This is a genomic window from Streptomyces sp. NPDC002536 (assembly GCF_053594995.1).
This window is the reverse complement of sequence record NZ_JBSFWU010000041.1, coordinates 1-57,671: the sequence shown is the minus strand read 5'-3', so window position 1 is coordinate 57,671 and position 57,671 is coordinate 1. Positions and strand designations below refer to the sequence as shown.

At 70.2% G+C, this 57,671-nt stretch carries 45 protein-coding genes (1 of these 45 running past the window's edge); 23 read left to right on the top strand and 22 right to left on the bottom strand.

The window, feature by feature from the left end; translation table 11 throughout:
• Window positions 1–854 carry the 5' portion of a dihydroxyacetone kinase subunit DhaK gene (gene dhaK, locus ACWD4B_RS17305; protein ID WP_451421525.1) on the bottom strand. 139 nt of this gene lie to the left of the window's left edge, so 854 of the gene's 993 nt are visible here — the first part of the coding sequence; the start codon lies at window positions 852–854; the stop codon falls past the left edge of the window.
• Between the two features lie 267 nt (window positions 855–1,121).
• On the opposite strand from dhaK, the gene ACWD4B_RS17300 reads away from it, so the two are divergent.
• Entirely contained in the window at window positions 1,122–3,860 is a 2,739-nt protein-coding gene (locus ACWD4B_RS17300) for a discoidin domain-containing protein (RefSeq protein WP_451421524.1), read from the top strand.
• A gap of 335 nt (window positions 3,861–4,195) precedes the next feature.
• Complete coding sequence (locus ACWD4B_RS17295) at window positions 4,196–5,401, top strand: globin domain-containing protein (protein WP_451421523.1); 1,206 nt, start codon at window positions 4,196–4,198, stop codon at window positions 5,399–5,401.
• Window positions 5,402–5,506: 105 nt separating this feature from the next.
• Here the strand turns inward: ACWD4B_RS17295 and ACWD4B_RS17290 are convergent, their stop codons facing one another.
• Window positions 5,507–6,454: a LuxR C-terminal-related transcriptional regulator gene (locus tag ACWD4B_RS17290; protein WP_451421522.1), complete on the bottom strand. Its 948-nt coding sequence runs from the start codon at window positions 6,452–6,454 to the stop codon at window positions 5,507–5,509.
• Window positions 6,455–6,869: 415 nt separating this feature from the next.
• Between ACWD4B_RS17290 and ACWD4B_RS17285 the strand changes: the two genes are divergently transcribed.
• The 6 genes from ACWD4B_RS17285 to ACWD4B_RS17260 all read left to right on the top strand — a co-directional run bounded on the left by ACWD4B_RS17285 (window position 6,870) and on the right by ACWD4B_RS17260 (window position 14,214).
• The gene (locus tag ACWD4B_RS17285) at window positions 6,870–7,148 is read left to right on the top strand and encodes a hypothetical protein (protein ID WP_451421521.1); all 279 of its coding nucleotides are present in this window, start codon (window positions 6,870–6,872) and stop codon (window positions 7,146–7,148) included.
• A gap of 274 nt (window positions 7,149–7,422) precedes the next feature.
• Complete coding sequence (locus ACWD4B_RS17280; protein WP_451421520.1) at window positions 7,423–8,763, top strand: FG-GAP repeat domain-containing protein; 1,341 nt, start codon at window positions 7,423–7,425, stop codon at window positions 8,761–8,763.
• 114 nt (window positions 8,764–8,877) lie between these two features.
• Window positions 8,878–10,107 carry a transglycosylase family protein gene (locus ACWD4B_RS17275; RefSeq protein WP_451421519.1) on the top strand — a complete coding sequence of 410 codons (1,230 nt, stop codon included), beginning with the start codon at window positions 8,878–8,880 and terminating at the stop codon, window positions 10,105–10,107.
• 49 nt (window positions 10,108–10,156) lie between these two features.
• On the top strand, window positions 10,157–11,830 hold the full coding sequence (locus ACWD4B_RS17270) for an FG-GAP-like repeat-containing protein (protein WP_451421518.1): 1,674 nt from the start codon (window positions 10,157–10,159) through the stop codon (window positions 11,828–11,830).
• A 595-nt stretch (window positions 11,831–12,425) separates the two neighbouring features.
• A complete protein-coding gene (locus tag ACWD4B_RS17265; RefSeq protein ID WP_451421529.1) occupies window positions 12,426–13,541 on the top strand; it encodes a globin domain-containing protein in 1,116 nt (371 codons plus the stop codon).
• Between the two features lie 37 nt (window positions 13,542–13,578).
• Entirely contained in the window at window positions 13,579–14,214 is a 636-nt protein-coding gene (locus ACWD4B_RS17260) for a pyridoxamine 5'-phosphate oxidase family protein (protein WP_451421517.1), read from the top strand.
• Here ACWD4B_RS17260 and ACWD4B_RS17255 read toward each other — a convergent pair.
• From ACWD4B_RS17255 to ACWD4B_RS17225, 7 genes are read right to left on the bottom strand one after another with little or no spacing between them, the layout of a single operon-like run.
• A complete protein-coding gene (locus ACWD4B_RS17255; protein ID WP_451421516.1) occupies window positions 14,208–15,101 on the bottom strand; it encodes a 2OG-Fe(II) oxygenase family protein in 894 nt (297 codons plus the stop codon). The genes ACWD4B_RS17260 and ACWD4B_RS17255 overlap by 7 nt on opposite strands.
• Window positions 15,098–16,009 carry a 2OG-Fe(II) oxygenase family protein gene (locus ACWD4B_RS17250; protein WP_451421515.1) on the bottom strand — a complete coding sequence of 304 codons (912 nt, stop codon included), beginning with the start codon at window positions 16,007–16,009 and terminating at the stop codon, window positions 15,098–15,100. Before ACWD4B_RS17250 ends, ACWD4B_RS17255 begins: the two co-directional genes overlap by 4 nt.
• Before the next feature lie 23 nt (window positions 16,010–16,032).
• Window positions 16,033–16,974 carry a 2OG-Fe(II) oxygenase family protein gene (locus ACWD4B_RS17245; protein WP_451421514.1) on the bottom strand — a complete coding sequence of 314 codons (942 nt, stop codon included), beginning with the start codon at window positions 16,972–16,974 and terminating at the stop codon, window positions 16,033–16,035.
• Between the two features lie 17 nt (window positions 16,975–16,991).
• Complete coding sequence (locus ACWD4B_RS17240; RefSeq protein WP_451421513.1) at window positions 16,992–18,467, bottom strand: cytochrome P450; 1,476 nt, start codon at window positions 18,465–18,467, stop codon at window positions 16,992–16,994.
• Complete coding sequence (locus ACWD4B_RS17235) at window positions 18,464–19,423, bottom strand: 2OG-Fe(II) oxygenase family protein (RefSeq protein ID WP_451421512.1); 960 nt, start codon at window positions 19,421–19,423, stop codon at window positions 18,464–18,466. Before ACWD4B_RS17235 ends, ACWD4B_RS17240 begins: the two co-directional genes overlap by 4 nt.
• On the bottom strand, window positions 19,420–20,397 hold the full coding sequence (locus ACWD4B_RS17230; protein WP_451421511.1) for a 2OG-Fe(II) oxygenase family protein: 978 nt from the start codon (window positions 20,395–20,397) through the stop codon (window positions 19,420–19,422). The genes ACWD4B_RS17235 and ACWD4B_RS17230 overlap by 4 nt, the downstream gene beginning before the upstream one ends.
• Before the next feature lie 2 nt (window positions 20,398–20,399).
• Entirely contained in the window at window positions 20,400–21,146 is a 747-nt protein-coding gene (locus ACWD4B_RS17225) for a tRNA-dependent cyclodipeptide synthase (protein WP_451421510.1), read from the bottom strand.
• Between the two features lie 667 nt (window positions 21,147–21,813).
• Between ACWD4B_RS17225 and ACWD4B_RS17220 the strand changes: the two genes are divergently transcribed.
• The 4 genes from ACWD4B_RS17220 (at window position 21,814) to ACWD4B_RS17205 (ending at window position 28,518) form a co-directional block, all read left to right on the top strand.
• Window positions 21,814–23,262 carry an MFS transporter gene (locus ACWD4B_RS17220; RefSeq protein ID WP_451421509.1) on the top strand — a complete coding sequence of 483 codons (1,449 nt, stop codon included), beginning with the start codon at window positions 21,814–21,816 and terminating at the stop codon, window positions 23,260–23,262.
• A 120-nt stretch (window positions 23,263–23,382) separates the two neighbouring features.
• Window positions 23,383–23,757 (top strand): CU044_2847 family protein, encoded by a 375-nt coding sequence (locus tag ACWD4B_RS17215; protein ID WP_451421508.1) that lies wholly within the window; start codon window positions 23,383–23,385, stop codon window positions 23,755–23,757.
• A gap of 28 nt (window positions 23,758–23,785) precedes the next feature.
• Window positions 23,786–27,994: an nSTAND1 domain-containing NTPase gene (locus tag ACWD4B_RS17210; protein WP_451421507.1), complete on the top strand. Its 4,209-nt coding sequence runs from the start codon at window positions 23,786–23,788 to the stop codon at window positions 27,992–27,994.
• Window positions 27,976–28,518 carry an LppP/LprE family lipoprotein gene (locus ACWD4B_RS17205; RefSeq protein ID WP_451421506.1) on the top strand — a complete coding sequence of 181 codons (543 nt, stop codon included), beginning with the start codon at window positions 27,976–27,978 and terminating at the stop codon, window positions 28,516–28,518. Before ACWD4B_RS17210 ends, ACWD4B_RS17205 begins: the two co-directional genes overlap by 19 nt.
• Window positions 28,519–28,649: 131 nt before the next feature.
• On the opposite strand, the gene ACWD4B_RS17200 is transcribed toward ACWD4B_RS17205, so the two are convergent.
• Window positions 28,650–29,252, bottom strand: coding sequence for a DUF2867 domain-containing protein (locus ACWD4B_RS17200; protein ID WP_451421505.1), 603 nt, complete (start codon window positions 29,250–29,252; stop codon window positions 28,650–28,652).
• Between the two features lie 95 nt (window positions 29,253–29,347).
• Here ACWD4B_RS17200 and ACWD4B_RS17195 point away from each other — a divergent pair, with 95 nt between their 5' ends.
• A complete protein-coding gene (locus ACWD4B_RS17195; protein WP_451421504.1) occupies window positions 29,348–29,908 on the top strand; it encodes a TetR/AcrR family transcriptional regulator in 561 nt (186 codons plus the stop codon).
• Between the two features lie 118 nt (window positions 29,909–30,026).
• Here the strand turns inward: ACWD4B_RS17195 and ACWD4B_RS17190 are convergent, their stop codons facing one another.
• From ACWD4B_RS17190 to ACWD4B_RS17165, 6 genes are all read right to left on the bottom strand, one after another.
• Entirely contained in the window at window positions 30,027–31,232 is a 1,206-nt protein-coding gene (locus tag ACWD4B_RS17190) for a serine hydrolase domain-containing protein (RefSeq protein WP_451421503.1), read from the bottom strand.
• 33 nt (window positions 31,233–31,265) lie between these two features.
• Window positions 31,266–32,543 carry a ferritin-like domain-containing protein gene (locus tag ACWD4B_RS17185; protein WP_451421502.1) on the bottom strand — a complete coding sequence of 426 codons (1,278 nt, stop codon included), beginning with the start codon at window positions 32,541–32,543 and terminating at the stop codon, window positions 31,266–31,268.
• Window positions 32,540–33,220: an HvfC/BufC N-terminal domain-containing protein gene (locus ACWD4B_RS17180; RefSeq protein ID WP_451421501.1), complete on the bottom strand. Its 681-nt coding sequence runs from the start codon at window positions 33,218–33,220 to the stop codon at window positions 32,540–32,542. The genes ACWD4B_RS17185 and ACWD4B_RS17180 overlap by 4 nt, the downstream gene beginning before the upstream one ends.
• Window positions 33,213–34,070 carry an MNIO family bufferin maturase gene (gene bufB, locus ACWD4B_RS17175; protein ID WP_451421500.1) on the bottom strand — a complete coding sequence of 286 codons (858 nt, stop codon included), beginning with the start codon at window positions 34,068–34,070 and terminating at the stop codon, window positions 33,213–33,215. The genes ACWD4B_RS17180 and bufB overlap by 8 nt, the downstream gene beginning before the upstream one ends.
• The gene (locus ACWD4B_RS17170; protein WP_451421499.1) at window positions 34,067–34,537 is read right to left on the bottom strand and encodes a hypothetical protein; all 471 of its coding nucleotides are present in this window, start codon (window positions 34,535–34,537) and stop codon (window positions 34,067–34,069) included. Before ACWD4B_RS17170 ends, bufB begins: the two co-directional genes overlap by 4 nt.
• Before the next feature lie 168 nt (window positions 34,538–34,705).
• Window positions 34,706–36,028, bottom strand: coding sequence for an alpha/beta hydrolase family protein (locus ACWD4B_RS17165; protein ID WP_451421498.1), 1,323 nt, complete (start codon window positions 36,026–36,028; stop codon window positions 34,706–34,708).
• Between the two features lie 495 nt (window positions 36,029–36,523).
• On the opposite strand from ACWD4B_RS17165, the gene ACWD4B_RS17160 reads away from it, so the two are divergent.
• Window positions 36,524–37,840 carry an amino acid permease gene (locus ACWD4B_RS17160; RefSeq protein WP_451421528.1) on the top strand — a complete coding sequence of 439 codons (1,317 nt, stop codon included), beginning with the start codon at window positions 36,524–36,526 and terminating at the stop codon, window positions 37,838–37,840.
• 22 nt (window positions 37,841–37,862) lie between these two features.
• On the opposite strand, the gene ACWD4B_RS17155 is transcribed toward ACWD4B_RS17160, so the two are convergent.
• Window positions 37,863–38,411 carry a DoxX family protein gene (locus ACWD4B_RS17155; protein ID WP_451421497.1) on the bottom strand — a complete coding sequence of 183 codons (549 nt, stop codon included), beginning with the start codon at window positions 38,409–38,411 and terminating at the stop codon, window positions 37,863–37,865.
• 220 nt (window positions 38,412–38,631) lie between these two features.
• Here ACWD4B_RS17155 and ACWD4B_RS17150 point away from each other — a divergent pair, with 220 nt between their 5' ends.
• Window positions 38,632–39,411 carry a phosphatase PAP2 family protein gene (locus ACWD4B_RS17150; RefSeq protein WP_451421496.1) on the top strand — a complete coding sequence of 260 codons (780 nt, stop codon included), beginning with the start codon at window positions 38,632–38,634 and terminating at the stop codon, window positions 39,409–39,411.
• 103 nt (window positions 39,412–39,514) lie between these two features.
• Window positions 39,515–40,651 (top strand): acyl-CoA dehydrogenase family protein, encoded by a 1,137-nt coding sequence (locus ACWD4B_RS17145; protein ID WP_451421495.1) that lies wholly within the window; start codon window positions 39,515–39,517, stop codon window positions 40,649–40,651.
• Window positions 40,652–40,683: 32 nt separating this feature from the next.
• Here the strand turns inward: ACWD4B_RS17145 and ACWD4B_RS17140 are convergent, their stop codons facing one another.
• The gene (locus ACWD4B_RS17140) at window positions 40,684–41,325 is read right to left on the bottom strand and encodes a MerR family transcriptional regulator (RefSeq protein WP_451421494.1); all 642 of its coding nucleotides are present in this window, start codon (window positions 41,323–41,325) and stop codon (window positions 40,684–40,686) included.
• 142 nt (window positions 41,326–41,467) lie between these two features.
• Between ACWD4B_RS17140 and ACWD4B_RS17135 the strand changes: the two genes are divergently transcribed.
• Together ACWD4B_RS17135 and ACWD4B_RS17130 are read left to right on the top strand one after the other, a co-directional pair.
• The gene (locus ACWD4B_RS17135; RefSeq protein ID WP_451421493.1) at window positions 41,468–42,781 is read left to right on the top strand and encodes a YhgE/Pip domain-containing protein; all 1,314 of its coding nucleotides are present in this window, start codon (window positions 41,468–41,470) and stop codon (window positions 42,779–42,781) included.
• Window positions 42,782–42,902: 121 nt separating this feature from the next.
• On the top strand, window positions 42,903–43,385 hold the full coding sequence (locus tag ACWD4B_RS17130; protein ID WP_451421492.1) for a hypothetical protein: 483 nt from the start codon (window positions 42,903–42,905) through the stop codon (window positions 43,383–43,385).
• A 70-nt stretch (window positions 43,386–43,455) separates the two neighbouring features.
• Here ACWD4B_RS17130 and ACWD4B_RS17125 read toward each other — a convergent pair whose 3' ends face one another.
• Window positions 43,456–44,127: a hypothetical protein gene (locus ACWD4B_RS17125; RefSeq protein WP_451421491.1), complete on the bottom strand. Its 672-nt coding sequence runs from the start codon at window positions 44,125–44,127 to the stop codon at window positions 43,456–43,458.
• A gap of 299 nt (window positions 44,128–44,426) precedes the next feature.
• Here ACWD4B_RS17125 and ACWD4B_RS17120 point away from each other — a divergent pair, with 299 nt between their 5' ends.
• The 3 genes from ACWD4B_RS17120 to ACWD4B_RS17110 all read left to right on the top strand — a co-directional run bounded on the left by ACWD4B_RS17120 (window position 44,427) and on the right by ACWD4B_RS17110 (window position 49,466).
• On the top strand, window positions 44,427–46,688 hold the full coding sequence (locus ACWD4B_RS17120; protein WP_451421527.1) for a tetratricopeptide repeat protein: 2,262 nt from the start codon (window positions 44,427–44,429) through the stop codon (window positions 46,686–46,688).
• Window positions 46,689–46,796: 108 nt separating this feature from the next.
• A complete protein-coding gene (locus tag ACWD4B_RS17115) occupies window positions 46,797–47,900 on the top strand; it encodes an NAD(P)H-dependent flavin oxidoreductase (protein ID WP_451421490.1) in 1,104 nt (367 codons plus the stop codon).
• A 15-nt stretch (window positions 47,901–47,915) separates the two neighbouring features.
• A complete protein-coding gene (locus ACWD4B_RS17110) occupies window positions 47,916–49,466 on the top strand; it encodes an acyl-CoA synthetase (RefSeq protein WP_451421489.1) in 1,551 nt (516 codons plus the stop codon).
• Window positions 49,467–49,479: 13 nt separating this feature from the next.
• On the opposite strand, the gene ACWD4B_RS17105 is transcribed toward ACWD4B_RS17110, so the two are convergent.
• On the bottom strand, window positions 49,480–51,879 hold the full coding sequence (locus ACWD4B_RS17105; protein ID WP_451421488.1) for a penicillin acylase family protein: 2,400 nt from the start codon (window positions 51,877–51,879) through the stop codon (window positions 49,480–49,482).
• Between the two features lie 142 nt (window positions 51,880–52,021).
• Here ACWD4B_RS17105 and ACWD4B_RS17100 point away from each other — a divergent pair, with 142 nt between their 5' ends.
• Window positions 52,022–53,536, top strand: a complete 1,515-nt coding sequence (locus tag ACWD4B_RS17100; RefSeq protein ID WP_451421487.1) for an acyl-CoA synthetase — start codon at window positions 52,022–52,024, stop codon at window positions 53,534–53,536.
• Here the strand turns inward: ACWD4B_RS17100 and paaK are convergent.
• Both paaK and ACWD4B_RS17090 read right to left on the bottom strand, forming a co-directional pair.
• Entirely contained in the window at window positions 53,490–54,755 is a 1,266-nt protein-coding gene (paaK, locus tag ACWD4B_RS17095; RefSeq protein ID WP_451421486.1) for a phenylacetate--CoA ligase PaaK, read from the bottom strand. The genes ACWD4B_RS17100 and paaK overlap by 47 nt on opposite strands.
• 148 nt (window positions 54,756–54,903) lie before the next feature.
• Entirely contained in the window at window positions 54,904–56,526 is a 1,623-nt protein-coding gene (locus ACWD4B_RS17090) for an acyl-CoA synthetase (protein WP_451421485.1), read from the bottom strand.
• A gap of 113 nt (window positions 56,527–56,639) precedes the next feature.
• Between ACWD4B_RS17090 and ACWD4B_RS17085 the strand changes: the two genes are divergently transcribed.
• A complete protein-coding gene (locus tag ACWD4B_RS17085) occupies window positions 56,640–57,449 on the top strand; it encodes a crotonase/enoyl-CoA hydratase family protein (RefSeq protein WP_451421484.1) in 810 nt (269 codons plus the stop codon).
• The last annotated feature ends 222 nt before the right edge of the window (window positions 57,450–57,671 follow it).

Genomic DNA, 57,671 nt, shown 5'->3' with positions numbered 1-57,671 from the left:
ACCGCGACGCCGCGTTCGCGCAGCACGCGGTGGACTTCGGCCGTGAAGCCGTACAGCTCCAACAGCGGTGTCCCGCCCGCGCCGTTGACGAGCGCGAGCACGGGGCCGCCGGGCCTCAGGTCCTCCAGCACGGTGCCCACCGCGTAGTCCGCGATCTCGCCGGAGGTCATCATCGCCCGCCGCTCGCGCCCGGGTTCGCCGTGGATGCCGACGCCCAGCTCCAGCTCGCCGGGCGGGAGGTCGAAGGTGGGGCTGCCCTTGGCGGGCGTCGTGCAGGCGGTGAGCGCGACGCCGAAGCTGCGCGAGGACTCGTTCACGCGGCGCGCGACCGCCTCGACGCGCTCAAGCGGCGCGCCCTCCTCGGCCGCCGCGCCCGCGATCTTCTCGACGAAGAGCGTGGCACCGGTGCCGCGGCGGCCGGCGGTGTAGAGGCTGTCGGTCACGGCGACGTCGTCGTTGACGAGCACGCTGGCGACCTGGATGCCCTCGTCCTCGGCGAGTTCGGCGGCCATGTTGAAGTTGAGGACGTCGCCTGTGTAGTTCTTGACGACGAACAGCACGCCCTTGCCGCTGTCGACGGCGGCTGCGGCCCGCACCATCTGGTCGGGGACGGGCGAGGTGAACACCTCGCCGGGGCAGGCGGCATCGAGCATGCCGGGCCCGACGAACCCGCCGTGCAGCGGTTCGTGCCCGGACCCGCCGCCGGACACCAGCCCGACCTTGCCGGCGACGGGCGCGTCGCGGCGGACGACCACGCGCCGCTCGACGTCGACGGTGAGCTCGGGATGGGCGGCGGCCATACCGCGGAGGGCGTCGGGGACCACGGTTTCGGGGACGTTGATGAGCATCTTCATAACGGTCTCCTGAGGGTCGTCGGAGTGCTCGGACACGGTAGCCGAGTGAGCGTCACGTCCGGTGCGTTGCTTGTGCGGAGACTCCGGTGTCCGCCCCCGCACACCTGCCGGGCCGCTCGTGTCACGTCACCGGAGGGATGCTGCGCACGCCGTCGTCCTGATCGCATGGCTTCGGAAGTTGCATGAAAGAGCACGGCTGTTGACGCTAAGCGTTCATTAAATTTAAGGTCGCGGGACTCTCGCAGGAGATCAAGACGACGGAGAACAATGACGTACTCTCCCGGCGCACGTGCGCGGCTGCGTCCCGCCCGCCTGTCCGCACTGCTGCTCGTGGGCGCGCTCGTCGCCCCCGTACCGCCCGCGGCCGCCGTATCCGCACCGCAACCTCCCACAACCGCCGCCCCCGTCGGCAACTGCCCCACGGGCAACGGCTGGACACTCGACTCGACCCGCATCGATGCCGGCGACACCCACCACGCCTACGTCGGCAACGGCTACTTGGGCCAGCGCGTACCGCCCAACGGCGCCGGCTACACCGACAGCAGTGCCAAGACCGGCTGGCCGCTCTTCACCCCGGGCTACGACGGCTCGTTCGTGTCCGGGCTCTACGCGCACAACCGGCAGACCGCAGGGGACCGGCAGGCCGTCGCCGCCCTGCCCAACTGGACCGCGCTCACCGTCGGTACCGGCGGTGAACACGGCGATACCTTCAACTCTTCGACGAAACCGGGCCGAATATCCGGGTACCGCCAAACCCTCTTCCTGCACTGCGGCATCGTCCGGACGTCCCTGACCTGGACCGCCGCCGACGGACGGAAGACCGACCTGGTCTACGAGGTGCTCGCCGACCGCAACGACCCCCACGTGGGCGCCGTACGGCTGAGCATGACCCCGCGCTGGAGCGGTGAGGCCACCGTCACCGACCTGATCGACGGGCGCGGCGCACGGCGCATCCGGCAGACCGGTGGCGGCGACCGGACTGCGGGATCCGGACCGGCCGGGGATGGCCGCACCATGGACGTGGCCTTCCGCACCGACGGCACGGACACCGACGGCGCTGTCGCCTCCACCCTGCGCGCCGGGCGCGGTGTGCACGCATCCAAGGCCGGAATCGCCGATACGGCAAGGGACTTGAGCGCACGGCAGTCGGTCGCCTTCCCCGTCCGCAAGGGCCACGCGTACGAACTCACCAAGTACGTGGGCGTGGACACCTCACTGACCTCGCACGCGCCCCGCCAGGACGCCACCGCCGCCGCACAGCGCGCCGCCCGGCGCGGGTGGGACGGACTGGCGCGCTCCCACTCCGCCGCCTGGGCCCGGCTCTGGCGGTCGGACATCGAGACACCGGGCCGGAGCGACCTGCAGGCGTGGGTGCGCTCCGCGCGGTACGGGCTGCTGTCCAGCACCCGGGAAGGCGCCGGGAACAGCATCGCCCCGACCGGGCTGACCAGCGACAACTACGCGGGCCTGGTGTTCTGGGACGCCGAGACCTGGATGTACCCGGCCCTGCTGGCCAGCACCCCCGACCTCGCCAGGACCGTGGTCGACTACCGCTACCGGACGCTCGCCGGGGCCCGCGAGAACGCCCGCAGGCTCGGCTACCTGGGGCTCTTCTACCCCTGGAACAGCGGCAGCAAGGGCGACCTGGCCCAGGAGTGCCACAGCGTGGACCCGCCCCACTGCCGCACCCAGATCCACCTTCAGTCGGACATATCCCTCGCCACGTGGCAGTACTACCTCGCCACCGGTGACACCGACTGGCTGCGCACGCGCGGCTGGCCGGTGATGAAGGGCATCGCCGAGTTCTGGGCGGGGCGCGTGAGCCGCAACGCGGACGGAAGCTACTCCATCAAGAACACCGCCGGCCCCGACGAGTACAGCAACGGTGTCGACGACGCCGTCTTCACCAACGCCGGTGCGGTCACCGCACTGCGCAACGCCGCACGCGCCGCACAGCTGCTGGGCGAGCGCGCCCCGGGGGAGTGGACGGCGATCGCCGACCGGATCAGGATCCCGTACGACGCGCAGCGCAAGGTCTTCCTCCAGTACGACGGTTACCGCGGCAGCAGGATCAAGCAGGCCGACACGGTGCTGCTCACGTACCCCCTGGAATGGCCGATGCCGGCGGGCGCCGCGGCCGGCACCCTGGACTACTACGCCCGGCGGACCGACCCCGACGGCCCCGCCATGACGGACTCGGTGCACGCCATAGCCGCTGCCGCTGCGGACGAACCGGGTTGCTCGACGTACACCTACCTGCAGCGCTCCATCAGGCCGTTCGTGCGCGGCCCGTTCGCGGAGTTCTCGGAGGCCCGCGGCGCCAAGGCGGGGGCCGAGGACCCGCTGGCCGGCTCGCCCGCGCAGGACTTCCTCACGGGCAAGGGCGGCTTTCTGCAGGTCTTCACGCACGGCCTGACCGGCATGCGGATGCGCGAGGACCGGCTCCACCTCGACCCGATGCTGCCCCCGCAACTCGGTCGCGGCGTCACGCTGCGCGGGCTGCGCTGGCAGGGCCGCACGTACGACGTCGCGATCGGCGCCCACGAGACGACGGTCCGGCTCACGGATGGTGCGGCGATGACGCTCGACACCCCCCAGGGCGAACACGCCCTGACCAGGACCGCTCCGGTGGTCCTCAAGACCCGCCGCCCGGACCTCGCCCCGACGGCCGATCCGGCCCGTTGTGCCACGGCCACCGCCTCCTCGGAGGAACCGGGCATGTACGCGGCCGCGGCGGTCGACGGCAACCCGGCGACGGCGTGGGTGCCGGACGGTGCGGAGGGGAGTCTGACGGTGGATCTTGGGAAGGCCGTGCGGATCAGGAAGGTCACCCCGACGTGGAGCGGGCCGGCGCCGCTCTCGTACGACGTCCGGTTGTCGGCGGACGGGCGCCACTGGCGGAGCGCCCGTGACCTGCCGGGGACGGCGCGGTATGTGCGGGTCGCAGTGCGGGGCCGTGCCGCTGCCGAGTCCCGTACGGGCATTGCCGAAGTAAAGGTTTCGTAGCACACCGGAAAAGCGGAAGCCGGGGGCGGTTGTCGCCCCCGGCTCGATATGTACCCCAAATCCGTACACCGGATGGATTCGGCCTGGGCAAATCGACAAGTTCCCGGCCCGAGTTCTGGCGGATACCTCTCTTCCCCGCCTCGTGGCCCTCATCAAGGATCGTGTGACACCCGGAAGCGCTCCCTCCGCTTCGTCGCCTCCGCACTCCGATGAGGACTCATGCTGGCCCTGTGCGATTCCCCTGCAGCTCACTCCAGACGGAGATCCGGCAAGCCGGAGGACGTGGGAGCGCCGACCCCGTGAGGTTCCGGTTCACTCGTCAGGGCAACAGACCCGTGCCTTCCTCCCGGGAGGTCCCGGCGCCTGCCGAGGCGCTGTCCGCCGCAATGCCGGAGACCGTCGAAGCGCCTCTGTCGGACTACGAGGCAGAGCTCATCAGGTCTTCCCTGACAGTGGTCGAGCCCCTCGCGGGGGAGATCACGGTCTACTTCTACGCCATCCTGTTCGCCCGCCATCCCGAAGTCCGGTCGATGTTCCCGGAAGGGATGGACCCCCAGCGGGACCGTCTCCTGGGCGCGCTCCTGCGCATTGTGGATCTGGTCGACGACCCCGAAAGCCTCGTTCGCTTCTGCGGACATCTCGGCCGTGACCACCGCAAATTCGGCACCCGTCCCGCGCACTTCCCGGCCGTGGGCGAATGCCTCCTCGACGCCCTGGCCCGCTACGCCGGTTCCGCATGGACCCCGGACGTCGCCGCGGCCTGGGCGAAGGCGTACGGCGCGGTAGCTCGGATGATGGTCGATGCGGCCGAGCAGGACGAGGCGGTACGGCCCGCCGTGTGGCACGCCACCGTGGTGCACCGCGTGTCGCGCGGCCGCGGCATCGCCGAGATCACGGTGCGCCCGCACAGCGCCTACCCGTACGCCGCAGGCCAGTACGTGAGCATCGAGACGCCCTGGTGGCCGAGGAGTTGGCGCCACTACTCCGTCGCCAACGCGCCCCGTGAGGACGGCACGCTCACCTTTCACGTGCGCGCAGTGGACGGGGGCTCGGTCAGCGGTGCGCTGGTGCACCGGGCGTCGGTGGGCGACGTGCTCCGACTGGGGCCCCCGACGGGCGACATGGTCCTGGACGCGGCCGGCCACAGGAAACTGCTCTTCGTGGCCGGCGGCACCGGCCTCGCCCCGATGCGCGCACTCGTCGACGAGGTGGACCGCCGAGGGGGCCGCCATCAAGTGGAACTGTTCCTCGGCGCCCGCACCGTGGCCGAGCTGTACGGGTTCGACGAGATGCTCCGCCTGTCCCAGCGGTACCACTGGCTGACGGTCAAGGGCGCGGTCTCGCACGAACAGATCCCCGGAATCCGGGGACTGCTGCCGGACGTGCTGGCCGAGTACGGCCCGTGGTACGAGCACGACGTCTTCCTCAGCGGCCCGGCCCAGATGATCGCCTCGGCAAAGGCGAAGCTCATCCTCAACGGCACGGCGCCGCACCGCATCCACCACGACCCGTTCGGGGCTTCGGGCCTGTCGGCTTCGTGAGCCGCGGTGTTGTCAGCCGGCCACCTCTGGGAGACCGCGACCGGCACTCGCTGAACTGCTCCCGGTGAACTGCCGCGGCAGCCGCCCTGACCTGACGGACACCCCCTAGAGCCAGCCCCGTTGCGCGGCCTTGAGGCCTGCCTCGAACCGGCTGGTCGCTCCGAGCCGTTCCATCAGCGCGGCCATCTGCCGGCGGACGGTGCGGAGCGAGACCCCCAGCCGCTTGCCCGCCGCCTCGTCGGTCAGACCCGATGCGAGGATCTTCAGCAGTTCCCGCTCGGCGGGGGCGATGGCCTCGGCATCCTCGTCCGCGGCTCTGCACCGTCCGTCGGTGTCGAGCGGGCTCGCCGTTTCCCAGGCCTGCTCGAAGAGGGTGACCAGGGCGGCCACGATGCCGGGCGAGCTGGTGCAGACCGCGCCCAGGCGGGAGTTGTCGGGATCGAGGGGGACGACGGCCGTCCTGCGGTCGAACACCAGGAGGCGGGGCGGCACGACCGGCCGGGTACGGACCTGGCCGCCCATGTCATCGATCCAGCGGGCGTAGGAGAGCGTGCCCGGGTCGTTCTTCGCGCTGTCCTGGTACAGGGTCAGCAGCCGGACGCCGCGGGCGAGGGCGTCCTCGTCCAGTGGCCGGGCGGCGTCCAGGCTGGCCTTCGACTGCGCTCCGCCGGGGTTGATGGCCAGGCACTCCTCGGTGACCTCCTGGGCGAGCGCCTCCAGGCGGCCCTGGACGGCGTCCAGTCCGACCAGCCGCTCGGCCACCTCCACCTGGGAGTCCGACCGTAACGCCGCGAACTCCGCGACGGTCCGGGCGACCGCCTCCTTGCCGCGGGCCAGCTCCTCCTGGCGGCGTGCCAGTTCGCGCTCCCGGCGGCGCACCAGCAGTTCCAGCCCCACTTCGGGGTTGACCACGCGCAGGAGGTTCGGGTTCTCGCGGGAGGACTGGAGCAGCTCCATGTCGACCAGTTGGTCCAGCGCGTCCCTCAACTGCTGTTCGGTGAGCAGGAGTCGCCGGCTCAGGTCGGCGACCCCCGCGTTCGGGTACCTGAGCATCCCCCGATACACGTGTTCCGTCGCTGTGTCGAGCCCCAGCGCAGCCAGCACGTTTCCCCCCTCTCGGGCGCGCAAGGCACAAGCACACGCGTTCGATGGCGCCCTGGTCCATGGTAAAGGAATTCCCATGAAGCCCGGGGCGTGGCAGCTGAGTGCCAGCCACCTTGGTGCCACCTGATTCCCTTTCTCCCCATCTGCCCCGTGCGGCAGGATGAAGATCACCGGGAGGGCCGGTGCAGCAAGCGGCCCACGATGTCCCGGCCGTTCCACTTCCGGATATCAGGGGGATTCCGTTGGACTGGATCACACGTCGCACCGCCGTCGCAGCCCTCGCGTTGCGGCCTTTCCGCGTTGGCCTCGTCGGCACCTCGCGGGCCGCCGGTTCCTGCTCGGGCATCGGCTGGGACTGAGCCGCATGCGTTTCGTCCGCGCCCGCTTGCTCGGGGCGGGAGACGAAGGGGTGCCGGCCGGGCGCGGAGCCGAGCTGCTGCACGACCTCTTCTGGGCCCACACGGGCCCGGAGGACGGCCTGGAGCATGTGCGGGTCCGCCCCAGCGGCGCCGGCATGGAGATCGTCCTCTTTCTCCACGCCGACACCGACGTCGCCGCACTCGCCCGCGCGGACGGGCTCCTCGCGCTCGTGCGGGAGCCGCTCGCGGCCCACGGTTACACGGCCGTGGTTCCGTCCATCTGAACTCCGCCCATTTGAACCCGCTGACGGGGTGCTGACGCCCAGTCAGGACTTCGCTTCGCCGGGGGCTCCCGGCTGCCCTCGCCCGGGGCCGGTGCCGTCCTGCCCCGGTGCCTTCGACGCGCCTTTCCGTGCCCGGCTTTCACGGGCCGTACCACCGCGCGGCGCCGATCGCCCTGCTGCGGCCTCCGTTCCGCACGCGTCCCGCGCCCTTCCGTCCAGTTCCATCCGGTTCCTTTCAATTCCATCCGGCTTTCCGCCGTCAAGGAGATCCCGCATGTCCGCATTCGTACGACGCGCCACCGTCCGCTCGGCTCTGCTGACCGCGGTGCTCGGGGCCGTCGTCCTCGGCGTCACCGTCCCCGCCCAGGCCGTTCCCGCCGCACAGACGGCAGTGGCGAAGGCCGCAGCGGCGGCCCCCTCGGAGATCGGAGGTGAGATAGGCCGCACCGAGATGATCCAACGGGTGCAGTACTGGATCGACAAGGGCGTCCCCTACAGCCAGTCCGGCTACTACCCGGACCTCCAGGGACGCAACTACCGCACCGACTGCTCCGGGTTGGTGTCCATGGCCTGGCGCCTGCCCACCAGCGCGACCACCTGGACGCTTCCCCAGTACTCCACCCGGCTCGGCAGCCTGGACGACCTCCAGCCCGGCGACGCGCTGAACAACATCAACAGCCACGTCGTGCTCTTCACGGGCTGGACGGACTCGAGCCACACGACGGCGAACATCATGGAGCACGCCAGACCGGGCACCAACGCCCGCAAGACCACGTACTCTCGCAGCTACATCAACAACAACGGCTTCAAGCCCTACCGTTACAACCACGTCCTCGAAACGCCGGTGTCCGTGCCCGACAAGGGGATGACGAACGTCACCGCAGTCGGCGACCTGAACGGCGACGGGATCACCGACGTCATCGCGGTGGAGACCGCGACGGGCGACCTCTACCGCTACTCCGGCCCCGACTACACCGGCGGTTCCGCCCGGGTGAAGATAGGTTACGGCTGGAACTCGATCAGCAGCATCGTCGGAGTCGGCGACCTGACCGGTGACGGCGTCCCCGACATCATTGCCGTGGACGCCGAGACCGGTGACCTGTACCGCTACTCGGGGCCGAACTACAACGGCGGTTCCAAGGTGAAGATCGGCAGCCACTGGGACGCGATGTCCAACGTCACCGCGGTCGGCGACCTGACGGGCGACGGGGTGCCGGACATCATCGCGGTCGAGACGAAGACGGGCGACCTCTACCGCTACTCCGGCCCCGACTACAGCGGCGGTTCGCGGGTGAAGATCGGCAGCGGCTGGAACGTCTACTCCGCGATCGTCGGCGTCGGTGACCTGACGGGTGACGGGGTGGCCGACATCATTGCCGTCGACAACGAGACCGGTGACCTGTACCGCTACTCGGGGCCGAACTACAACGGCGGCACGAAGGTGAAGATCGGCACCCACTGGGATTCCATGATCAACATGGCGGGGGTCGGCGACCTGAACGGCGACAAGATCCCGGACCTGATCGCCGTGGAGCAGTCGACCCAGAAGCTGTACCGCTACTCCGGCCCCGATTTCACCGGCGGCTCCCGAGTGCAGATCGGCACCAACTGGTAGCAGGCGCAACGCCCTTCACCCCGCGATGCGTCCGCCGCCGGACGCATCGCGGGGTGCCGCCCACCCTTCCCCACCGGCACAGAACCGAGGTTCACCTTGTCCGCACAGCCGCCCATGTCCGTACAGCCGCAGCAGCAGGACCGCCACACGGAGCCGAACGCAGGCCGGACGCGCCGCACGACGGCAGACTCCCCGCAACGCCGGCCCCTTCGCGCGTCCCTGCGGGCCGCTCTGGTGGCCGTCCCGGTCGCCGCGCTCGGCGTCTCCCTGCTCGCCGCGCAGCCGGCCGCCGCCGCCTCCGTCGCCACCTGGGACAAGGTCGCGCACTGCGAGTCCACCGACGACTGGAGCATCAACACCGGGAACGGCTACTACGGTGGCCTGCAGATCTGGAAGCCGACCTGGGACGCCTTCGGCGGCACGCAGTACGCCGCGTACCCCCACCAGGCCGGCAAGGAGCAGCAGATACGGATCGCGGAGAAGATCCTGGCCACGCAGGGCGCGGGTGCCTGGGGAAGCTGCGGTGCCCGGGCCGGTCTCGCCGGCGACCACGCCGACCCGTTCCCGGCGGAGCCCCCCGCCCCCCAATCGAACATGGCCAACCTCACGCCGGTCGGCGACCTGACGGGCGACGGGGTGCCCGACATCATCGCGGTCGAGAAGAAGACGGGCGACCTGTACCGCTACTCCGGCCCCTCGTTCGGCGGCGGTTCGCGCGTCAAGCTCGGCTACGGCTGGAACGGCATGAGCGACATCGTCGGCGTCGGTGACCTGACCGGCGACGGTGTGGCGGACATCCTGGCCGTCGACAAGGAGAGCGGTGATCTGTACCGCTACTCGGGCCCGCACTACAACGGCGGCACGAAGGTGAAGATCGGCAGCAGCTGGGACTCGATGACGAACATCACCGCGGTCGGCGACCTGACGGGTGATGGCGTGCCGGACATCATCGCGGTGGAGAAGAAGACGGGCGACCTCTACCGCTACTCGGGTCCCGACTACTCGGGCGGTTCCGCCCGGGTGAAGATCGGCAACGGCTGGAACGTCCACTCCACGATCGTCGGCGTCGGTGACCTGACGGGTGACGGGGTGGCCGACATCATCGCCGTGGAGAAGAAGACGGGCGACCTGTACCGGTACTCGGGGCCGAACTACAACGGCGGCACCAAGGTCAAGATCGGTACCAACTGGGGTTCCATGAGCGGCATCACGGGCATCGGCGACGTCACGGGCGACGGTGTGCCGGACCTGCTCGCCATCGACCCCGCCGACCACAAGCTCTACCGCTACGCCGGCCCCGGATTCACCGGCGGATCCCGGGTGCAGATCGGTACGAACTGGTAGAGGGCCGAGTCCTCTTCTTCATCCACCTCCACCCCCACAGGAGTCAGTTGTGCGACGCCTCAACTCCCTCGCGGCCACTGCGGGTTCCCTGCTGGCGCTGTGCGCCGGCGGGCTCGTGACCGCACCGGCCGCCCAGGCGGACGCCGTCTCCGCGGGCAACGCCCCGCCTCTGCGGTTCGTCAGCTACAACATCTGCGGCAACATGTGCACCGACGCCAAGGGGTACGACGACCAGCGCCGCATCGACACGGTCGTCGACGAGGCCACGGTCGGCACCTGGGGTGCCGATCAGATCTTCCTCCAGGAGGTGTGCCGGCCGCAGTACGACGCCATCGAGAAGCGGCTGGCCCCGCTCGGCTTCCACGGCCTGTACACGGCAACGCTTCCGGGCCGCGGGGCGAAGGCCGGGAAGGAGACGGAGGCGGTGTGCGGCGGGGCGGACTACGGGATGGCCGTCCTCGCCAAGGGCCCGGTGACCGACACGAAAGTGCTCGACCTGACCGTAGGCGGCGAGAATGAGCCCATCAAGAGCCCCTGCGTGAAGAACTACGTCCAGAACCGGGTCAACTGGGCCTGCTCGGTGCACCTCTACTGGGAGACCGACGACACCCGCCGCGCGGCCGAGGCCCGCAAACTGGCGGCGCAGACCGCCGAATGGGAGAACGTCGGGATCCCCGTCGTCCTCGGCGGCGACTTCAACGACCAGCCGCGGTCTGCCTCCCTCTCCGCGTTCTACGACACAGGCATCGGAGACGGCGGCCAGGGCACGTTTCTGGAGGCCGACGAGACCGACAAGGACCGCTTCGCCACCGTCTGCGCACCCTCCAGGAGCCGCTGCCGTTCCGGCGATGCCACCTTCGGCCGTCGGAAGATCGACTATCTCTTCGTCTCCGCACGCGACTTCAAGGGCGTCAAGGCCGATGTGCTCCCCCTGGACACCAAGGTCTCCGACCACCGGCTGCTGCGCGGCGCGGCGTACTGGGCCGACTGCGGCCCGCTCGACCCGCGGGCGGGCGCGGTCCTCCGCAGGGACGCGTCCGGCGGCCTCTTCCGCTACGCGGGCCGGCCGGACGGCACGGTCGGTGGCGCGTGCAAGGTGGGCACCGGCTGGAACATCATGCGGCTGGCCGCGCATGACGGGAACACCGTGATCGCCGCCGACAAGGCCGGAGCGCTGTGGCGCTACCCGGCCGACACCGACACGGGCAGCTACTCGGGCGGCACGCGGGTCCAGGTCGCCGACGGCTGGCAGACGATGGACGCCCTCCTGGCACCGGGCGACTTCTCCGGGGACGGCCGCCCCGACGTCATCGGCCGGGACACGGCAGGCGACCTGTGGCTGTACAAGGGCTCGGCCGGGGGCGGTTACGCCGCGCCCGTCAAGATCGGCAACGGCTGGCAGATCTACACCGCCCTCGTGGCACCCGGCGACCTCTCGGGCGATGGCCGCCCCGACCTGGTCGGGCGGGATGCGGCGGGTGACTTGTGGTTGTACAAGGGTGACGGCGGTGGCGGCTACGCGCCCAGGCAGAAGATCGGCAGCGGCTGGCAGGCGTACACCGCCGTGGCAGCTCCCGGCGACCTCGACGGCGACGGCCGTCCCGACCTGGTGGGGCGGGATGCGGCGGGTGACTTGTGGTTGTACAAGGGTGACGGCAAGGGCGGCTACGCGCCCAGGCAGAGGATCGGCAACGGTTACCCGGAGGGGGAGCTGATGTTCTGAGCCGACGACGTTGTCGTTGCCGCTGGGGCGGACCCGATGCTGCCCCGGCAACTCGGCCGTGGCGTCACGCTGTGCGGGTGGAGGTGCGGGGCAATGCCGATGCCAAGACCCGCACAGGAATTTCCCAAGTGACCGTTGGGCAGCGTGCCGGGAGGAGCGGAGCGAAGGCCGGGGGCGGTTGCCGCCCCCGGCTCTCTTTGTGCCAAAAATCGGTACACCGGTCGGATTCGGCCGGGGAAATTCGACAAGATCCCGCCCTGAGCTCTAGTGGGTATCACTCTTTCCCGCTTCGTGGTCCTCGTTCAGGATCGTGTGACATCCGGAAGCGTCTAGTCCGCTTCGTCGGTTCTGCACACCAAAGAGGATTCATGTCGGCCCCGTGCAATAACTCCCCTGCCATTCCCTTCGGATGGGAATCAAGTAGAACAGCGGACGGGGGAGGGGCGGCACCCCCTTGAAGTTCCGGTTCGTTCGCCCGAGCAGAAGCAGACCCACGCGCCCATCCTGGGAGGACGAGGCGCCCGCCGAGGCCCTGTCCGTCGAGGAGCCGAAACCGAAGCCGCAGGCCGTCGAGGCGCCTTTGTCGGATCACGAGGTGGGCCTCCTGAGGAGTTCCCTGTCGGCGGTCGAGCCCTTTGCGGGGGAGATAACGGTCTACTTTTATGCCATCCTGTTCGCCCGTTATCCGGAAGTCCGTCCGATGTTCCCGCCGGGGATGGATCCCCAGCGCGATCGCCTGTTGTGCGCGCTTTTGCGGATTGTGGAGCTGGTCGACGAACCCGAAAGTCTTGTCGGATTCTGCGGGCATCTCGGCCGTGACCACCGCAAGTTCGGTACGCTCGCCGCACATTTTCCGGCTGTGGGCGAGTGCCTCCTCGACACTCTGGCCCGCTACGCCGGCCCCGCATGGACCCCGGAGATCGCCGCGGCCTGGACGAAGGCGTACGGCGCGGTCGCCCAGGTGATGATCAGCGCAGCCGAGCAGGACGAGGCGGTACGGCCCGCCGCGTGGCCCGCCACGGTGGTGCACCGCGTCGCACGCAGCCACGGCATTGCCGAGATCACGGTACGCACGCACATCCCCTACGAGTTCGCCGCAGGCCAGTACGCGAGCATCGAGACCCTTTGGTGGCCGAAGCAGTGGCGCTACTACTCCGTCGCCAATGCGCCGCGCGAGGACGGCACCCTCACCTTTCACGTGCGTGCAGTGGAGGGCGGCCGGGTCAGCAACGCACTGGTGCACCGGGCGTCGGTGGGCGACGTGGTCCGGCTCGGCCCCCCAGCGGGCGACATGGTCCTGGACGCGGCCGACCGCCGCGAACTGCTCTTCGTGGCCGGCGGCACCGGCTACGCCCCGATCCGCGCGCTCGTCGAAGAAGTGGCCCGCAGAGGGGGACACCACAAGGTGGACCTGTTCCTCGGTGCCCGGACCGTGGCCGAACTGTACGGGTTCGACGACTTGCTCCGCATGGCCCAACGGAACCACTGGCTGACCGTCAAGGGCGCGGTTTCCCACGAGCAGATCCCCGGAATCCGGGGGGCGTTGCCGGACGTCCTGGCCGGGTACGGACCGTGGTACCGGCACGACGTCTTCCTCAGCGGCCCGGCCCGGATGGTCGCCTCGGCCAGGGAGACGCTCACCCTCAACGGGACCCCGCCCCACCGCATCCACTTCGACCCGTTCGAGACGCCCGTCCTGTCCACTCCCTGAGCCGTACCTCTCGGCCGCCTTGCCAGGAGACCCTCTCGTGACCTTGCCTCCGCCGCCTTTCGGATCAGCGGGTGAGCACCAACTGCAGCACCACCTGGGCACCGCCGACCGTGCAGCCCGGTTCTACGACCAACAGGTACGCCCTCATCTCACGCCCGAGATGCGGGACTTCATCGGCCGTCAGGCCATGGTCTTCCTGGCCACTGCGGACTCAGGTGGAGAGTGTGATGCCAGCCTTCGGGCCGGCCCACCGGGATTTGTCCACGTGATCGACGACCGCACGCTCGCCTACCCCGAATTCCGCGGGAACGGCGTCATGGCCAGCGCGGGCAACATGCTGGAAAACCCCCATCTCGGCATGCTCTTCGTGGACTTCACGCATCACCATGTGGGGCTTCACGTCAACGGCGTGGCGCATCTCTACCACGACAGGGACCTGCGCAGTGCCCATCCCGACTTGCCCATGGACGTCGCGCCGGGCGGACGCAGTCCGGAGATGTGGGTTCACCTGACCGTCGAGGAGGCATACGTCCACTGCTCCAAGCACATTCCTCACCTGGAGCCGGGGCCGCGCCCTGCCGGGCGGGACGCGGGGAGGCCCAAGGACTCGGACTACTTCACCACGTCACGTGCGGGGCGCGTGGTTGCTGCTCCTGCTCGCAACGGTCAATAGAGCCCCACCCCGTCATCCCGGTACGTGTTGTCCAGGATCTCGTCCAGGAACCGGCCGAACCCCGTTTCCAGTTGCAGCCCGACCTCCGGTTCGTAGCGGAACAGCCCCGGGCAGACCGCGTCGTCCAGGCTGCTGTCCACGAACAGGGCGTAGGAGAACCGGTCGGGCTTGGCGCCCGCACCGGGTGGCTGCTGCACCACCCGGTGAGCTACCGCTGCCACCGGGGCGGCCGTCCTGCGGGTCAGGATTTCCATCGCGCAGCCGAAGTTGACGATGAAGGTTCCCGGTATCGGGTCGATCGGGTGCCAGGTACCGTCCCGGTCCACCTCCAGGCCCGGTTCCGTGGAGCGGAGTACGGTCACCCAGCCCGAGTCCTTGTGGACGTTGAGGCCGCGCATGGGGACATCCGGCCTGAAATGGTTGAAGGTGAGGGTGTGGGTGCCGAGCTTCGTGAGGCTGTGGCCCGTGGCTTGGTCCCACAGGTCGCGCGGGAGGTCCAAGATCGTGAGTACGGCGCGCAGGATGTCCAGCGCCACGTCGCGCATGACCGTCGCCTGGCGGGCCAGGTCAGCCGGGTAGACCCTTTCCCACCAGCTCTTCTCCAGGAAGAATTGTTCCGTCTGGTCGGCATCCCGGCAGAAGTAGCCTTGGTGCGCGCCCAATTGCTCCGACCGCCAGTTGCGGAAGTCGCGGTAGGGGTCGTCGGCCTCCGCCGGCAGGTAGAAGCTGCGGGCGAACCGGTCCCCGGCGGTCAGGTCCAGGCCCGACGGCTGGTCGATGTAGAAGAAGCCGTCCCGGAGGGCGCGTTCCAGGCCGTCATCGGCCGAGAACCGCAGCTGCCCACCGCGCAGTTCGGCACGCTGCCACGCCGCCTGCGTCCCGCTCATCGGTTCCCCGCCCCGATCCGCGAGTGGAACTCGTAGCCCAGCTCCTTCGCCTTCTCCACCGAGAAGTCGCGGAAGTTCTGGTACGGGAGCAGGGCGCCGTCCGCGTCGTACTGGTAGAGCGTCATGTCGTAGCGCGGGCCCATGTAGACGGTGAACGACGAGCGGTCCACCGCGGGCGGGTCCGGGTGCAGTTCGGGTACGCGGTGGTAGACGGCGGTGACCGGTCGCCGCGACTTCACGGTCAGGACCCGGAAGGCATCGCCCAGGTTGACGGTGAAGTGGCCGGCGGGCTGGCGCACCGGTAGCCAGCGGCCCTCGTGGAGGATCTCGTAGCCCGGCTGGTCGGTGCAGATGACGGTGATGAAACCGCTGTCGGAGTGCTCGACGATGCCGGCCCGGTCGCTCAGGCCCGAGCGGTAGTGGTTGACGGTGGTGTAGCAGAGCCCGGTGTCCTGCCGGGCCCCGCCGGTGATCACCTCGCGGTCGGCTGCCGGGACGCCCGCTGCGTCGAAGGCACCGTAGAGGGCTCGGAGGGTGAGTTCCTTCATGCGGTGGAGTACCGAGCACACCTCGCCCGGGAGGTACTTCTCCCACAGGAAGCTCTCCAGCTGGAGTTGTTCCACCTGGTCGGGGCGGTCCTCGTAGCCCAGCCTGGACTCGGGGTGGCCGTGCTCGCGGTGACCGCGGTGCCGGTCGTCGCGGTCCTCGGCGGGGAGGTGGAAGCTGCGGCAGAAGTCCACCCCCGGGGCGACGTCCAGGTCCTCGGGCACGGCCAGGCTGAAGGCACCCAGGCGCAACGCCAGTTCGGCGCCGTCCGGAGTGTCGAAGCGCAGCCGGCCTGCCTCGACCCGCGCCGACGGCAGGGTCAGGTGGTCCTCTTCCGGCACGACGGTCGTGGTCGTGGTCATGTCCTCGGTTCTCCCGTCTGTTGTCACAGGGCGCTCGTGTCGTCGTACGTCCGCTCGACTTCCTGCGTCGCGAAATCCGCGACCGACTGCACTCTGCGGGGCTCGCCGCCCTCGAAGCGGTACACGCTGCCGTCGAGGGCCGAGTCGAGGAACGTCACGTACGAGAATCGGTCCGGGCGGCCCGGTCCGCGCCGGGTGGAGACCACCCCGTGCACGTTGGCGCGTACCGGTTGCGGCAGTCGTTCGGTCAGTACCTCCAGCGAGCTGCCGAAGTTCACGATGAAGTGGCCCGGCTGGGGGTCGATGGCGCCCAGCCGGCCTTCGACGAGTGCGAGCAGGCCGGGTTCGACGGAGCGGAGGACCGTCACCCAGCCCGAGTCGCGGTGGAACTTCGAACCCCGGGCGGGCTTGGCGGACCGGAAATGGTTGAAGGCCAGCATCCGGTGGCCGCCGTTGTCGGTCAGGCCGTTGGAGATCCGGCTCCACAGCGCCGGTGGGATCTCCAGGTGCCGGAAGACTGCGCGGAGGACGGCGACGCCCATGCCGGTCATCTGCTCGCCCAGCGCGGCGACTTCGGCAGGCAGCAGGCCCCAATGGGCCCGCTCGATGTAGAAGTTCTCCCATTGGTCGTGTTCGCGGTCGAAATATCCCTGGTACGGCCCCGGCACCTCGATGTCGCGGTAGCCGCGATAGCGGTCCATGGTGTCGCCCGACCGGTCCTCGTGGAAGTGCGAGGCGAAGTGGTCGCCGGGGGCGGGGTCGGTCCCGTCCGGCATCTCGATCAGGAAGAAGCCCTGGGCGAGAGCCCGGTCGAAGCCGTCCGGGCGGTCGAAGACCAGCTCTTCGCCGGCCAGTCGGCAGCGCTCCAGCAGTACGGACGGGCAGCCCGCCGGTGTCTCCTGCTCGCTGGGCATGCGCGGCAGGTCCACCGGAGGCCTGGACGTCGAAGAATCGTGGGTGGTCATGGGCGTCGGCTCCCTCGTCACCTCGTCACGTCCTGGGTCGTCGTGTCCTGGATCGTGATCGTTCCCGTGCCTGCAGGGCGGGGCATGGCGGCCTGGTGTCTCAGCCGCAGATCGATGCCGTGTGCAGTGACGTCGTAGCGGCCGTACAGCTCGGTCAGCACGGCTGCCTGCATGCGCACCGAGAACAGCCGGCCGGGGCATTTGCGCGGATTACGCTGGGTGTTGACCATGCTGAACGAGTTGATCTCGTAGCGGGTGCGTGAGAGCAGAGACGAGAGAGTCTCCCGGCCGGAGCGCGTGATGGCCCGGATGTTGTCCGGGTCGAAGCGACCGGGGCGGGGGAAGACCGCGGGGTCCCGGTTGGCCTGCCACCGGTCCAGCCACATCATGGTGCCGGCGGGCACGGTCACTTCGGCACCCCGGTGGTGGAGCGCGAACGGGCGGGTGGTGCGCCGCCACAGCGCGCAGGGGTTGCTGCCGCCCAGGCGTACGGCCTCCAGCACCGCCAGTTCGGTGACCGACGGCCCGGTGTGCGGGCACGTGCTGCCCGACGTCCTCTCCGGCCGTTGCCGGGACCGGGCTTCGGCGACGACCTGTGCCTTCACCTCAGGGCTCGTCTCCAGATGGCCCAGCGCCCACAGCAGGCTGAGCGCCGTGGTGTCGTACGTCGCCACGACGACCGTGCCCAGCTCCTTGAACCGTGCGATGTCCAGCTGATCGATGCCCTTGCGGGTGAAGGGGATCCGCCAGAGGGCGAAGTAGCGGCGGATCAGGTTGCTCTCCGGAGCGTGGGACAGCGAGAGGAAGTTCGACGTCAGCAGGTCCTGGACGAACGGCACGATGACGTCGACCTGGCGCATCGCATCCGGGTTGACGTTGCTGATGACGTCGGACGCCAGGTCGAAGAACCCCCGGACCACCTCGCCGTACTCGGGCGAGTGCAGGTACTCCGGCAGAGGATGCTCGGTGAGGTCCAGCACGCCGGGAACCATGCTGTCCACGTGTGCCACCAGCGACAGGGCGAAGTCGTCCAGCGGCAGTTCGCGGCCGGCCACCCCGGCCAGGTACCCGGCCGTGTGCCGCCGGATGTGCGGCTCCAGCTGCTCCACGAACTTGGCGTTGCCCAGCGAGCGCTCCACGGCGGCCCGTTTGGCCGGCCGGTCCGGGTGGTCGTGGTCCAGGGACCCCATGAAGTCCCCGAACAGGTCGCGGTTGGCGTCGGTCGAAGGTGCGAGCGCCTCCTCGTCCGCCAGGGGCGCGTTGGTGATCTGGTAGACGGCGGTGCTCCGCCCCATCCGGAAGGTGCACATCCCGCCGTTGGCCTCCGCGCACGCGCTGATCCCCGAGGCGCGGAAGTACTCGGAGGCGGGTTCACCCCGCACGACGGTGGCCTCGTGGAACGCCTGCTCGTGGCCGTCGGCCGGGTCCGGGCCCGGGTGATGGGCGAGGAGCCCGGGGAAGGGTGCCTCCAGACGGCGCGGGGTCACGGTCACCGGGCACCGCCCCGGGCGGCGGCCGGTTCGGCGATCCCGAAGTCGGTGTACCCGTCGGACCACGTTTCGGCGTTGAACTCGCGCAGGAACTCCTCGGAGCTGCGCACCGCGTGCGCCGCCCCGTCCGGCCGGAGCTGGTACAGGTCACCGGTGGCGGGCGGGTTGGCGAAGGCGGCGAAGGAGAAGCGGTCCGGCGCGCCGGGCTCGCGTACGCACTGCCGGACGCGGTGCGTGATGGCCCGTACCGGCTGGGGGAGGGCCGCGGTGAGCAGTTCGAAGGCGCCGCCGAAGTTGACCACGAAGTGGCCCGGCAGCGGGTCGACCGGGACCCACGCCCCGTCGACGGAAGTCTCCAGTCCGGGCTCCTCGATGTAGAGGACGGTCACGAAGCCGGTGTCCTTGTGCGGGGCGCAGCCGAGCCGGGGGCGTTCGGAGCGGTAGTGGTTCGCGGCGAACCAATGGATGCCGCGGCCCTCCACCGCGCCGCCGGTGACCCGGTTCAACAGCGCCTCGGGAACACCCAGCCCGTCGAGCACGGCCCGCAGCACCAGCAGAGTGAGGGCGCTCATGTGCTCTGCCATGGCACACAGTTCGGGCGGGAAGTGCCGGGTCCGGTCCGGGCCGTCGATCAGCAGGTGCTCGGTCTGGAAGTGCTCGCGGTCGAAGTAGATGCCCTCCAGCTCGCGGAACCCCCGATAGGGCCGCAGGGCGGCGGGGCCGTCCGTCGCCGGGCGGTGGAACTCCCGACAGAGGGTGATGCCGGGGGCCGGGTCGAACCCGTCGGGCACCGCCAGGCGGAAACAGCCGTCGGCCAGGGACCGGGTCAGGCCGTCGGGGGTGTCGAAGACGAGTGCGGGCCCTGCGGTCCGGGCGCGTTGCAACGCCATGGCACCGGTGCCGGAAACGGCGTGGGCGTGACCGGCCGGGGGCGCACCGCTGTGCGGTTCTGCGGTCATGCGGGTTCTCCTTCCGGTTCAGGGGCGTCGGTTCCTGCGTAGATCTCGTGGTCGTTCTCGTCGATGAGTTCACGGGAACCGCACACGCGCTCCAGCCCGTGGCCCGCGATGTAGCGGTGGATGCCCTCGTCCTCTCCCGGTACGCAGCCGCTGGAGCTGAAGTGCCCGAAGCTGGACCGGTCGGCGTTCTGTCGGGTCACCCGGTGCATGATGGCCGCCACCGGGGTGCCGCTGCCCGCCGTCAGAATCTCCATCGACAGACCGAAGTTGACGATGAAGCAGTCGGGGTCCGGCGGGACGGTCTCCCAGCGGTCTGCGCGGTTCACCTCCAGTCCCGGTGAGGTGGTGCGCAGGATGGTGAGGAATCCGTCGTCCTTGTGCGAGCTGAGCCCGATGTCGTCGAGCGTCGGGCGGTAGTGGTTGAACGTCAGGTGGTAGGAGCCCTCGGCCCCGGAACAGCCGCCGGTTGCACGGCGCCAGTCAGTTTCCGGGATGCCGACATGGGCCAGCACCGAGCACAGGACCTGGCGCGACAACAGGGTCAGTGCTTCGCCGAGCGCGGCGATCTCCGGCGGATAGTGGCCCGCCCAGAACCGGCGTTCCAGCAGGAACTGCTCGATCTGGTCGACGCGTTGGTGGAATCCCAGCAGGGGGTCGCCGAAGTGTTCGCTGCCGACGAGCTGGAACCGGCCGTAGGGTTCGGCGGACGGGCCCTCGTGGAACTGCCGGGCGAAGGTGTCGCCGGCCGGGACGCCGATGTCCCGGGGGATTTCGAGATGGAAGACGCCGTCCCGGAAGGCACGGTCACGGGCCGTGGCGTCCGTGAACTCCAGTGCGCCGCCGTCCGTGATCCTGGCCCTTTCCAGGCGTGCCTCGCCCAGGGCCTGTTGGCCCTTGGACCGCTTCGCGTAGACGTTCCGGTAGATCCTGCCCCGCTGTATGCGGGGAACGATGCCGTGCTGCGCGGACTCCATGGTCACCTGCCTTTCAGGTGGAGTGAGACGACGATGAGGTCGCGCAACTCCTGCGGTGCATCCGGATGCAGCCCCCTGGCAATCTCGGAGAGCGTGCTGAAGGAGCCGGGATAAACCATCACCGGAAGGCCGAGTCGTCGGAGGCAGGCGAAGATCGCGAACTCCTCCAGGAAGTAGTCCGAGGACATCCGGATGCGCTGTTCTTGTTCTGCCTCGGTGAGTCCGGCGGAGCGTTTGGAATGGTAGGAACGGCCGAACGACTCGACGGAGGAGCGGAAGGCGTCGTCATCGGCGAAGAACTTGTGCAGCCGGTCGTGGAAATCTGCGCAGGTTTCCCAGTTCTGTACCTCGGAGCAGGTCAGATAGGTGAAGTCGGTGCTCTGCCGGTGGTCGTCGAACACCTGCCGGGCGTCCGTCATGAACTGCCGGCCCAGGTGGAGAGCGGTGTCGCGGGCCTGCTCGGGCGCCATGGCGCGGGTGGATTCCAGTGTGATCCGGTGGATGCTGTCGCCGATAAGCACGGTGCAGTGGGCGAACCGGCGGGATATCCACTTCACCATGGATGCGAGCTTGGGCATGGTGAAGTTGCTGTTTTCCAGGCTCACCCCGAGAAAGCAGGTGTCGTGCTGCTCGAAGGTTTCTCTGCTCGTTCGGGGTGAGACGAAGCCGATTTCCGCCTTGTAACGCGTCCTGCGGTTCGGCGGCGTGGTCTGACCGATGGTGGGAACTTTCTGGGCGTCTAACGGCATTGCACCAGCCTGGTTCGGTCGTGGAATGCGGGTGGTTGCTCTCGTGGGCGCCAAGAGGGAAGGAGGTTGGGGGTGGGGTGAGGTGCGTGCTCGCACGTCGAGAATCGGGGACGGATTCCATTGCGTGTCGTCTGCGTGTCGTCCCCGAGCGCCGTCAATTGCTAACAGAGGCCGTAGTCGATCTTCAATCCCCGAGGGGCATGTTTCGGTCTGACGGAACGCGAAGTGCTTGCGTCTGCAACGCCCCTGGTCAAGTTGGATGCATTCACCATGGATGTTGCCGGACCGGCGGGGCTTCGGGTAGCGATCTCCGTCTCCGGGATGGCTCGATTCTTTCGCATGGGTGTCCAACTGCGTGTCCCGCGCAGCAGCGGAACAGGCTTGGCAGCCGCCTGTGCGTCGGATACGGTGAAGACGCTTCCGGCCCACGCCAGTACGAGAGCCCATGGCCTCCTGGCAGGCAGCCCGAAGCCGTTTCACCGGTGGAACCGGCACCGCTCGTCGGGCCCGTTTCCCGCCGGTTCTCCGCGCGACAGGTCTGGCCGTGCAGCCGACGTTCCGGTCGCGCAACGCATCCCTCACGCATCACGAAACGAATCCACGATGACAGCGCAGCAGCGCAGCAGCGCTGCTCGCGCAGCGAGAAGTTGAGAAAGGATGCCGGGGAATGCACCGACTCAACCCGGTCGGCGGCGCGCGATGGGCGCTGTTCGCCATGTCCGTGGGCGTGTTCTGCATCCAGCTGGACGCCTTCGCCCTGAACCTCGCCCTGCCCCGCATCGGCCAGGACCTGCACGCGGGGGAGGGCGATCTCCCATGGGCCGTGAGTGCCTACCTGCTCGCCACCGGCACTTTGATGCTCGGCGCCGGGCGGCTCGGCGACCTGTTCGGCAGGCGGCGGCTGCTGGTCGTCGGTCTGGCGGTGTTCGGCGCATCGTCGCTGGCGTGCGCACTGGCGACGTCGTTGGCTTCGCTGGTCGTCGCACGCGTGGTGCAAGGTGCCGGTGCCGCGCTCGTCATGCCTGTCGGGCTGGCGCTGCTGACCAACATCTACCCCGCCGACCTGCGCGGACGCGCCACGGGCTGGGCGCTCGGGGTCGGCGGAATCGCCACCGCCTGCGGCCCGTTCGTCGGCGGGATGCTCACGGACGCGGTGTCGTGGCGAGCCGTCTTCTGGCTCAACGTGCCGCTCGCCGTCCTGGGTGCCGTGTGCGCGTCCCGCGCGCCGGAGAGCCGCGACACGAGCGGGCCGAGCACCGTGGACCGGGCCGGCCTTCTCACCGGTACAGCCGCGCTGGCTGCCCTCGCCGTTCTCGTCGACCGGGGGCAGCGGTGGGGCTGGCTGACGGACCGCACGGCCGCGCTCCTGGTCCTGGTGGTGCTGTTGCTGATTTGGTTCGTGCGGTGCGAACGGCGTGCGGCCGCACCTTTGGTGAGACTCCGCCTCTTCCGCAACGGGCCTTACATCGCCCTCACACTCGCCGGAGCGGTGGTCAACACCGCCACCGTGATGTTCCTCTTCGTGGTGCCGCTGTCGCTGCAGGGGCCTTGGCATCTGTCGGTGGCGACCGCGGGCATCGCCTTCCTCGCCCCGGCCGTGGCGATGGCGGTCGCCGGCCCACTGGCCGGACGGGTCGCGCCCCGTGGCGCGGTCGCCGTGATGGCCGCCTGCCTGGGCATCGGTGCCGTAATGCTCGGGGAACTGGTGTGGGCACCGCGACTGGCCGTGTACCTGATCGTCGCCACCGTGGGCGCCGCGGTGCTGGGCATGGGCAACGCCCTCACGCTCGTCGCCACGCAGGGGGTCATCAGGCCGGAGCGGGCCGGCGAGGCGTCCGGCGTGACCAAGACCGTCATCACGGTTGCGGCCGGTCTGGGAGTCGGCCTGACTGGCTCGGTGGCAGACCCGCAGGACGGCGCGGGGGTCGAATCGGCCATCCAGACTGCGCTGTTGGCCACGGCCGTGGGCTGTCTGGCGGCTTGCCTGGCGCTCCTGCTGTGGCTGCGGAGGCGACGGGTGCCGGGTGGTCCGGTTCAGGAGCACGTAGTGAGCGGCCCCGACAGCTCGTACGGTCCCGCTGGTTCGGCCGTACCACGTCGTCGCACGCACGGGTGAGGCTTCCGCGAACACCGTCCCCGGCGCCGCGCGACTCGCTAGCGTGCCCCGCACGTTCCACACGTTCCGTCGGCAACGGAAGCAACCGAAGCAACGGAACAGAACGAGGGGGAGCAGCCGATGCCCAACTTACTGAGTGTGCCGCTCGAAAGCGGCGGTTCCGTGCTCGTCGAGATCGACGATGATCCGCAGGCGGTCGTCCGCGTCGCCCGCGGCGGCAACGGGGCCGTCCCGCACGCCGCACAGACCCTGGAGCGTGGTCTGGACAGTGTGCGGGAGGCGGCTCACGCCGTCGTCGGCAGGCTCGCCGACCTCCCGAGCCGGCCGAGCCGGATCACCCTCGAACTGGGCATGAAACTCTCGGCGGAAGCCGGGGTGTTCCTCGCCAAGACCGCAGGCGAGGCATCCCTGACGCTCACGCTGGAGTGGGACGCGGACCGCCCCGAGGCGCTGCCGGTCACCAGGGCCGTCAGCGCCAACGGCGCGGTCGGCTGAGCGCGGCGGGACAGGGGAACGTCGCACCATGCCCGGCCCTGTGCCCAACCCCGGTGTCGCGCGCCTGTGGTCGCACGGCGCGCCGCAGGGCGCCGGTCTCCTGGCCGCTCCGCGCACCGTGTTGACCTGCGGACACGTCGTCTCGGCCGTCGCCGGCGAGCACGAGTCGGTGCCTTTGCCACTCGGGCTGACGGTCCAGCTGGACTTTCCGCTCGCCGATCCGACGGCCCGGCGGCAGGCCGCGACGCTGATCCGGCACGTCCCCGTGGCCGCCGACGGCACGGGCGACATCGCGGTCCTCTCGCTCGCCGAGGAGCCTCCGGCCGGCGTGGAACCCCTACGGCTGCTGGACGTTCGGACCGTGCGCGACCACCCGTTCAAGGCCTTCGGGTTCCCGGCCGGCGACGACGGCGGCGTCTGGTCGTCGGGCCGGATCGTCGACGACCGCGGCCGGGGCTGGGTCCAGATCGAGAGCACCGGGGCCTGCGAGATCCTGCAGGGGTTCAGCGGATCGCCGCTGTGGGACGACCGTCTCAAGTGCGTGGTCGGCATGGTCGTCGCCACCGACCAGCGGTTCCTGGGCCGGGCGGCCTACGCCATCACGGCCGACGTGCTGATCGAGGCCCACCCCGAGCTGCGCCGCTACGCAACGCTTTCGTCCCCCTTCCGGGGGCTGATGCCGTTCCGGGAGCAGGACGCCGCCCATTACTTCGGCCGCTCCGTCCAGACCGCGGAGCTGACCGAGGCGGTGACGACGTCCGTCGTCGTCCCCGTCGTCGGGGCGTCCGGCGTCGGCAAGTCGTCGCTCGTCCAGGCGGGCCTCGTCCCCGCGTTGCGGCGGCGCGGCGACTACAGCGTGGCGACGCTCGTCCCCGAACCGGCCGTGCGGGTCGAGTACATGCTTGCCTCGGCCCTGCTGCCGCTGCTCGGAGAGGAGGCGGAGCCGCGGGCGCGGCTGGAACAATTGGAAGGGCTTGCGAACCGGTTGCGCGATGCCGGAGCCCTTGCTCCGACGGTCAAGGAGGCGCTCAGCCGCACCGGCACCTCGCAACTGCTTCTCTTCATCGACCAGTTCGAGGTCCTCTTCCGCTGCGCACCGGAGGCGGCGGACGCGCTGGTCGAGCAGGCCCTGCACATGACCGGGTGGCGGACCGCGGACGGTGGCCCGCTCGTCCGTCTGGTCTTCACGCTGCGGATGGACTTCCTCACCTCCATGCGCCGCTTCCCGGCCCTTGAGCGCGCCTGCGAGACGTCTGCGTTCTTCGTCAACAAACTGTCCGGCGAGCAGCTCCGGGAGGTGGTGCTGTCACCGGTCGACTCCTTCCACGGCGCCGTGCAGTTCGAGGAGCGGCTGGCGGAGCGTCTGCTGTCCGATGCCGGGAGAAGCCCCGGGGCCCTGCCCCTGCTGGAGTTCGCGCTGACCCTGCTGTGGGAGCGCCAGCTCCAGGGGGTGCTCACGCACGCCGCCTACGAGGAGATCGGCCGGGTCGCGGGCGCCCTCGCGACGCACGCGGAACGGGCCGTCAAGGAGCGGCTGGGCGATCTGACGGACGAGGTGCGGCGGCTGTTCGTCCAGCTCGTCCGTCCAGGGGACGCAGCCGTCGATGCCGATGCCGATGCCCCGCTGGATACGGGACGTACCGCACGCCGCCCCGAACTATCGCCCGCCTGCTGGGAAGCAGCCCAGCTGCTTGCCGTGCAGCGTCTCGTCCACCTCGACCACGCCTCGGACGGGGTGGAGACCGTCTCCCTGGCCCACGAGGCCCTGCTGGAGCACTGGCCCACGCTGCGCTCCTGGGTCGACATGGACCGGGACTTCCGTACCTGGCAGGAACACCTCCGGGCGCGGATCGCCCGCTGGGAGCCGGGCGGCCGCGAACGGGCGCTGCTGATGCGCGGTTCGGAGCTGAAGAAGGCGGAGCAGTGGCTCCGCGACCGGCAGGAGGATATCCCCGAGGACGAGCGCGACTACATCCGCGCGAGCGCGGAATGGCGCCGGAGACGGCGGTTCCGTGGTGCCCTCGCCGCGACGGCCGTGGTCCTGGCCATGGCGGGGCTCGCCGGGGCCAGCCTCTCCTCCGTACGGGACAACAGAGCCGCGGAGCTCGCGAGCGGGCTCGTACAGGAGGCACAGCGCCAGGCGAACTCCCGTCTCGAGCCCGCGGCCCTGCTGTCCGTCGCGGCCTGGCGGACGGCGTCGACCCAGCAGGCCCGTGACAACCTCTTCGACCGCTACCTGTCCGATGCGCGTTACGACGCCGTCCTGCCTGCGAACGGGGCGGTCGCGGAAACGGCGTTGGACGACTCGGGCCGACTGATCGCCGTCCGGACCGATGCCGGCCGCCTGACGGTCTGGCGCAGGTCGGCACAGCCGAACCAGACGACTCAGGTGGCGCAGATGGATGGCGTATCGGCCGTGGCCGTGAGCCCCGACGGCACCCGGCTGGCGCTCGGCGGCGACGGCAACCGGATCCGGATCTGGGACGTGGCCGGCCGCAAGGTCGTGCTGACGCTTCAGGGTGCGGCAAGCACGGCCAGCGCCGATCAGAAGGTGGACCAGCTGGCCTTCGACCGCACGGGGCGCCGCCTCGTCGCGCATCCTCCCGAAGAGGACACGGCACAGGTCTGGGACCTGGACCGGCCCACGGCCCCCGCCACCAGGCTGCAACCGCCCAGCGGGACCGAGGGGTCGGCGGGGAAACTGGCCTTCGACGCGAGCGGGGAGCACGTCGTGTCGGATCACGTGGGCGGCCGCCTGGAGTGGGACGCCCGCACGGGCCGCTTCCTGAAGGCGGACGATGCGGTGGGTGACCCGGGTGCCCCGGCAGTGTGGTTCGTCCAGGGGCCGCATCCCGTCGTGGCCCAGTGCCTCGACACCCGGTGGCACCTCACCGACCCGGTCGGTGGCGGCACCGACACGCGCGTCGCGCAATCCGTTCCCTGCGCCACAGGTGACGAAGTGGCCGGTGTGTCCGACCAATTGATCCTGGGGCGCCGGGCGAACACGGTGACGGTGTACGACGCGCACAGCGGGGCGCCGCTCACGAAATTCACGGAGGACGGGGCATCGGGCGGCCGGTACACCCGGTATTGCCTGACGAACGGAAGCCGCACCTTCGCCCTGGCCCGCGGCACGGAGGCGCTGACCGTGTCCGCCCCGGAGCCCGGCTCGCTGGAAACCGTCAGCTGGATCAACGGTTCGCAGCCGACCGGTAAGGAGGGCGATGCGGAGAGATCACAATTCTCGCCCTCGGGCCGCTATTTGGCGACCGTGGCGGTGGGCGGACCGGTCACGGTCTGGGATCCGTCGACGGGACGCCGGTTCTCCGCGGTCGGTGCAGGGATGGACGGGAACCTGGTGCACGCCGTCTTTGACCCGGCGGAGAAGACCCTCGCCGTGAGCGATATGACGGAGCCGACGGTGACGCTCTACAGCCTGCCCGGCCTCCGCGTAATCCGCCGGCTGCACATCGACCTCCCCGACGGAACCCCGCCCGAGGCGGCATCGATCGCCGGGCTCGGATTCGGCCCGCAGAATCGCCTGACCATCCTTGCGGGCGGCGCCGTCTCCCAATGGGACACGACGACGGGGCGGCGGATCGGGCAGCCTCTGCTTTTCGGCGGCGCCGCGACCGCGATGGCGGTGAACCCGGATTCCGGTGCGGTCGCCGTAACCACCCCCGACCGCCGCGGAATCGAGGTGTGGGACGTGCCGAAGCGGCGCCGCACTGACGTACTCGTCCCCGGCTTCACCGCTCAACTCCTCGACTGGTACAGGGCCGTGCAGTACAGCGCGGACGGCAAGCGTCTGATGCTGGTCGGCCAGAACGGGGAGACGGAGATCCGCGACACGGCAACCGGGCGCCGGCTCATCGCCATCCCCGCCGCCCCGTCCCGTTACACGGCATTCCTCGCCCATTCCGACCAGGTCGTGAGCATGCGCTCCGACGCCTTCGAGGTATGGGGCCCGGAGGGCCTGGTGGCCCGTACTCGTACCCCACCGAATGCCCAAGTACGGGCGGTAGTCCCGTCCCCCGACGGCGAGCACATGCTCCTGACCACCGGCAAGGACCTGGACGTGAGATTCCTCCTCGGCCGGGCAACCCCCGACGCCTGGGCCGCGAGCCTGTGCTCGCGGGTCACCCGCAACATTTCACGGAGCGACATGGGAACGGTGCACTACGGAATTCTGGAACGGTCACTGCTGGGGGTGACGGCATGCGCATCCCGCGGGTAGCGGCCCGGTTGGCTGTGGTCAGCGCCTGTTTGTTGCTGACGGTGTCGTGCGCGTCGTCGAAGGACGCGCCGAATCCGAAGCGCTCGGTTGCTTTGTGGAGCCCGTCGGCGGGGCAGCCGTCAAAGGGCTCGGCGCCGGACGCCCCGTTCGACGTGGATGCCGCGTTGCTGCAGATCAAACGGATGGGTTTCACCGCCGACTCCGAGCCGGCCGAGCTGAAAGCCCTCAAGGGCCCGCTCCGCGCCATTCACAGCCACTGCACGGGCACTACGGACGGCCATTGCGTCATCGTGATGTTCTTCCACGGCAACGACTACGCGGGCTATGACGCACGCGGCACCGGCGAATCCACGATTCTGTCCCAGGACGGGACGACGGTCACGCTCTCGTACCCCGTCTTCAAGACGACGGACCCGATGTGCTGCGCCTCGGGCGGTACCCGGGAGTTCCGGGCACGGTGGGGGAGCGGGAAGGTGGTCTTCACACCGCCGCTGCCGGGGAACCCGAATTTGGCGGGGGGTTGAGGGGGCAAGTCTGTCGGCGTTCACGGATTTCTCCCATGCCGCGGGCATCGGCTCCAGGCGATTCCTCATGGGGAGGCGGCGGATCACGTGACGGTGTCGCGTCCGGGCGGCCGCACCATGTGGGGATTCCGTCAGTGCGCGCTCCGTCTGGCGGCATTCGCCTGCCACTCGCGGCCGATGGAGCGCATCAGGGCCGGGTACACCCCGAGGTACCGGAAAGGCTTGATGGCTGCCATGTAGAGGGTTCCGAACATCCCGTTCGGCTTCACCAGGACGGCCATCTGGCCACGGTAGCCGCCGGACCCGTCCGGGACCCAGCCGATGTGCATCACCCCGTGCACGGTCTTGTTGCCCATCTCGGCGGCCCACTCGTCGTCCGTCTGATAGAGGGAGGTGAAGGGGGACGTTCCGAGGTCGGGCCCCTGGGGGCCCTCGCCAAGGTCCGCCGGCAACCGGTCGCGCAGGGAGGGCAGCCGAGTGCCGATGCCGGAACCGGACTTGTCCCAGCCGAGCAGTGCTCCGAGTTTCCAGCGGATGGCGAAGAGCACGCGGGAGACGGGACCTTCTCCGTTCACCCCGCCACTGATTCTCTCGGCGGTCTGGCGCACCAGCCACACGAGATCGTCGGGTCCGCCGGGGGTGGGCAGTGCCCACACGTCCTCAACTGTGAAGTCGCCGGCGATCTCGTGGATCCGCCAGGGGCGGTCGGTGTGGGCGGTTCGGGGAAGTCTCATGAGCAGGCCCCTGTCTATACGGTGGCGTATAGATCGAGCATAGGACCGTCTATACGCCCGCGTATACTCGGCAGGGACGTGAGGAGACACACACCATGGGCGCGACCCGCACGCCACGGGACAAGTGGATCGAGGAAGGCTTGCGAGCCCTCGTCGCAGGCGGCCCCGAAGCGGTCCGGATCGAGGCACTGGCGCAGGCGCTCGGCGTCAGCAAGGGTGGCTTCTACGGGTACTTCCGCAACCGGGACGCGCTGCTCACCGAAATGCTCGACGCCTGGGAATACGAGGTCACCGAGAGTGTGATCGAGCAGGTTGAGAGCAGCGGGGGAGATGCCAGGGCAAGACTGGAGCGGCTGTTCGCCATCGTTGCCGCCGCTGCCGACGGGCCGGTGCGCGGCACTGTCGCCGATATCGCGATCCGCGACTGGGCCCGCCGCGACGCGGCCGTCGCCGAGCGCCTGCGCCGCGTCGACAACCGCCGTGTGGACTACCTGCGTTCCCTGTTCTCCCCCTTCTGCCCCGACGAGGACGAGGTCGAGGTCCGCTGCCTGATCGCTGTCTCGGTGCGCATCGGCAATCACCTTTACGCCGCCGACAACGGCAAGCGCAGCCGCGCGGAAGTGATGGAGCTGATCAGGCAAAGGTTGCTGGAATAGCCGCTCATGGTGCACCGCCGCCCACCGGGACTGCCCGAGGGCCCCGGATCATCGTTCGCCACGAGCACCCTCACCCCGGCGCCCAGCCAACTCTGTTCGACCTGGACGGGGCTGGGTGTCACCAGGTCTTCCTCGCCGACACCTCTATGTGCAGGGCCGCGGCCCTGCCACCGCAAAATGCCGGCTCCAGCGTGTCCATCAACCCCTGTGTCACCGCATCATTGTTGGACGCATTCGCGAAGGCCACTACCGTCCGTCTGCCGCCCCGCATCGCAAACGACTGCGTCTGGAATCCCTGCACGATGCCGCCGTGTCCGTAGACCTTCCCGCACGACAGAGTGATCTCGCGCAGGCCCAGACCATACGCGACCTTCGCCGTATTCGTAGGCAGCGCGCTCGTCATCTCCCGCAGGGACTCATCCGAGACGAGGCCCCCCGAACTCCCCGCCAACAGAGCGGTCATGAACCGGTCCATGTCCGCGGCCGAAGAGATGACGGCACCCGCGCTCCAGACCCACGAGCCGTTCTGCTCAGTGGCGTCCAGCAGTGGCTTGGAACGGTCGTCATTCGTCAAATAGCCCGTGATGTGCGGGCCTTCGATGGTCTTGTCCGGGACCACGAACGACGTACGTCTCAGGCCCAGCGGCTTGATGATTTGCTCGCGCAGGACGTCCGCGTACGGGCGGCCGGTGAGGTGTTCGATGGCCATGCCCATCAGTACGAAATCCGTGTTGGAGTACGCGTACTGGGTCCCCGGCGGGTACTGCAGGTCGTGCTTCACCGACATTGCCACGAGCTCGGCCGGCTCGTAGACGGTGTTGCGGATGCGCTTCTCGAATCCGACCGTCGTCTCCTCGCCCGGATGCTCCAGCAGGTCGTCCGTGTGGTCGTAGATGCCTGCACGGTGCTGCATCACCTGCCGGGCGGTCATGTTCCAGGTCTCCGGCAGGGTTCCGGACGGGAGGTAGTCGCGCAGTGGCTTGTCCAGGTCGATGCGGCCTTGTTCAGCGAGGCGCATGACGAGGACCGCTGTGAACACCTTGGAGTTGCTGCCCACGCGGAAGCGCCACTTCGCGTTCATCGGCGTACCGTCGAGGTCGGCCTTGCCGACGGCCACGGTGTGTTCGATCTCCACCCTGTGGTGATCCCGGATCACGGCGAACGCGCCCGGCGCGCCCGCCGCGAGTGTGTGTTCCAGGGCGGTGCGGACTCCCGCTGCATCCGGCGGGGTCGCCGCGTCGGCCGTTCCCGTGGTCGTCGTCGACATCACCACGGTCACGGCCGCAACGGTCACCAGCGAACGCAAGAACCCGGTTGTCCTCATAGAGGAGATTCTCCCCCCAGGACGTCCAGGACGTTACGGCAGTTCGATGTCCGGCAGGAGTGCGATCTGCCGCTGCACCCCGTCGTCACCGCCCAGCGCAGGGAAATTCTCGAGCAGCTTCCCGCACAGCGCCGCGAGTTCCGCCTTCGGCTTCTTCGTCGTGAACGCGTAGTACTGGAAAGGCGGTCCGGCGTGGACGGAGGGCTGTCCCGCGACCAGCGGCGTCTGCACCAACAGGTCGCAGACCGGGTACAGCAGCCCCTGCATCGACGCGATGAAGCCCCGCTCGTAGCCGTACCGGACGCTGTCCGTGAATGCGTCCTGGTCCTTGGGGGCGAGCGCCTCCATGGGGGTGCGGTAGATGGCGTCGAGCAGCGCCAGGACGTAGCAGTAGACCGCGTTGGAGAATTCCATCAGGTCCTTGACCGGCTGGTCCGCCGTCACGGTCCTCAGGTCCGGGTCGTCGAGCACGGGCCAGATGACCTCGGCGTCGTCGATCGTGTACTTCTGCTTGCCGTTGTCGTCGAGGACGACACCGATGCCGTCGAGGCCCTTCGCGATGTCGGAGAACTTCATGTAATGGGACGCCTGCCATTTGCCGATCTCCTGTGGCGGGAGGTCGTCCGAGCGCACGATCGGGTCGGGCAGCAGGCCCTTGTCCTCCGGAGCTCCCTCGCCCTGGTCGACGATGACCTGCATCGCCTGGAGCGCGGTCGCCTCGTCGACGATGAGCTGCGGGTGGTCGGAACCGCCGTTCTGGTTCCAATAGGCCCGGTGGTACTGGAACTTCCACCGGTCCTTCTTGGCCGCGCCCCAGTCGATCACCGGGCGCAGGGTCTGGATGCCGCGCTCGATGCGCGCGTAGAACTCGCCGAGGGAGTGATACGGCTCGATCTCGCCCAGCGCCGCCTCCGGCGGGGCGGCCGGCTGTTCGATCTGCATGAACGTGTTCCTGACCTGGTCGGTCGAGAGCTTCCGCAACCGGAGGGTCAGTTCGGGCTCGCGCTTCAGCATCGGGCCCGGGTACGTGGGGATGACGTTCTCGTCGTACAGCCGGAAATCGGTGTCACCGACCGCGATCAGCAGATTGCGCACCAGCGAGAGGTGCAGCATCTCCTCGATCGAGATACCGATCAACGTGCGCTGCGCCGATGCACCGGCCGCCCACTGCGAATAGCCGCGCGTCTTGATCGTGTAGGTCGCGTACAAGTACAGCGGAACCGTGGACAGTTCCACCTGTGCCGCGGCCTTCAAGTGCGCGATCAGGTCCGGCAGGGTGGTGATCTCCTGGACCGGCGCCTTCGTGCTCATCGAGAACCCTCCAGTGCTTGTAATGAAGAAGAGTTGTGCAGACGTTCGTACGCCGCCGGGCTCAGCTCTCTGGTGACGACCGTGAAGTTCCGCCGGGTCAGGGCCAGATGGACCGTCCGCGGCTCGGGGGGCTCGGGGTTCTCGCCCCGGTGCACCGCCGCCAGGTACGTGTGGACGGGCGCGCAGACCCGCAGCAGCCGGAGCGGTGGTGCCGGGGCCGTGCCGTCCTCCGGGCCGGGCCCGTCCAGCACCTCGGTGAAGGCCCGCTCGCAGCGGATCAGATCGATCAGCAGGTCGATCCACGCCTCGCGGTCCGCGCCCGGCTCGGCACCCGGCTCCGCCCCCGGCTCGGCATCCGGCCGCGTACGGGCCAGATGCCCGGCGAAGCCGGCCCCGAGACCGGCCAGGAGAGGGGAGCGGGACGGGTGCGCGTCCAAGTACTCCAGCGCGAACCCGTCGAAGATCTCCCGGCCGAGCAGATGCACCGACCCCGGATGGAGGCTGCGCATGCACTCCAGCAGCCGCAGCCGGTAACCGCGTTGGTGGACGAGCAGCCGTTCGCGCGCGGACAGCCGGCTGGACGCGGTGATCGTGTGCCCCGGGTCCTCGCCCGTCGGGTGCAGGATCACCGACTGCATCCAGCGCTGTACGGATGCCAGCGACGAGCCGTCAGCCACCGGCGCCACCCGTCAGGACGGCCGCCGATTCCTTGGCCCTGTCCAGTTCGGCCAGCAACTCGGGGAAGGGCGGCAGCTTGTCGTCCCGTTCCAGCAGGGTGGACACCCCGCCGGTCAGCTCGGTCGCCAGCCGGTACAGCTCCCACACCGGCTCGGCCACGGGCGCGTCGTGGGTGTCCACGATGTGCGTGCCGTAGTGGGTGTGGCCCGCGAGGTGCATCTGGACCACGCGTTCGTGCGGCAGCTCGCGCAGATAGCGCACCGGATCGAAGTCGTGGTTGAAGGCCGAGACATGGACGTTGTTCACGTCGAGGAGCAGCCCGCAGTCCGCCTCCTCCGCCAGCCGTCCCAGGAACTCCCACTCGGAGAGCGTGGAGTCGCAGAACTCCACATAGCTGCTGGGGTTTTCCAGGACGAGCCGCCGCTCCAGCACGTCCTGGACGACGCGCACGCGCTCGACGACGTGACGCAGGGTCTCCTCGGTGAACGGCAGCGGCAGCAGGTCGTGGGTGTTCACGCCCAGCACGCCCGTCCAGCACACGTGGTCCGAGACCCAGGGCGCCCGCACCTCGTCGGCGAGCCGCTTCAGACGGCGCAGGTAGCCGAGGTCCAGGGGATCCGTGCTGCCGATGGACATCGACACCCCGTGCAGGACGACCGGATAGTGCTCGGCGATCTCGGCGAGGGCCTGTCGCCTGCCGCCGTGCGCGCCGAGGAAGTTCTCCGAGATGATCTCGAAGAAGCCGACGGGCGGCAGGCTCTGGCGGATGTACGAAAGGTGCGGCGTTCGCAACCCGACCCCGAAGCCGAGGTGCGGCATGCCCAGCCGTGCCTCCCGCGCCTCGCTCACTGCGGCTGCGACATGTAGTCGTAGTGCGGCATGCTGTCGTCCTTGATGCCCTCGCCCGGGGACGGGCCGAACGCCTTGCCCGCTGCGTACATCCGGGCCTCGAAGAGCCGACGCGCCTGCTTCCAGACGCTCTTGCCCTTCAGCGGGCCCGCCGAGAACACCCGGCTCTCGTTGATCGGGCTGGCACAGCTGCCGTTGTAGCGGCAGTCCTGCTCCCCTGGGTGGAACTGCTCGTAGTCCGTGCCCGCGTAGCCGCAGCCTCCCTGGCCCCGGCAGGAACCCTCGCCGTGACAGACGTGGTTGACGGTCGCGCAGGTGCCCATGCCCGCCATGGGGGCCGTGCCCGGGGCGTCGAGCCCTGCGCACGAGTTGAGTCCCATACAGACGTGCAGCTCCCGGGGCACCTCCTGGGGCAGCGGCGGGTCCGTCTCCGGCCCGCGGGCGGAAGAGGTGGAGCGGTCGGCCATGGTGGTCGGTCCTCTCGGCTCGATTCGGCTCGATGATCGAACGCCACACCCTGGCAGGGGAGATCGGGGGGACGGCAGAGAGAGATCCGGCCACGCGGGGTCCGGGGATCGGATCCGGCCACCCACGCCATTCCATGCCGGCTTCGACGCCGGCTTCGGCTACGGCAACTACGGCGTCATCAGGCCCCAGAACGGTGCCCAGGCGAAGAACAGCGCGCTCGTGAGACCCAGGAGCCCGAGTCGGGCATGGGTCCGGCCCGAGACCATAGCCCTGACTCGCCACCAGACCAAGGCTGTTGTCACGGCCGTCAGTGCCGTCCCGGCTGTGAGAAGTTGCAGGACGAGCCAGCACACCGGACGGTCGCCGAGCATCGGGCCAGTGGTCAGCGTCTTCATCACGAAGCGGAAGTAGCCCAGGAAGCCGAGCACGGTGGCCAGTCCTGCCGCGGCCAGCCATCGCGGTGCCCGGCCCGCCCCGGGAGCGCAGGGGCGTTTGCGCAGGCGGCGTACCAGTTCCGTCAGCAGGTATGCAGCGAATGAGACGACCATGAAGACGAATGCTGCGGTCTGCGCCGCGGATCCCTGGTACATGGGGAGAGGGGCCAGAGCATGGCTTCGCCTCTCCTGGTGAGGCAGGGCATCGTCGATCCGGTGTCCGTGTCCGGCGACCCAGGATGCCACGGTGTCGACGTAGCCGGGCGTCAGTTGCTCGCCCCGCTGGAAACCGTCGGAAGAAGTGTGCAGTTTGTGATCGGCGTGCGAGAAGAAACGGATGGTCACGTCGGTGTTGCCGCCGTCCCTCAGTGCCTTCTCGATGGCGACGGCGCTCTCCGCCGGGGGCGACTTGTGGTCGTCACCCCACAGGGCGAGGACCGGCTGGTGCACGCGCCGCAGTGCCGGCAGCGGATCGTAGTCCGCCTCGGGGAGCAGGCCGGCGTCCGTAAGGAATCGTGTGCCGGTGACGGACACCGTCCGCAGCAGCGATCCTGCGACACCTTCGTGGCGAAGCGTGTTCTCCAGGGACCATGCCGATTCCCGGGCCGGGGACACCCCGGACGTTCCGACCAGTACCACGTACGAGACCTGCGCCGAGTGCGAGGCCGCGAGCGGAACGACCCAGCCGCCCTCGCTGAACCCCCAGAGTCCGACCCTGCGGGGATCCACATCGGCGCGCCCGTTCAACAACCGGACACCCGCCAGGGCGTCGTCGGCGAGCTGTGCATAGGACCGCTGTGTCAGCGAGTATCCCGCGGTCCGTTTGTCGTAGCTGAGGACCACGAACCCGGACCGTGCCATGGCCTGCGCCTCGGCCCGGTACTTCGCCCGTGTCTCCGGACCCGAACCGTGCACCAGCACGATCCCGGGCCGCCGTTGTGGTGCCGTCCCGGCGGGTGCCGTGACCGTGCCGTGCAGTGTCACGTCCCCGCTGCGGAACTCCACTGACTCCACACTCTGCTCGATGTCCTGCCCCGCCCGGACGGGACCTGCCACGGGCGCCCCGCTTGCTGCCCCGCTTGCCGTTGCCAAGACTGCCAGCGCCGCGATCAGACACATGGCCCACCAGGTCCGCATACCGCCCCGCCCCCTGATCTTCACGACCCCTCCGTCCGAGAACCTCGGCCGGTTCCCCCTCGTCGACCTTGCGGCACATGGCCGCGGCCGCCAATCCGGCAGGCCCTCCAGCCGTGCGGGGGGACAGCACCACCCACCACTTGAGGACATCCCGATCGGCAGATCCACCGGCGCTCCGGGGCCGATTGCGGGTACACCTTTCCCTGACCGGATGTCATGTCCAGCCGTGTCACGGGGCGTGTTACGGGAGATGCCACGGGACATCCATGGGACATCCAACGGGACGAGAGAGGTGCTCAGCACGTGAGATCGCACACCACGGGGGAACCCGCCGACCGCAAGCAGGCGCCGGACCGGCCACGCGTCGGCGCGGCCGGTTCCGGCGGTTACCAACGGGCGCTGGGCGCCCGGCAGATGCAGATGATCGCCATCGGCGGCACCATCGGCACCGGCCTCTTCCTCGGCGCGGGCACCGCGATATCCAAGGCCGGGCCGAGTCTCATCGTCTGGTACGCCGTGGCCGGCGCCGTCCTCTTCCTCGTCATGCGGGCGCTCGGCGAACTGCTCACCCACCGCCCGGTGTCCGGCAGCTTCGCCGACCACGCGCGGGAATTCCTCGGGCCGTTCTGGGGGTACGCCACCGCCTGGACGTACTGGATCATGTGGGTCACCACGGGGATGGCCGAGATCACCGCGGCGGGGGAGTACGTCAAGTACTGGTACCCCGGCTTCGATCAGTGGAAGACCGCGCTGATCTCGCTGGTGGTGCTCGCCTGCGCCAACCTGATCTCCGTGAAGATCTTCGGCGAGCTGGAGTTCTGGTTCGCCCTCATCAAGGTCACCGCCATCATCGGCATGATCCTCATCGGAATCGGGGTCCTCCTCATCGGCTTCGGCGACGCCGGGCACACGGCCTCCGTCAGCCACCTCTGGGCCGACGGCGGCATCGCCCCGCGCGGCGTGCGCAACTCCCTGATGACGCTGCAGATCGTGCTCTTCGCCTACCTCGGCGTCGAGCTCGTCGGCGTCACCGCGGGCGAGACCAAGGACCCGGAGAAGAACATCCCGCGCGCCATCAACAGCCTCCCGCTGCGGTTCGGACTCTTCTACCTCGGCGCCCTGCTGGTCATCCTGTCCGTGGTGAGCTGGCAGGAATTCCAGCCGGGGACGAGCCCGTTCGTCGCCGCCTTCCAGAAGATCGGGATTCCGGCCGCGGCCGGAATCGTCAACTTCGTGCTGCTCACGGCGGCCCTGTCCTCCTGCAACGCGGGCGGCCTGTACGCCACGGCACGCATGCTGCGCACCGTGGGGCTCAACGGGGACGGGCCCAGGGCCCTGGCCGGGCTCAGCGGAAGAGGGGTGCCGGCCGTGGGCGTGGCCCTGTCGGCGGTGGTCATGGCGATCGGCGTGTGGGTCAACGCCGTCGACCCGGACCACGCCTTCGCCTACATCACCGCGGTGTCCACCGGCGGGGCCATCACGGTCTGGAGCGTCATCCTCGTGACGCACCTGCGCTACCGGCAGGCGGTACGGGCGGGCCTGGCGGCCCCGTCCTCGTACCGGATGCCGGGAGCTCCGTACACCAACTGGCTCGCCCTGGCGGCCTTCGCCTTCATCACCGTGCTCATCGCCTGGGACTCCGGCACGCGGGTGGCCCTCTACGTCATCGCCGTGTGGTTCGCGCTGCTGGGGGTGGGGTATCCGTTCGTGCGCCGCGGGGCGCGGGCGTAGCCGGATCCTGCTGCTGCGTGCTCTATGCGCGCAGCAGCAGGAAGACGCCCGCGAGCACTCCGCCGAGGACGATCGCGGCTGCTCCCCGCCAGAGGCGGTGCCGGCGCAGTACGGGCAGGAAGTGGTCGACGGCACAGCGGCCGGGGCCGGCGAGGGCCAGGCAGACGGCCGCCGTGGCCAGCAGGATCTCGTACTCGACGCCCTCGGGCGCGAAGAAGCCGTCGTCCTTGACGACCAGGGCGTTGATCATGATGCCGAAGAGCCCGGCGGCGGCCAGCGGGGTGAGCAGCCCCAGCGCGACCCCCAGGCCCCCCAGGGTCTCCGTGAGCCCCGCCACCACGGCCATGGCCTTGCCCGCCGGATAACCGATCTTGGTGAACTCGTGCCCGGTGAGGACGAGACCCGGGCCGTCGAACCAGCCGAACAGCTTCTGGGTTCCGTGAGCGGCCATGGTCAGCCCGGCCACGAGGCGCAGGAACAGAAGCCCCACGTCGCAGCCGAGCGGGTCCGTGCCGCCGGACGAGGGCGGGCCGGAGAGCGGGGCGCCGAGCGGGTTGGAGGAGAAGGCCATGACCGGGGATCCTTTTCTTGCCGTGAGATGCAGTGAGATGCACCGGGATGTGCTCTCCGTGTCATCGGCGCACTGAGGGGCGTCCCCGAGGGGCGCTGGGCCACGCGTGTACTTTTGCAGTGCCTCCGTACCGCTGACCGGCACGGTGCGCAACCCATCCCGCCCGACAACCGTGCTGCCGCCCCGGTACCGCGATACCGAGACAAGGACGCCTACCCCCATGCCTTACGTGCGCCACTGGTTGCGCAACTCCATCCTGCTGTTCGTGGCCGCGATCGTGCTCGGGCTGCTCGCCGCGCACACCGGCGCGATTCAGCCCCACGACCTGAGCCTGGACCGCACGATCCAGACGAACGCCAGGACCGGGTGGCTGAACCACGTGATGCTGGGAGTCAGCTACTGTGCGTCGCCGGTGGCCGGCGTGATCATCCTGGTGGTCTGGTCGGGGTGGCTGCTGGTGATCCGGCGCCGGCCCATGCGGGCGGTGGCGACCTTCCTCGTCGTCGCGATCGGGTGGAACAGCACGCAGGTCGCCAAGGCGATCGTCGCCCGGCAGCGGCCGCCGCGGCAGTTCTCGCTCGACCCGGAGATCGGCTCCAACAGCTTCCCCAGCGGCCACACGGCCTTCACGGTGGCGGCCGCCGTCGCCGCGTACTTCCTCTTCCGCGAGTCCCGGCACCGCCGCACGGTCGCCGTCATCGGCGTCCTCGCGGTGCTGCTCGTCGCCTTCTCCCGCATGTACATCGGCGCCCACTACCCGACCGACACCCTCGGCTCGGTGCTGGTGGCCGGTTCCGCGATCTTCTTCGTGACGGGCGTGTGGAACGTCTGGCTGCTGCCGCGGCTCGACCGGTTGCCGTTGCTCGGCAGCTTCGGGCTGGCGCGGGAGCTGGACGAGCTGGACGAGGAGCCGCGGGGTGGCCGCAGCCGTGGCCGCGGGGCGGTTCCCGCCCCCGCCCGGGCCTCCGGCGGGCGGCATCGCAGGCACGCGGGGCGCTGAGCCGGCCCCGGGCGAAGGGCCGCGACCCATCCGGGTCGCGGCCCTTCCTGTTTCTTGCAACACGTTCTACCGTGTGCGCCGGCGACGGGACCTTGGAGGGGCCGTGGATCTCCAGTACACCCCCGGACAGCAGGCGTTGCGGGCCGAACTGCGCGCGTACTTCGCGGCACTGGAGCCCGAGGGCTACCGCCGCACCATCCGCCGGCTCGGCGCGGACGGGCGCCTCGGGGTGGGCTGGCCCAAGGAGTACGGGGGCAGCGGGATGACCCCCATGGAACAGTTCATCTTCTTCGACGAGGCCGCACAGGCGGGCGTGCCCCTGCCGCTCATGGCCCTCAACACCGTGGGCCCCACGCTGATGCAGTTCGGCACGGACGCGCAGAAGGCGTACTTCCTGCCCCGGATCCTCTCCGGCGAGATCGACTTCGCCATCGGCTACAGCGAGCCCGGAGCCGGTACCGACCTCGCCGCGCTGAAGACGCGGGCCGTGCGCGACGGCGACCACTACGTCGTCAACGGACAGAAGATCTGGACCACCAACGGCGACACCGCCGACTGGGTCTGGCTCGCCGTGCGCACCGACCCGGACGCCCCGCCCCACAAGGGCATCTCCATGCTCCTGGTGCCCACCACCGACCCCGGCTACTCCTGCACCCTCATCCACACCCTGGCCTCCCACAACACCACGGCCAGCTACTACGACAACGTCCGCGTCCCCGTCGGCCACCTCGTCGGCAAGGAGAACGAGGGCTGGCGGCTGATCACCACCCAGCTCAACCACGAGCGCGTCACCCTCGCCGCCCACGGCAGCTCCGCCATCAGGATCCTGCGCGACGTACGGGACTGGGCCGCCGCCACCGAACTGGCCGACGGCCGCAGGGTGATCGACCTCGGCTGGGTCCGCAGCCGGCTGGCCCGTACACACGTCCGGCTGGAGGCGATGAAGCTGCTCAACTGGCGCATGGTGGACGCCCTGCAGCGCTCCGCGCTCACCCCGCAGGACGCCTCCGCCGTCAAGGTGTACGGCTCCGAGGCGCGCCGGGATGCGTGTGCCTGGCTGATGGAGGTCCTGGCCGCGGCCGGCCCGCTGAAGGAGGGCTCGGCCGGGGCCGTGCTCCACGGCGAGCTGGAACGTGCCTACCGCAGCGCCGTCATCTTCACCTTCGGCGGCGGCAACAATGAGATCCAGCGGGAGATCATCTCCTGGATCGGGCTGGGGATGCCGCGGGTGCGGCGCTGACGCACGTAACGCGGTCACGTCATACCGTCCCGTCACGCGGAGCGGCGGCGGACCTGGTCCTCCTGGGCGAGCCGGCGCAGCAGTTCGAGCAGCGGGCCGGAGAGGGCGAGGACGATGACCGCCTGTTCGGCCAGGGTCGGGGAGTTCTCGAAGGCGGCCGCGCGCTCCATGTCCAAGCGTGCGACGGAGTGCGCCAGTTCGGCGTAGTGGACGAGCCGCTCCGGCCGGTAGTCCGCGTCGAGCCGTCTGAGCTCCCGCAGGGCCGTCGTCAGCCCTTGTACGTGCGGTGAGGCGTCGGGGACCTGCCAGTCCATGGCCGCGATCAGGCCCGCCACGTCCGCTGCCGCGGCCGCCTCGGCCTCCGCCTCCTCGTCGGCGTCCCCGGCCGGGGCCTGCGCGACGGGCACCGGCAGGGCGTAGCTGATCGCCTTGAGCGTCCCGTCGGCGCTCTCGGACTGGTCGACCGCCGTCAGCACGTCGCGGGCGGCGGCGATCGACAGCCCGCCGAGCGTGGTCAGCGCCTTGATCAGCCGCAGCCGCTGCACGTGCTCGTCCCCGTACTCGGCCAGCGTGGCGGCCGTCGCCCTGCCCGCGGGCAGCAGGCCCTCCCGCCGGAAGTACTTGATGCTGGCGACCGGAACGCCGGTTCTGCGGCTGAGCTCCGAGATCTTCATGCAGCTTCCTCGCTGGTGGTGCGGCCGGGCGTCCATGGTCGCGATGGACACCCCAGATGGACACCCCACGTAGATACTGCCACTATCGAGTACTGGATACTTTAAGTATCCAGCTACTCCCTGCCATCGAGTCGGAGCATCCATGCCTTCCCCCCAGCCCCCTTCCGTACTCCGCAGTCCGCGGTTGTGGATCGGTTCGGGCCTCATCCTCGCGGTGGTCGCCGCGCTGTTCTCCCTGCTCTACGTGGGCGGCAACGTCAACCCCAAGGGCCACCTGCGTGACCTGCCCGTCGCGCTGGTCAACAGCGACAAGGGCGCCACCGTGCAGGGCAAGCCCCTCAACGCCGGCGAGCAGGTCGTCTCCGGGATCAAGAAGTCCGCCGAGGGCAACAACAGCTTCGACTGGCAGGTCCTCGACCGCGAGGAGACCGACAAGAAGCTGGGCCAGGGCAAGCTCTTCGGCGCGATCGTCGTGCCGGAGAACTTCACCGCCTCGCTCGCGGGCCTGAGCAGCCCGCAGCAGACGAAGCCCGTCCGCCCGACGATCACGGTGCTCACCAACCAGTCGGCCGGCAGCTTCGGCTCCTCCATGGCCAGCACGGCGACGCAGAAGGCCGCCCACGCCGCCTCCGCCAATCTCGGCCAGCAACTCCTCAAGCAGGCGAACGCCCAGGGCGCCAAGCTCACCCCGGCCTCCCAGCTGATGCTGGCCGACCCCGTGACCGTGCAGGTCGCCGACGGCCACCCGCTCGGTACCCACAGCGCCATGGGCCTGAGCGCCTTCTACTACGCGCTGGTCCTGGTCGTCTGCGGCATGCTCGGCGCCAACGCGATCGTCTCCCAGGTCGACACCTTCCTCGGCTACCTGCACACCGACTTCGGCCCCTTCCGCCAGCGCATGCCGCTGCGGCACACGAGCCGGGTGCGCACCCTGGCCGTCGACTCCGTGCTCATGCTCGTCCTCTCCCTGGTCATGGGCTCCCTGGTCGAGCTCGCCACGGTCGGCATCCTCGGCATGGACGCCTCCCACCTCGGCCTGCTGTGGGTCTACTCCGTGGCCACCGTCGCCGTCGTCGGCCTCGGTGCCCTGGCCCTGCTCCGGGCCTTCGGCGTCCCCGGCATGCTGCTCTCGACGATCGTCTTTGTCGCCATGGCCGTCCCGTCCTCGGGCTCGACCGTCCCGCTCCAGGCGCTGCCCGATTTCTTCCGCGTGCTCTCGGAGTTCGAGCCGCTGCGGCAGATCACCGGCGGCCTGCGCTCGATCCTCTACTACGGCGCCCAGGCCGACGCCGGCCTGACCCGCGCCTGGGCCTCCATGGGCATCGCCCTGGCCGCCGCCCTGCTCTTCGGCTTCGGCATGACCCGCCTCTACGACCTCAAGGGTCTGCACCGGGTCCCGCGCCCCGCCGACGAGTCCGCGGACGCGGAGCCGGAGCAGGCGCCCGCAGCAGTCTGAGAGTGACAACCACCGCCGGCGGTCGCCGGCGGGCATAACAGTGAGGACGCCGGGGCACCAATCCCCGGCGTCCTCACTGCAGTTGCGTGCTGCAGTCGTACTGTCGACAGGAAGCCGCACCATGACGATCTACCAGCACATTCCCCACCCGCACATCGCCTCGCGCCACGCCGTCGGCCCGGTGAAGGTCGCCGACCAGCACGCCACGGGCAACGCGGTCACCCGGTTCAACACCAAGGTCGCCATCCTCGTCACGCGGGCCGTGGGCAGCATGTGGTGCGCCTACGCGTTCGCGCTGTTCGACCTGATCAGCCTGCCCGACGCGATCCACGGCGGGGCGTCGGCGATCGTCTCCTGGGTGGCCCAGACCTTCCTGCAACTGGTGCTGCTGTCGGTCATCATGGTCGGCCAGAACGTCCAGGCCGACGCCTCCGACAAGCGGTCGGAGGCGACGTTCCACGACGCCAGTGCGACGCTGCACGAGGTGGCCCATGTGCAGAGTCATCTTGCCGCGCAGGACGTGCTGTTGACGCGGATCGCGGAGAAGATCGGGCTGGAGCCGGTGCCCGTCATCGACATGCCGGGCGAGGAGGCGGAGGGCTGAGCGATCTCTTCGGGTGCGGGTCCGTTGTGGCTTGTCGCGCAGTTCCCCGCGCCCCTTCGGGCGCGTCCTCTTACCGGCTCAGTCGGTAGGTCCCCTTGCGGCCGTTCGCCGCGCACGATGTCTTTTCCGCGTCCGTCATCTTGCGGCTCTTGACGACCACGGCGTTGCTCACGCCCTCCGTGCCGTTGGGCGCCGGGCCCGTGACGGTGTCGGGCACGTACCAGTAGTAGTGGCCCCACTTCGGGTTGTCGTAGTGCGTCTGCCAGGTGCCCGAGACGGTCTGCATCACCTGGGCGCGGGAGATCCAGCCGACCTCGCCCGGCTGCACCGTCATGTTCAGGGAGCTGGTCTCCGAGTGGGAACTCGACCACGTGTGGCTGTAGTTCGCGGTCACGCTGAGGTTGATGATGTCCGCGATCTTGCCGCCCGCGGTGACGGACACGCCCACGGAGTCGGTGGAGCCCACGGTGTCGGACCAGGTCATCGACTGGGTCGCGGGCGAGGTGCTGCAGTTGTAGAGCGAGTCGGAGACCTGGCGGAAGTCGCCCAGGTAGGCCTTGCCGAGCACCGGGTCGTTGAAGCTGCACTTGCCGAGGCCGGAGGCGCAGTCGGCTATGAGCTCCTTGCGTGTCGGGTTGCTGTCGGCCGCTGCGGGCAGGGCCATCGCCGTCACCATGCCGAGGGCCGTGGCGCCCAGGGCCAGTGCGCGGGTGCCGCCGCGCAGCGTTCTGTTGTTCACCATGTCTGTTCCTCTCGCTCCGTGCGTGGGGGGAGGGGCGGCAACGCAGGCTGATGCCGATCGGCTGGTGCCAATGGGCCTGAAATCGCCGCCTGTTGCGGAAGAGACTGGTGTAAAAGCTCGCTCAAATATACCAAGAGTAAGTAAAGTTGTGGTTGATCATTCAGTGAAATTGCTACCGGCGGCTCCGGGGGCGCATGAAGTGCCGCACGCGCCGTCGGCCTACAAGCTGCGCAGACCGGACGCCATACTGTGAAGGGGCCGGGGGCGGGATGGCGAATCGACGGGGGCGGCGGCAGGGGATGGCGGAGACCAGGCTGATCCAGGGCCGGTACCAGCTGCTCGAACTGATCGGCCGGGGCGGGATGGGCGAGGTCTGGCGTGCCCGCGACGAGTCGCTCGGGCGGCATGTGGCCGTCAAGTGCCTGAAGCCGATGGGCCCCCAGCACGAACAGTCCTATCTGCGCGTGCTGCGCGAGCGCTTCCGCCGCGAGGCCCGGGTCGCCGCCTCCCTGCAGCACCGCGGCATCACCGTCGTGCACGACTTCGGCGAGTGCGACGGCGTGCTGTACCTGGTCATGGAGCTCCTCGACGGCCGCAACCTCAGCCAGCTGCTGGAGGGCAACAAGCACCACCCCCTGCCCGTGCCCGACGTCGTCGACATCGCCGAACAGGTCGGCGCCGCCCTCGCGTACACCCACCGGCAGGGCATCGTCCACCGCGACCTCAAACCCGCCAACATCGTGCGGCTCGCCGACGGCACGGTGAAGATCTGCGACTTCGGCATCGCCCGCCTCGCCCACGACATCGGCTTCAGCACCCGCCTCACGGGCACCGGCATCGCCATGGGCACCCCCCACTACATGTCGCCGGAGCAGATCGGCGCCGGCAACGTGGACCACCGCAGCGACCTGTACTCGCTGGGCTGTGTGCTGTACGAGCTCGCCACCGGCGCCCCGCCCTTCGACATGGACGATGCCTGGGCCGTGCTCGTCGGCCACCGGGACACCCCGCCGCAGCCGCCGCGCGAACTGCGGCCCGAACTCCCCGAGCCCTTCGAGCGCGTCGTCCTCGACCTGCTCGCCAAGGACCCCGCCGACCGGCCCGAGGACGCCGCGGACTTCCTGCGCCGCGTCCTGTCCGGCCACCCCGACCGCCCGTACCGGGACGGCACCGCCGGACACCTGACGCTCCCCGGTGCGCCCCCCCGGGCCGGCCTGCGGGACCGCACCCGGCAGAACGAGCCGCCCCGGCTGCCCGGCTGGGCGCGGAACATGACCACCGGCTCCAAGGCCGCGGGCACCGGCGCCCTCCAGCCGCCGCCCCCCGACCCCGCCGACCAGCTCACCGGCGCATGGACCCGGGCGTGGACCACCCAGGGCGGCACCGCCGGCACCGAACGCCCGCCGCCCGCACGCCTCACCGAACTCGCCGGGCGGCACAGCGAGGGACTGCGCTTCGCCCGCCTCGGCCGCTGGTCCGAAGCCGGCGAGGTGCACCGCGGCGTCGTCGCCGAGCGCGAGCGCGCCCTCGGCCCCGACCACCCCGACACCCTGGCCAGCCGGTACGAACTCGCCTTCGCCCTCAGCCGGCTGGGCCGGGCCGACGAGGCCATGCGCGAGTTCGCCCGCACCGCGGCCGGCCGCGAACGGGTGCTCGGCCCCGACCACCCCGACACCCTGGCCGCACGCCAGGAGACCGCATACGTACTCGGCCAGCTCGGCCGCCACTTCGAGGCCCACCAGGTCTATGCCGCCGTGCTCACCGCCCGCGAGCGCACCATGGGCCCCGACGACCCGGACACCCTGCGCTGCCGCCACAACCTCGCCTTCAACCTCAGCCGCCTCGGGCGCCTGGAGGACTCGTACCGCATGGCGCACGAAGTGGCCGAGGCACGCGCCCGGGTACTCGGCCCCGACCACCCCGACACCCTCGTCACCCGCTACGAGGTGGGCTACGCGCTCGGCCAGCTGAACCGCTGGAGCGAGGCCCTGCGCACCTACCGCGAAGTGGCCGAGGCGCGCGCCCGGGTGCTCGGCCCGCTGGAGCCCGACACCCTTGCAGCGCGCTACGAGGCCGGCATCTGCCTCGGCCGGCTCGGCCGCAGCGCGGAGGCGCTGGAGCTCTACCGCGGCCTCGTCGAGGACCGCACCCGCGCCCAGGGCCCCGCGCACCCCGACACCCTGCGGGCCCGGCACGGCCTCGGCGTCAACCTCGGCCGCCTGGGCCGCTGGGAGGAGGCCCTGGCCGAGGCGCGGGACGTCTGCGCCATCCGCACCCGGGTGCTCGGCGCCGACCACCCCGACACGCTCGTCAGCCGGCGCGAGGTGGCCGTCGGGCTGGGGTGGCTCAGCCGGTGGACGGATGCGCTCGCCGTCTACCGGGAGGTGGCGCAGGCGCGGCAGCGGGTGCTGGGCGCCGACCATCCCGACGCCCTCGCCAGCCGCAATGACGAGGCGCACTGTCTGGAGCAACTCGGGCGGTCTGCCGAGGCGGTTGAGCTGTACCGGCAGGTTGCGGCCCTTCGGCAGACGCGGGCCACGCGGGGGAGCCGGCAAGTGTGACGGTTCGTTGTCGGGTGCGGGTCCGTTGTGGCTGGTCGCGCAGTTCCCCGCGCCCCTTACGGGGCACATGTATTCCCCTTGAGCCTCCCATGCGCCATCCTGCGCCCCATGCGGACCGCCCTGAGTGAGCAACTCGGTATCGAGCACGCCCTCTTCGGGTTCACCCCGTTTCCCGCCGTGGCCGCCGCCATCAGCCGGGCCGGCGGGCTCGGGGTGCTCGGGGCCGTGCGCTACAGCGACCCCGAGCGACTCGCCCGGGACCTCGACTGGATGCACGAGCACACCGACGGCAGGCCGTACGGGCTCGACGTCGTCATGCCCGCCCGGCAGGTCCGGGGCGTGACCGAGGCCGACATCGAGGGCATGATCCCCGATGGGCACCGCCGGTTCGTCGAGGAGACCCTGGCCCGCCACGGCGTCCCCCCGCTGCCCGCCGGCGAGCGCTCCGGATGGCGCATCACCGGCTGGCTGGAGGACGTCGCCCGCGCCCAGCTCGACATCGCCTTCGACCACCCCCTCGCCCTCCTCGCCAACGCCCTCGGCCCGCCGCCCCCCGACGTCATCGCCCGCGCCCACGACCACGGCATCCGGGTCGCCGCGCTCGCCGGCAGCGCCCGGCACGCGCTGCGCCACGCGGACGCCGGCGTCGACATCGTCGTCGCCCAGGGGTATGAAGCCGGCGGCCACACCGGGGAGATCGCCACCATGGTGCTCACCCCCGAGGTCGTCCGCGCCGTCGACCCGCTGCCCGTGCTCGCCGCCGGAGGCATCGGCAGCGGCGAACAGATCGCCGCCGGGCTCGCGCTCGGCGCCCAGGGCGTCTGGCTCGGCTCCGTGTGGCTCACCACTGAGGAGGCCGGACTGGGATCCGGCGCCCTGACCGGCAAACTCCTGGCGGCCGGTTCGGGCGACACGGTGCGCTCGCGGTGCCTCACCGGCAAGCCCGCACGGCAGTTGCGCACGGCGTGGACCGACGCCTGGGAGGACCCGGCAGGCCCCGGCACCCTGCCGATGCCGCTACAAGGGCTGCTGGTCGCCGAGGCCCTCACCCGCATCCAGCAGCACGAGACCGTGCCCCTGCTGGGCACGCCGGTCGGGCAGATCGTCGGCCGGATGAACTCCGTACGCGGAGTGCAGGCCGTGGTCGACGAGTTGACGGCCGGCTTCGAGCGCGCGGTACGCCGGCTCGACCGCATCGCCGGACACGCCTGAGGAGGACGACGCGCCATGACCGCAACTTCCAACGGCTTCTGGGCCCAGGCAACCGCCGACCCCGCCCGCACCGTCCTCATCGCACCGGACGGCAGGGGATGGAGCGCCGGCCGGCTGCACGCCGCAGCCAACCGGCTCGTCCACGGACTGCGTGCCGCCGGGCTCCGCGAGGGCGACGCCTTCGCCACCGTGCTGCCCAACGGCGCCGACTTCCTCACCGCCCATCTCGCCGCCACCCAGGCCGGGTTCTACCTCGTGCCCGTCAACCACCACCTGGTCGCACCCGAGATCGCCTGGATCCTCGCCGACTCCGGCGCGAAGGTCCTCCTCGCCCACGAGCGCTGGTCCACCGCGGCGGTGGCCGCCGCGGACGAGGCCGGCCTGCCCGCCTCCGCGTGCTACGCGGTCGGGGACATCGCCGGCTTCCGCCCGTACACCGCACTCCTCGACGGACAGCCGGACACCCCGCCCGGAGGGCGCACGCTCGGCTGGGTCATGAACTACACCTCCGGCACCACCGGCCGCCCGCGCGGCATCCGCCGCCCCCTGCCCGGCAGACCGCCCGAGGAGGCCCATCTGGGCGGATTCCTCGGCATCTTCGGCATCCGGCCCTTCGGCGGCAACGTCCACCTGGTGTGCTCACCGCTCTACCACACGGCCGTCCTGCAGTTCGCCGCCGCGTCCCTGCACATCGGACACCGGCTGGTCGTGATGGACAAGTGGGCACCCGAGGAGATGCTGCGCCTGATCGAGACCCACCGGTGCACCCACACCCACATGGTGCCCACCCAGTTCCAGCGGCTGCTGGCCCTGCCGCACGACGTCCGGGGCGCGTACGACGTCTCGTCGATGCGCCACGCGATCCACGGCGCGGCCCCCTGCCCCGAGCACGTCAAGCGGGCGATGATCGGCTGGTGGGGCGGCTGCGTCGAGGAGTACTACGCCGCCAGCGAGGGCGGCGGCGCCTTCGCCACGGCCGCGGACTGGCTGAAGAAGCCCGGCACGGTCGGCAGGGCCTGGCCCATCAGCGAGATCGCCGTCCTCGACGACGACGGCGCACCGCTGCCCCCGGGCGAACTCGGCACGGTCTACCTGAAGATGACCACCGGAGGCTTCGCCTACCACAAGGACCGGGACAAGACCGAGGAGAACCGCGTCGGCGACTTCTTCACCGTCGGCGACCTCGGCCATCTCGACGCGGACGGCTACCTCTTCCTGCGTGACCGCAAGGCCGACGTGATCATCTCGGGCGGCGTCAACATCTATCCCGCCGAGATCGAGTCCGTCCTGCTCACCCACCCCGCCGTCGCCGACGCCGCGGTCTTCGGCATCCCGCACGACGAGTGGGGCGAAGAGGTCAAGGCCGTCGTCGAACCGGCCGAGGATCACCGCCCGGACGAGCGGCTCGCCGCCGCGATCCTCGCGCACTGCACGGACCGCCTGGCCGGCTACAAGCGCCCCAAGTCCCTGGACTTCGTCGCGGAGATGCCCCGCGACCCCAACGGCAAGCTCTACAAGAGGCGCTTGCGCGACCCCTATTGGGAGGGCCGCGCAAACGCGATTTAAGGGGTGCGGCGCGTCAGCGTTCGCTCACCCGCACCACCTTGAGCTGCGGCGAAGCAAGAATGTCCTTCTCGCAGAACCGGCTCTTCACCATGCGCCCGGCCGAGAACAGCTCGGTCTGGTCACTGTAGTGGGGCGACGTGGGGTCGGACGACTGCGAGTAGGTCAGCAGCGTACGGGCCACCGGGCAGGCGCTGCCGTCCCAGCCGACCGCCTGGATGTAGCTGGAGCCGAAGTTCACGTCCCCGTAGCCGCCGTGGGCCGCGTTCCAGGGGGAACCGATGATGTTCCAGGCGCCCACCTCCTCGCCGCCGCCGGAGATCGGGATGTGCTTGCCGTTGCGCACGACGAACTGGTGCTCGCCCAGCGGCGCGTCGAGCGGGATGCCGGACGCCCGCAGCTCGGTGACGGTGTCGGCCAGCGCGCGGCCCACGGCCGGGTCGGCGGTGTTCAGGGTGTTGGGCGTGGCCACGGGGTCGGAGGCGGAGAACGGCACCTTCCACACGGTGGCCTTCGGGTCGGCCGTCAGCTTCCGCCAGAAGCGGTCGAAGAGCAGCGCGCCCTTGCTGCCGGTCTTCACCGTCCGGTCCCAGCCGGCCAGTACACCGCAGGCGGCCGAGACGTCGACGGCCTTGCCGTCGCTGCCGGTTGCGCTGCCGCCCGGCAGGGCGGAGCAGGCCTTCGCCGCGTCGGCGGCGGCCCGGTCGCCCGAGGGTGCGCGGTTCGCGAACTGCTGCTTCTGCAGGTCGTCCACGGTCAGCCCGCCGCGCTTCGCCATGGCGGACATGTCCTCGATCGCGCCACGGGTGCGCGCCGAGCGCTCGGTGCTGGTGTCGCCGAAGATCCGCGGGTAGCCGGTGAGCGGCCGGTCCGCGTTCGTCAGCCAGGGGCTGTCGTTGGAGTTCTCGGCGTACGGGGCGTCGACCAGCGTCGGCATCGCCGACGGGCCGAAGGTCCCGGGCTGTACGGAGTCCGGGTCCGTGCCGGGCACGCAGTCGCTGCGCGAGCCGTCCAGGACGGCGAGGCCCTCCTCCGGGTAGTACTGCTTGCCGAGGTCCGTGGAGCAGCGCCCGGCGAGTTCGTCGGTGATGCGCGGCAGCAGCTGCGACTGGGTGTAGAGGGTGTGCCCGGCGGAGTCCGCGGCGACGGTGTTGACCCACGGCAGGCCCTGCGTGCGGCGCAGCGCCGCCTGGACGTCCCGGACGCTGCGGGACTTGCTCAGTCCCAGCGAGGTGTCGTTGAAGCGCAGTTGGGCGGCGTTCGGGTCGGAGAGGGCGAAGGCCGTGCCGGCGTTCCACGGCAGGTGGAATTCTCCCCCGGCGAGCACGGGCCCGTAGCGGGTCCACCACTGGCTGCGGGTGACTGCTGAGACCTTGCCGTCCTTGCCGCGCACGGGCACGGTGACCTTGCGCTCGGTCATGCGCTCGGGCTTGCCGTCCACGAGGTAGGAGTGCAGGTCGCCCGGGGCGATCTTGAGCTGGAACAGGTTTACGGGCCAGCTGGCGGCGACCGTGTGACTCCAGGCGATGCGGTCGTTGTGGCCGACCTCGACCATCGGTGTGCCCAGCAGCGAGCTGCCCTCGACGTTCAGTTCACCGGGGATGGTCAGCTGCGACTGCCAGAGGCGGCGGCCGCCCGCCCACGGGTAGTGCGGGTTGCCGAGCAGCAGGCCGCGGCCGTTGGCGGCCGTGGAGCCCGAGAAGACGACCGCGTTGGACCCCATGTCGGAGTTCTTCCGGTCGAACAGCTTGCGGACGGTGGCCGCGGGTGCGGGCTTCGCGTCGGTCGGCCCGGCCTGGATGAAGTTCTCCACCCAGCCGCTCTGGCCGCTCAGCATGGTGATCGCGTAGCCGCGCATGGCCACGTCGACGGGGGTGACCGGCGTCAGCCAGTCCGCGCCGCGGCACGCGGGATCCTTGATGTCGCCGCGGTGTTGGCGCAGCCAGGCGTTGTATCCGGCGGCCCAGCCCCGCATCAGCTCCTTCGACTGCCGGGTGGGCCCGGCCGGAGCGGGCTGGTCGAGGAGCTTCTCCACGGTCTTCGCGTTCCGGATGCCGCGGAAGAACAGGTCGCTGGAGAAGTTGGTCCTGGCGTTGGAGAGCGAGCGGTCGGTCGTACCGTCGGGGCCGAAGTGGCGCGAGCGGTCGCCGTGCAGCGTGACGAACCCGTCGGCGAGGGTGCAGACCTGGTCGGTGGCCTGGGCCCAGCCCTGGCCGAAGCCGAGGCTCGCGTAGTCCTTGGCGACGATGTGCGGAATGCCGTACTCGGTGTAGCGGATGACGGCCGACATGCGGTCGCCCGACGGCCGGTCCGCCCGGTCCTGCGAGGCGGCCGACGCGGGCAGCGTGGTGGCGCCGGTCAGCAGGGCGAGAGCTCCGACCGCGAACGCTCTTAAGTGGTGACGACGTTGCAACATGACCTCCTAAGGGGTCACAAGACGACAACGGTCGTCTTGTATAACGCCAGTTACGGTCAAGTAGGTTCCCTGGGCTGACCGTTGGCGATGTCACCGGCCAGCCCCCTTGACGCGCGTCGACCGGTGTCCCAAGATCCGGTCCATGTCCGGAGTACGCGAGAGCACCGTGGACGGCATCATCCGGCGCACCGCCCGGCGCGTACCGGACAGAACCGCAGTGCGCTACGGCGAACGCGCCTGGACCTACCGCGAATTGGACGAGGCGGTGACCGCGGCCGCGGGCGTCCTCCTGGAGCACGGACTGCAGCCGGGCGACCGCGTCGCCGCCTACGGTCACAACTCCGACGCCTACCTGATCGGCTTCCTCGCCTGCTCCCGGGCCGGGCTGGTGCACGTGCCCGTCAACCACCAGCTCACGGGTGGTGAACTGCTGTACGTCCTGGAGCAGTCGGGCAGCACGTTCGTCCTCGCCGACCCGCAGCTCGAACCCCGGCTCCCGGACACGCCGCGGTCGCTGCCCCTGCGCGACGCGCCCGGCTCGCTGCTCGACCGGCTCGACGGCGCCACCGCCCGCCCGCTGTACGAGCTGAACGGGAACCGCCCCGAACTCGTCCAGCTCCTCTACACCTCGGGCACCACCGCCCTGCCCAAGGGCGCGATGATGACCCACCGTGCCTTCGTGCACGAGTACGTCAGCGTCATCACCGCCATGGACTTCAGGGAGACGGACCGTCCCGTCCACGCCCTGCCGCTCTACCACTCGGCCCAGATGCACGTCTTCCTGCTGCCCTACCTGGCGGTGGGCGCGGAGAACACCATCATCGACGGGCCGGATCCCGGAGAGGTGATGGCGCTGGTCGAGGAGGGGCGGGCCGACAGCTTCTTCGCCCCGCCGACCGTCTGGATCGCCCTCGCCCGGCACCCGGATTTCGCCACCCGGGATCTCTCCGCCCTGCGCAAGGCCTACTACGGGGCCTCCGTCATGCCCGTCCCGGTCCTGGAGAAACTGCGCGCCCGGCTGCCCGGCCTCGCCTTCTACAACTGCTTCGGGCAGAGCGAGATCGGCCCGCTCGCCACCGTCCTCGGCCCGGACGAGCACGAGGGACGGCTGGACTCCTGCGGACGGCCCGTGCTGTTCGTGGAGGCGAAGGTGGTGGACGAGACGGGCGAGGAGGTCCCCGACGGCACACCCGGCGAGGCCGTCTACCGCTCGCCGCAGCTGTGCGAGGGCTACTGGGACAAGCCGCAGGAGACCGAAGAGGCCTTCCGCGACGGCTGGTTCCGCTCCGGCGACCTCGTCGTCCGGGACGAGGAGGGCTACTTCACGGTCGTCGACCGCGTGAAGGACGTCATCAACTCCGGCGGCGTGCTCATCGCCTCGCGTCAGGTCGAGGACGTGCTGTACGGGCACCCCGACGTCGTCGAGGCGGCGGTGATCGGCCTGCCGGACGAGCGCTGGATCGAGGCGGTCACGGCCGTCGTCGTGACGCGCGGCGCGGTGAGCGAGGGCGAGCTCATCGCCTACGCGCAGGAGCGGATGGCCCGCTTCAAGGCGCCCAAGCGGGTCCTGTTCGTGGACGAACTGCCGCGGAACGCCAGCGGGAAGATCCTCAAGCGGGAGCTGAGGGAGCGCTTCGCAGATCGACGATCCTCCTGAGCTTGCCCACCGACCGCTCCAGCGTCTCCGGATCCACGATCTCCACGGTCACGGACACCCCGATGCCGTCCTTGACCAGACGCGCGATCTCCACGGCGGCCGCGGTGCGTTGCACGGACGTCGCGTCGGGACGGGCCTCGGCGCGGACGGTCATCCGGTCCATCCGGCCCTCGCGCGTGAGGCGCAGCTGGAAGTGGGGCGAGACGCCGGGCGTGCGCAGGACGATCTCCTCGATCTGGGACGGGAAGAGGTTCACGCCCCGCAGAATGATCAGGTCGTCGCTGCGGCCGGTGAGCCGCTCCATGCGGCGGAACTCCGGATACGCGGTGCCCGGCAGCAGCCGGGTGAGGTCGCGGGTGCGGTAACGGACGACGGGCATGGCCTCCTTGGTGAGCGAGGTGAACACCAGCTCGCCGTGGGCGCCTTCGGGCAGCGGCTCGCCCGTGACGGGGTCGACGATCTCCGGGTAGAAGTGGTCCTCCCAGATGTGCAGCCCGTCCTTGGTCCGCACACTCTCCTGGGCCACCCCGGGCCCCATCACCTCCGACAGCCCGTAGATGTCGACGGCGTCGAGGGCGAACCGCTCCTCGATCTCCCGCCGCATCTCCTCGGTCCACGGCTCGGCGCCGAAGATGCCGACCTCGAGCGACGTGGTGCGGGGGTCGACGCCCTGGCGCTCGAACTCGTCGAGAAGAGTGAGCATGTAGGAGGGCGTCACCATGATGATCCGGGGCCGGAGGTCCTGGATCAGCCGCACCTGGCGCGAGGTCATCCCGCCGGAGGCGGGAATGACGGTGCAGCCGAGCCGCTCGGCGCCGTAGTGGGCGCCGAGGCCCCCGGTGAACAGCCCGTATCCGTAGGCCACATGCACCCTGTCGCCGGGCCGCCCGCCCGCTGCGCGGATGGACCGCGCGACCACATCGGCCCAGGTGTCGAGGTCGCGCTCGGTGTACCCGACGACGGTGGGGGCACCGGTCGTGCCACTGGAGGCGTGGATGCGGCGGATGTCCTTCTCGGGCACGGCGAACATGCCGCAGGGGTACTGGGCGCGGAGATCGTCCTTGGTGGTGAAGGGGAAGCGGGGAAGATCGGCGGGGGAGCGGCAGTCCTCGGGGCGGACGCCGGCGGCGTCGAAGGCGTGGCGGTAGAAGGGGACGTGCTCGTAGGCGCGGCGGAGCGTGGCACGGAGGCGCTCCTGCTGGAGGGTGAGGAGATCCATGGTGCGCTCGCCTCCGGGGTGGGCCTACCGATCGTTCGGTCAAACCAAGCAGGCGGGGGCGGGGGGCGTCAAGGCTTTACGGCTGCCGGCACATCGTGGCTGGTCGCGCAGTTCCCCGCGCCCCTTACGGGGCGCGGCCCCGGGCACCTCACCCCCCGCCCACCACCCCCCGCGCCCACCGGTAATCCGCCTTCCCGCTCGGCGAGCGTCGAATGCAATCGGCGAAAACCACCAGCCGCGGCACCTTGTACCCCGCCAGCCGTGCCCGGCAATGCGCCTGTAGGGCCCCCCGCGTCGGAGGCGCGACCCCCGGTCGCGGCTGGACGACCGCCGCGACCCGTTCGCCCCACCGCTCGTCCGGCGCCCCCGCCACCACCGCGTCGTACACGCCCGGGTGCGCCTTCAGGACCTCCTCCACCTCCTCCGGGAACACCTTCTCGCCGCCCGTGTTGATGCACTGCGACCCGCGGCCGAGCACCGTGACGACGCCCTCCGCGTCGACCGTCGCCATGTCCCCGAGCAGCACCCATCGTTCACCCTGTTCGCGGAAGAACGTCCGGGCGGTCAGCTCGGGGTCGTTGTAGTAGCCCAGAGGAACGTGCCCGCGCTGGGCGAGCCGTCCGGGTTCGCCCACACCCACCGGGCGGTGAGTCTCCGGATCCACCACCGCCGTACGGTCGTTGACGCGGATCCGGAACCCCTTCCCCGCCCCCGCGCCCGCGTCCGGCGTGGCCGTGCCGTTGAAGCCCGACTCGGACGAGCCGAAGTTGTTGAGCAGCAGCACCCCGGGCAGCAGTGCCGCGAACTCCTCGCGCACCGTGCGCGACAGCACCGCCCCCGAGCTGCTCACGCTCAGCAGCGACGAGCAGTCGGTGCCCCGCAGCGGACCGGCGAGCGCGTCCACCAAGGGGCGCAGCATGGCGTCGCCCACCAGTGACAGGCTGGTGACGCGCTCCTGTGCCACCGTCCGCAGGATGTCCTCCGGCGCGAACTTGCGGTGGAGCACGGTCTTCTGGCCGAAGCCGAAGGAGATGAACGCGGTGAGCGTGGACGTGCCGTGCATCAACGGCGCGGTGGGGAAGAAGACCAGGCCCTCCCCGCCCGCGGCCACCCGCTCGGCCAGCTCCTCCGGGCGCTTGACCGGTTCGCCCGTCGGTGCGCCGCCGCCGAGGCCGGAGAAGAACAGGTCCTCCTGCCGCCAGACCACGCCCTTGGGCATGCCGGTGGTGCCGCCGGTGCAGATGATGAAGCGGTCGTCGCCGGAGCGCCGGGGGAAGTCCCGTTCCGGCGAGCCGGCCGCCTCGGCGTCGCGGAACGCGACCGGCGCGATGCGGGGTTCGCCCGCGCCCTCGGGCGGTGCTCCCACCCGCACCAGGTGTCGCAGCGTCGTCGTCCGCGGCGCCGCCTCCGCCACCCGCTCCGTGAACTCGGCGTCGAAGACCACCGCCACCAGGTCGGTGTCGCAGTACAGGCGGGCCAGCTCGTCCGCCACGTAGCGGTAGTTGACGTTGACCGGCACCGCCCGGATCTTCAGGCAGGCCAGCACGGTCTGGAGATACTCGATGCCGTTGTAGAGGTGGAGGCCCACGTGCTCGTGCGGCGAGATTCCGTTGTCGCGCAGGTGGTGGGCCAGCCGGTTGGCCGCCGCGTCGAGCTGTGCGTAGGTGAGCCGGTGTACGGCGCTTCCGGGCGGGCCGAGGTGGACGAGCGCCTCCCGGGCGGGCACCGTGTCGGCGACGGACTCGAAGAGATCGGCGAGGTTGTAGTCCACGGCGGCCATTAGAGCGCCGGGCCGGGGCGGCGGGAAGGGCCCGGCATCAAGAAAACTGACGGGTTGTCAGAAAACCCTTGAACCGCCCCGCACCCTCCTGCACCCTGTGCGGCATGGACGGCAACGGACACCTCACCGTGGAGCGCGTCGGCGCGACCCTCGTGCTCACCCTCGACCGGCCCGAGGCGAGGAACGCCCTCTCGCTGCCGATGCTGGCCGGCCTCCACGACGGCTGGCTCGCCGCCGACGCCGACGACGGCATCCGCTCGATCGTCCTCACCGGTGCGGGCGGCGCCTTCTGCTCCGGCATGGACCTCAAGGCCCTGGCCCGCTCGGGAACCCCCGAGGGCGGCGACGACCCCCTGCGGGCCCGCTTCCGGGCCGACCCCGACCTGCACTGGAAGGCCATGCTCCGTCACTACCGGCCGCGCAAGCCCGTCATCGCCGCCGTCGAGGGCCCCTGCGTGGCCGGCGGCACCGAGATCCTCCAGGGCACCGACATCCGCATCGCCGGACAGAGCGCCGTCTTCGGCCTGTTCGAGGTCCGGCGCGGCCTCTTCCCCATCGGCGGCTCCACCGTCCGCCTGCCCCGACAGATCCCGCACACCCACGCCCTGGAGATGCTGCTCACCGGGCGGCCGTACACCGCCACGGAGGCGGAGCGCATCGGGCTCATCGGGCATGTCGTCCCGGACGGCACCGCGCTGCAGAGGGCCTTGGAGATCGCCGAACTCGTCAATGCCAACGCCCCGTTGGCGGTCGAGGCCGTGAAGGCCTGCGTGTACGAGACCGCCGGGATGAGCGAACCGGATGCCCTGGCGGTCGAACTCGACCGCGGCATGCCCGTTTTCGGCACTGCCGATGCCAAGGAGGGTGCCCGTGCCTTTGCCGAGAAGCGGGTTGCCGTCTACCGGCGGGCCTAGGCCGTGTCCGGCGGATCTCCGCGCCCCGCCAGGGGCGCGGGGCTGTGTCGATGTGCGGCTCCGCCGCGTGGGCGCGACCAGGCGCCCCGTCAGGGGCGCGGGGAACTGCGCGACCAGCCCCGACCGGCCTGCAGTCGACGTACCACCCCAGGGGTCCGGGGCGAAGCCCCGGGAACCTCGGCTGCAGGCGCGCGCCCAGCCCCCGCAGCACACGCCCCGCGA

Bases quoted from the DNA above. Each gene is read 5' to 3' on its own strand.
- ACWD4B_RS17300 (WP_451421524.1), top strand. From the start codon at position 1,122: ATGACGTACTCTCCCGGCGCACGTGCGCGGCTGCGTCCCGCCCGCCTG.
- ACWD4B_RS17290 (WP_451421522.1), bottom strand. From the start codon at position 6,454: ATGCTCAGGTACCCGAACGCGGGGGTCGCCGACCTGAGCCGGCGACTC.
- ACWD4B_RS17285 (WP_451421521.1), top strand. From the start codon at position 6,870: ATGCGTTTCGTCCGCGCCCGCTTGCTCGGGGCGGGAGACGAAGGGGTG.
- ACWD4B_RS17280 (WP_451421520.1), top strand. From the start codon at position 7,423: ATGTCCGCATTCGTACGACGCGCCACCGTCCGCTCGGCTCTGCTGACC.
- ACWD4B_RS17275 (WP_451421519.1), top strand. From the start codon at position 8,878: ATGTCCGTACAGCCGCAGCAGCAGGACCGCCACACGGAGCCGAACGCA.
- ACWD4B_RS17255 (WP_451421516.1), bottom strand. From the start codon at position 15,101: ATGAGCGGGACGCAGGCGGCGTGGCAGCGTGCCGAACTGCGCGGTGGG.
- ACWD4B_RS17250 (WP_451421515.1), bottom strand. From the start codon at position 16,009: ATGACCACGACCACGACCGTCGTGCCGGAAGAGGACCACCTGACCCTG.
- ACWD4B_RS17245 (WP_451421514.1), bottom strand. From the start codon at position 16,974: ATGACCACCCACGATTCTTCGACGTCCAGGCCTCCGGTGGACCTGCCG.
- ACWD4B_RS17235 (WP_451421512.1), bottom strand. From the start codon at position 19,423: ATGACCGCAGAACCGCACAGCGGTGCGCCCCCGGCCGGTCACGCCCAC.
- ACWD4B_RS17230 (WP_451421511.1), bottom strand. From the start codon at position 20,397: ATGGAGTCCGCGCAGCACGGCATCGTTCCCCGCATACAGCGGGGCAGG.
- ACWD4B_RS17225 (WP_451421510.1), bottom strand. From the start codon at position 21,146: ATGCCGTTAGACGCCCAGAAAGTTCCCACCATCGGTCAGACCACGCCG.
- ACWD4B_RS17220 (WP_451421509.1), top strand. From the start codon at position 21,814: ATGCACCGACTCAACCCGGTCGGCGGCGCGCGATGGGCGCTGTTCGCC.
- ACWD4B_RS17215 (WP_451421508.1), top strand. From the start codon at position 23,383: ATGCCCAACTTACTGAGTGTGCCGCTCGAAAGCGGCGGTTCCGTGCTC.
- ACWD4B_RS17210 (WP_451421507.1), top strand. From the start codon at position 23,786: ATGCCCGGCCCTGTGCCCAACCCCGGTGTCGCGCGCCTGTGGTCGCAC.
- ACWD4B_RS17205 (WP_451421506.1), top strand. From the start codon at position 27,976: ATGCGCATCCCGCGGGTAGCGGCCCGGTTGGCTGTGGTCAGCGCCTGT.
- ACWD4B_RS17200 (WP_451421505.1), bottom strand. From the start codon at position 29,252: ATGAGACTTCCCCGAACCGCCCACACCGACCGCCCCTGGCGGATCCAC.
- ACWD4B_RS17195 (WP_451421504.1), top strand. From the start codon at position 29,348: ATGGGCGCGACCCGCACGCCACGGGACAAGTGGATCGAGGAAGGCTTG.
- ACWD4B_RS17190 (WP_451421503.1), bottom strand. From the start codon at position 31,232: ATGAGGACAACCGGGTTCTTGCGTTCGCTGGTGACCGTTGCGGCCGTG.
- ACWD4B_RS17185 (WP_451421502.1), bottom strand. From the start codon at position 32,543: ATGAGCACGAAGGCGCCGGTCCAGGAGATCACCACCCTGCCGGACCTG.
- ACWD4B_RS17170 (WP_451421499.1), bottom strand. From the start codon at position 34,537: ATGGCCGACCGCTCCACCTCTTCCGCCCGCGGGCCGGAGACGGACCCG.
- ACWD4B_RS17160 (WP_451421528.1), top strand. From the start codon at position 36,524: ATGCAGATGATCGCCATCGGCGGCACCATCGGCACCGGCCTCTTCCTC.
- ACWD4B_RS17155 (WP_451421497.1), bottom strand. From the start codon at position 38,411: ATGGCCTTCTCCTCCAACCCGCTCGGCGCCCCGCTCTCCGGCCCGCCC.
- ACWD4B_RS17150 (WP_451421496.1), top strand. From the start codon at position 38,632: ATGCCTTACGTGCGCCACTGGTTGCGCAACTCCATCCTGCTGTTCGTG.
- ACWD4B_RS17140 (WP_451421494.1), bottom strand. From the start codon at position 41,325: ATGAAGATCTCGGAGCTCAGCCGCAGAACCGGCGTTCCGGTCGCCAGC.
- ACWD4B_RS17135 (WP_451421493.1), top strand. From the start codon at position 41,468: ATGCCTTCCCCCCAGCCCCCTTCCGTACTCCGCAGTCCGCGGTTGTGG.
- ACWD4B_RS17130 (WP_451421492.1), top strand. From the start codon at position 42,903: ATGACGATCTACCAGCACATTCCCCACCCGCACATCGCCTCGCGCCAC.
- ACWD4B_RS17125 (WP_451421491.1), bottom strand. From the start codon at position 44,127: ATGGTGAACAACAGAACGCTGCGCGGCGGCACCCGCGCACTGGCCCTG.
- ACWD4B_RS17120 (WP_451421527.1), top strand. From the start codon at position 44,427: ATGGCGGAGACCAGGCTGATCCAGGGCCGGTACCAGCTGCTCGAACTG.
- ACWD4B_RS17115 (WP_451421490.1), top strand. From the start codon at position 46,797: ATGCGGACCGCCCTGAGTGAGCAACTCGGTATCGAGCACGCCCTCTTC.
- ACWD4B_RS17110 (WP_451421489.1), top strand. From the start codon at position 47,916: ATGACCGCAACTTCCAACGGCTTCTGGGCCCAGGCAACCGCCGACCCC.
- ACWD4B_RS17105 (WP_451421488.1), bottom strand. From the start codon at position 51,879: ATGTTGCAACGTCGTCACCACTTAAGAGCGTTCGCGGTCGGAGCTCTC.
- ACWD4B_RS17100 (WP_451421487.1), top strand. From the start codon at position 52,022: ATGTCCGGAGTACGCGAGAGCACCGTGGACGGCATCATCCGGCGCACC.
- paaK (WP_451421486.1), bottom strand. From the start codon at position 54,755: ATGGATCTCCTCACCCTCCAGCAGGAGCGCCTCCGTGCCACGCTCCGC.
- ACWD4B_RS17085 (WP_451421484.1), top strand. From the start codon at position 56,640: ATGGACGGCAACGGACACCTCACCGTGGAGCGCGTCGGCGCGACCCTC.